Source organism: Pseudofrankia sp. EUN1h (assembly GCF_001854645.1).
GTDB classification, from domain to species: Bacteria; Actinomycetota; Actinomycetes; order Frankiales; family Frankiaceae; genus Pseudofrankia; species Pseudofrankia saprophytica.
Genome location: NZ_MBLN01000071.1, coordinates 57,672 through 115,342 on the forward strand (window position 1 = coordinate 57,672; position 57,671 = coordinate 115,342).

General features: G+C 73.0%; 44 protein-coding genes and 2 tRNA genes (2 of these 46 cut by a window edge). 35 read left to right on the forward strand and 11 right to left on the reverse strand.

Going from position 1 to position 57,671, the window contains the following annotated elements:
• Positions 1-810, forward strand: partial view of a metallophosphoesterase gene (locus BCD49_RS27355; protein ID WP_035924493.1) — the 3' portion only. The gene continues 117 nt to the left of window position 1, outside the view; only the last 810 of its 927 coding nucleotides appear in the window; its start codon lies beyond the left edge, outside the window; it ends in the stop codon at positions 808-810.
• Between the two features lie 111 nt (positions 811-921).
• A tRNA-Pro gene (locus tag BCD49_RS27360) sits at positions 922-998 on the forward strand.
• Positions 999-1,287: 289 nt separating this feature from the next.
• On the opposite strand, the gene BCD49_RS43250 is transcribed toward BCD49_RS27360, so the two are convergent.
• The 3 genes from BCD49_RS43250 to BCD49_RS27370 form a co-directional block, all read right to left on the reverse strand.
• Positions 1,288-1,743: a Pycsar system effector family protein gene (locus BCD49_RS43250; RefSeq protein ID WP_131803577.1), complete on the reverse strand. Its 456-nt coding sequence runs from the start codon at positions 1,741-1,743 to the stop codon at positions 1,288-1,290.
• 360 nt (positions 1,744-2,103) lie between these two features.
• Complete coding sequence (locus BCD49_RS27365) at positions 2,104-2,403, reverse strand: hypothetical protein (protein WP_007512385.1); 300 nt, start codon at positions 2,401-2,403, stop codon at positions 2,104-2,106.
• 288 nt (positions 2,404-2,691) lie between these two features.
• The gene (locus tag BCD49_RS27370; protein WP_007512387.1) at positions 2,692-5,106 is read right to left on the reverse strand and encodes a transglycosylase domain-containing protein; all 2,415 of its coding nucleotides are present in this window, start codon (positions 5,104-5,106) and stop codon (positions 2,692-2,694) included.
• A 672-nt stretch (positions 5,107-5,778) separates the two neighbouring features.
• Here BCD49_RS27370 and BCD49_RS27375 point away from each other — a divergent pair.
• A complete protein-coding gene (locus BCD49_RS27375) occupies positions 5,779-6,138 on the forward strand; it encodes a WhiB family transcriptional regulator (protein WP_071042054.1) in 360 nt (119 codons plus the stop codon).
• 410 nt (positions 6,139-6,548) lie between these two features.
• Here BCD49_RS27375 and BCD49_RS27380 read toward each other — a convergent pair whose 3' ends face one another.
• Together BCD49_RS27380 and BCD49_RS27385 are read right to left on the reverse strand one after the other, a co-directional pair.
• Positions 6,549-7,997, reverse strand: coding sequence for an ArsA-related P-loop ATPase (locus tag BCD49_RS27380; RefSeq protein WP_007512391.1), 1,449 nt, complete (start codon positions 7,995-7,997; stop codon positions 6,549-6,551).
• Positions 7,994-9,019 carry an ArsA-related P-loop ATPase gene (locus BCD49_RS27385; protein WP_116439434.1) on the reverse strand — a complete coding sequence of 342 codons (1,026 nt, stop codon included), beginning with the start codon at positions 9,017-9,019 and terminating at the stop codon, positions 7,994-7,996. Before BCD49_RS27385 ends, BCD49_RS27380 begins: the two co-directional genes overlap by 4 nt.
• 341 nt (positions 9,020-9,360) lie before the next feature.
• Here BCD49_RS27385 and BCD49_RS42535 point away from each other — a divergent pair, with 341 nt between their 5' ends.
• From BCD49_RS42535 to BCD49_RS27405, 5 genes are all read left to right on the forward strand, one after another.
• Entirely contained in the window at positions 9,361-9,528 is a 168-nt protein-coding gene (locus tag BCD49_RS42535) for a DUF4177 domain-containing protein (RefSeq protein ID WP_007512395.1), read from the forward strand.
• Between the two features lie 101 nt (positions 9,529-9,629).
• Positions 9,630-10,103 (forward strand): RidA family protein, encoded by a 474-nt coding sequence (locus BCD49_RS27390; protein ID WP_027140360.1) that lies wholly within the window; start codon positions 9,630-9,632, stop codon positions 10,101-10,103.
• Between the two features lie 223 nt (positions 10,104-10,326).
• Positions 10,327-11,400, forward strand: coding sequence for an NUDIX hydrolase (locus BCD49_RS27395; protein WP_083401723.1), 1,074 nt, complete (start codon positions 10,327-10,329; stop codon positions 11,398-11,400).
• The gene (locus BCD49_RS27400; protein ID WP_007512400.1) at positions 11,397-12,284 is read left to right on the forward strand and encodes an MBL fold metallo-hydrolase; all 888 of its coding nucleotides are present in this window, start codon (positions 11,397-11,399) and stop codon (positions 12,282-12,284) included. The genes BCD49_RS27395 and BCD49_RS27400 overlap by 4 nt, the downstream gene beginning before the upstream one ends.
• A gap of 421 nt (positions 12,285-12,705) precedes the next feature.
• Positions 12,706-16,521 carry an ATP-binding protein gene (locus BCD49_RS27405; RefSeq protein ID WP_083401724.1) on the forward strand — a complete coding sequence of 1,272 codons (3,816 nt, stop codon included), beginning with the start codon at positions 12,706-12,708 and terminating at the stop codon, positions 16,519-16,521.
• Positions 16,522-16,534: 13 nt separating this feature from the next.
• Here the strand turns inward: BCD49_RS27405 and BCD49_RS27410 are convergent, their stop codons facing one another.
• Positions 16,535-17,224, reverse strand: a complete 690-nt coding sequence (locus tag BCD49_RS27410; protein ID WP_007512403.1) for a Crp/Fnr family transcriptional regulator — start codon at positions 17,222-17,224, stop codon at positions 16,535-16,537.
• Positions 17,225-17,475: 251 nt separating this feature from the next.
• Between BCD49_RS27410 and BCD49_RS27415 the strand changes: the two genes are divergently transcribed.
• From BCD49_RS27415 to BCD49_RS27435, 5 genes are all read left to right on the forward strand, one after another.
• Positions 17,476-17,712: a hypothetical protein gene (locus BCD49_RS27415; RefSeq protein ID WP_007512404.1), complete on the forward strand. Its 237-nt coding sequence runs from the start codon at positions 17,476-17,478 to the stop codon at positions 17,710-17,712.
• Between the two features lie 125 nt (positions 17,713-17,837).
• Positions 17,838-18,563, forward strand: a complete 726-nt coding sequence (gene nth, locus BCD49_RS27420) for an endonuclease III (protein ID WP_007512406.1) — start codon at positions 17,838-17,840, stop codon at positions 18,561-18,563.
• Positions 18,560-19,474 carry an NUDIX hydrolase gene (locus tag BCD49_RS27425; protein ID WP_007512407.1) on the forward strand — a complete coding sequence of 305 codons (915 nt, stop codon included), beginning with the start codon at positions 18,560-18,562 and terminating at the stop codon, positions 19,472-19,474. Before nth ends, BCD49_RS27425 begins: the two co-directional genes overlap by 4 nt.
• Before the next feature lie 2 nt (positions 19,475-19,476).
• Positions 19,477-19,884 carry a cupredoxin domain-containing protein gene (locus BCD49_RS27430; RefSeq protein WP_071042055.1) on the forward strand — a complete coding sequence of 136 codons (408 nt, stop codon included), beginning with the start codon at positions 19,477-19,479 and terminating at the stop codon, positions 19,882-19,884.
• A 27-nt stretch (positions 19,885-19,911) separates the two neighbouring features.
• Complete coding sequence (locus tag BCD49_RS27435) at positions 19,912-21,093, forward strand: MarP family serine protease (protein ID WP_083401731.1); 1,182 nt, start codon at positions 19,912-19,914, stop codon at positions 21,091-21,093.
• Between the two features lie 18 nt (positions 21,094-21,111).
• Here the strand turns inward: BCD49_RS27435 and BCD49_RS27440 are convergent, their stop codons facing one another.
• Both BCD49_RS27440 and BCD49_RS27445 read right to left on the reverse strand, forming a co-directional pair.
• Positions 21,112-22,035, reverse strand: a complete 924-nt coding sequence (locus tag BCD49_RS27440; protein ID WP_007512412.1) for an alpha/beta fold hydrolase — start codon at positions 22,033-22,035, stop codon at positions 21,112-21,114.
• A 244-nt stretch (positions 22,036-22,279) separates the two neighbouring features.
• Positions 22,280-22,759, reverse strand: coding sequence for a phage holin family protein (locus tag BCD49_RS27445; RefSeq protein ID WP_007512414.1), 480 nt, complete (start codon positions 22,757-22,759; stop codon positions 22,280-22,282).
• A 275-nt stretch (positions 22,760-23,034) separates the two neighbouring features.
• Here BCD49_RS27445 and BCD49_RS27450 point away from each other — a divergent pair, with 275 nt between their 5' ends.
• From BCD49_RS27450 to BCD49_RS27475, 6 genes are all read left to right on the forward strand, one after another.
• Positions 23,035-23,958, forward strand: coding sequence for a hypothetical protein (locus BCD49_RS27450; RefSeq protein ID WP_007512415.1), 924 nt, complete (start codon positions 23,035-23,037; stop codon positions 23,956-23,958).
• 352 nt (positions 23,959-24,310) lie between these two features.
• Positions 24,311-25,567, forward strand: coding sequence for a TadA family conjugal transfer-associated ATPase (locus BCD49_RS27455; RefSeq protein ID WP_007512418.1), 1,257 nt, complete (start codon positions 24,311-24,313; stop codon positions 25,565-25,567).
• Positions 25,564-27,129, forward strand: a complete 1,566-nt coding sequence (locus BCD49_RS27460) for a type II secretion system F family protein (RefSeq protein WP_035924485.1) — start codon at positions 25,564-25,566, stop codon at positions 27,127-27,129. Before BCD49_RS27455 ends, BCD49_RS27460 begins: the two co-directional genes overlap by 4 nt.
• Positions 27,130-27,206: 77 nt before the next feature.
• A complete protein-coding gene (locus tag BCD49_RS27465; RefSeq protein WP_007516576.1) occupies positions 27,207-27,491 on the forward strand; it encodes a DUF4244 domain-containing protein in 285 nt (94 codons plus the stop codon).
• Between the two features lie 18 nt (positions 27,492-27,509).
• Positions 27,510-28,025, forward strand: a complete 516-nt coding sequence (locus BCD49_RS27470; protein ID WP_007516575.1) for a TadE family type IV pilus minor pilin — start codon at positions 27,510-27,512, stop codon at positions 28,023-28,025.
• Positions 28,022-28,432, forward strand: coding sequence for an Rv3654c family TadE-like protein (locus BCD49_RS27475; protein ID WP_007516573.1), 411 nt, complete (start codon positions 28,022-28,024; stop codon positions 28,430-28,432). The genes BCD49_RS27470 and BCD49_RS27475 overlap by 4 nt, the downstream gene beginning before the upstream one ends.
• A 142-nt stretch (positions 28,433-28,574) precedes the next feature.
• On the opposite strand, the gene BCD49_RS27480 is transcribed toward BCD49_RS27475, so the two are convergent.
• On the reverse strand, positions 28,575-31,010 hold the full coding sequence (locus BCD49_RS27480; protein ID WP_071042066.1) for a DEAD/DEAH box helicase: 2,436 nt from the start codon (positions 31,008-31,010) through the stop codon (positions 28,575-28,577).
• Between the two features lie 516 nt (positions 31,011-31,526).
• On the opposite strand from BCD49_RS27480, the gene BCD49_RS27485 reads away from it, so the two are divergent.
• The 7 genes from BCD49_RS27485 (at position 31,527) to ricT (ending at position 44,353) form a co-directional block, all read left to right on the forward strand.
• Complete coding sequence (locus BCD49_RS27485) at positions 31,527-31,868, forward strand: anti-sigma factor antagonist (protein WP_007516571.1); 342 nt, start codon at positions 31,527-31,529, stop codon at positions 31,866-31,868.
• Positions 31,869-32,179: 311 nt separating this feature from the next.
• On the forward strand, positions 32,180-32,743 hold the full coding sequence (locus BCD49_RS27490) for an ATP-binding protein (RefSeq protein ID WP_007516569.1): 564 nt from the start codon (positions 32,180-32,182) through the stop codon (positions 32,741-32,743).
• 479 nt (positions 32,744-33,222) lie between these two features.
• Positions 33,223-35,631, forward strand: coding sequence for a sodium-translocating pyrophosphatase (locus tag BCD49_RS27495; protein WP_007516567.1), 2,409 nt, complete (start codon positions 33,223-33,225; stop codon positions 35,629-35,631).
• A 571-nt stretch (positions 35,632-36,202) separates the two neighbouring features.
• Positions 36,203-39,346 (forward strand): type I DNA topoisomerase, encoded by a 3,144-nt coding sequence (topA, locus tag BCD49_RS27500; protein WP_071042056.1) that lies wholly within the window; start codon positions 36,203-36,205, stop codon positions 39,344-39,346.
• Positions 39,346-41,679, forward strand: coding sequence for a bifunctional MFS transporter/dTMP kinase (locus tag BCD49_RS27505; RefSeq protein WP_007516565.1), 2,334 nt, complete (start codon positions 39,346-39,348; stop codon positions 41,677-41,679). Before topA ends, BCD49_RS27505 begins: the two co-directional genes overlap by 1 nt.
• The gene (locus BCD49_RS27510; RefSeq protein ID WP_007516564.1) at positions 41,676-42,962 is read left to right on the forward strand and encodes a DNA polymerase III subunit delta'; all 1,287 of its coding nucleotides are present in this window, start codon (positions 41,676-41,678) and stop codon (positions 42,960-42,962) included. Before BCD49_RS27505 ends, BCD49_RS27510 begins: the two co-directional genes overlap by 4 nt.
• A 233-nt stretch (positions 42,963-43,195) precedes the next feature.
• A complete protein-coding gene (ricT, locus tag BCD49_RS27515; protein WP_007516563.1) occupies positions 43,196-44,353 on the forward strand; it encodes a PSP1 domain-containing protein in 1,158 nt (385 codons plus the stop codon).
• A gap of 192 nt (positions 44,354-44,545) precedes the next feature.
• On the opposite strand, the gene BCD49_RS27520 is transcribed toward ricT, so the two are convergent.
• Entirely contained in the window at positions 44,546-45,271 is a 726-nt protein-coding gene (locus tag BCD49_RS27520; RefSeq protein WP_007516561.1) for a response regulator transcription factor, read from the reverse strand.
• Between the two features lie 489 nt (positions 45,272-45,760).
• Here BCD49_RS27520 and BCD49_RS27525 point away from each other — a divergent pair.
• From BCD49_RS27525 to BCD49_RS27540, 4 genes are all read left to right on the forward strand, one after another.
• Positions 45,761-45,832 (forward strand) — tRNA-Thr (locus BCD49_RS27525).
• 698 nt (positions 45,833-46,530) lie between these two features.
• On the forward strand, positions 46,531-46,719 hold the full coding sequence (locus BCD49_RS44320) for a keywimysin-related RiPP (RefSeq protein WP_071042057.1): 189 nt from the start codon (positions 46,531-46,533) through the stop codon (positions 46,717-46,719).
• Between the two features lie 322 nt (positions 46,720-47,041).
• Positions 47,042-47,215, forward strand: coding sequence for a lasso RiPP family leader peptide-containing protein (locus tag BCD49_RS27535; RefSeq protein ID WP_007516558.1), 174 nt, complete (start codon positions 47,042-47,044; stop codon positions 47,213-47,215).
• Positions 47,216-47,306: 91 nt separating this feature from the next.
• Positions 47,307-48,572: an FAD-dependent monooxygenase gene (locus tag BCD49_RS27540; protein WP_071042058.1), complete on the forward strand. Its 1,266-nt coding sequence runs from the start codon at positions 47,307-47,309 to the stop codon at positions 48,570-48,572.
• A 144-nt stretch (positions 48,573-48,716) separates the two neighbouring features.
• Here the strand turns inward: BCD49_RS27540 and BCD49_RS27545 are convergent, their stop codons facing one another.
• The gene (locus tag BCD49_RS27545) at positions 48,717-49,262 is read right to left on the reverse strand and encodes an inorganic diphosphatase (protein WP_027140358.1); all 546 of its coding nucleotides are present in this window, start codon (positions 49,260-49,262) and stop codon (positions 48,717-48,719) included.
• Positions 49,263-49,890: 628 nt separating this feature from the next.
• Here BCD49_RS27545 and dacB point away from each other — a divergent pair.
• From dacB to folE, 5 genes are all read left to right on the forward strand, one after another.
• Positions 49,891-51,402, forward strand: a complete 1,512-nt coding sequence (dacB, locus tag BCD49_RS27550; protein ID WP_007516552.1) for a D-alanyl-D-alanine carboxypeptidase/D-alanyl-D-alanine endopeptidase — start codon at positions 49,891-49,893, stop codon at positions 51,400-51,402.
• A gap of 129 nt (positions 51,403-51,531) precedes the next feature.
• Positions 51,532-52,674: a zinc-dependent metalloprotease gene (locus tag BCD49_RS27555; RefSeq protein WP_007516550.1), complete on the forward strand. Its 1,143-nt coding sequence runs from the start codon at positions 51,532-51,534 to the stop codon at positions 52,672-52,674.
• Positions 52,675-52,849: 175 nt separating this feature from the next.
• Positions 52,850-54,667 carry a hypoxanthine phosphoribosyltransferase gene (hpt, locus tag BCD49_RS27560; RefSeq protein ID WP_007516548.1) on the forward strand — a complete coding sequence of 606 codons (1,818 nt, stop codon included), beginning with the start codon at positions 52,850-52,852 and terminating at the stop codon, positions 54,665-54,667.
• Positions 54,668-54,956: 289 nt separating this feature from the next.
• Positions 54,957-57,185 carry an ATP-dependent zinc metalloprotease FtsH gene (gene ftsH / locus BCD49_RS27565; RefSeq protein WP_071042059.1) on the forward strand — a complete coding sequence of 743 codons (2,229 nt, stop codon included), beginning with the start codon at positions 54,957-54,959 and terminating at the stop codon, positions 57,183-57,185.
• Positions 57,182-57,671 carry the 5' portion of a GTP cyclohydrolase I FolE gene (folE, locus tag BCD49_RS27570; RefSeq protein WP_007516544.1) on the forward strand. It continues 227 nt past the right edge of the window, so the window shows 490 of its 717 coding nt (coding positions 1-490); its start codon is at positions 57,182-57,184; its stop codon lies off the right edge, out of view. Before ftsH ends, folE begins: the two co-directional genes overlap by 4 nt.

The following is a 57,671-nucleotide window of genomic DNA, read 5'->3' on the forward strand; positions in this document are numbered from 1 at the left end:
GTGCCCGTGCTCGCGCCGGGCTCCGCGCCGTTGCGAATCCTGCACCTGTCCGACCTGCACGTGCTGCCGCGCCAGGCCGGCAAGCTGCGCTGGCTCGGCGAGCTGGCCCGGGTGATGCCCGACCTGGTCGCCCTGACCGGCGACGTGCTCTCCCACGCGGACGCGTCCAGCCCGCTGCGCCAGGCCCTGGCGCCGCTGTACGGGTTCCCCGGCGTCTTCGTCCCCGGCAACAACGACTACTACGTGCCACGCCCACACAGCCCACACCACTACGTCCTCGGCGCCAACGAGGCCAAGCCCACCGGGCCGGCCCTGGACTGGTCGGGCTTCGCGAAGGACCTCGCCACCGACTCGGGCTGGCGGGACATGACCCACGTCCACGAGGTCCTGACGATCGGCGGCCGGCGCCTGGACACCCGGGGCGTCGACGACGCCAAGCTGCGCCGCGACCGGGCCGACCTCGTCGCCGGAACGCCCGACAGCGGCGTCGACCTCGTCCTGGGCCTGTCCCACACCCCCGAGCCCCGCGTACTCGACGCGTTCACCGCGAGCGGCGTACAGCTGACGCTGTCCGGCCACACCCACGGCGGCCAGATCCGCCTCCCCTTCGTAGGCGCGCTCGCCACCAACTGCGGCCTCGACCGCAGACGCGCCCGTGGCCTCTCCCGCTGGCACGTCGCACCCGAAACCGGCACCGTCCGCTCCTCCTGGCTACACGTCTCGGCCGGCCTCGGCACCTCCCCGTTCGCCCCGATCCGCTTCGGCTGCCGCCCCGAAGCAACCCTGCTCACCCTCACCGCCATCAGGTAGCGCCGCGGCGGAGCCGCGGCCGGGCGGCCCACCGATCATGCCGGTCAGATTCGCCGGAACCGGGCCGCCGCAGCCCCGCACCCGTCGGGTATGCTGACCATCGTCAGGCGCCGGGGTGTGGCGCAGCTTGGTAGCGCGCTTCGTTCGGGACGAAGAGGCCGTGGGTTCGAATCCCGCCACCCCGACCAGCATGGGGACGTGATCGACGATCACGTCCCCATCGTCGTACAGCAGCGAAGTACAGCAGTAGACCATTCGTCCGGCTCCTCGGCGTTCTCTCCGCCGCTGTCGGCGTCGGTGCCTCATCCCGATCGAGACCCGCCCTCCGGGCGGGAAGACCTCAGGGGGCTCCGCCCCCCGAACCTCCCGCCGGCACGCCGAAGGGATCACGCTCGCCCCAGCCATGAGCGCCAGGCACTCGGAACTCCAGGTGCCGCACGGGCCTCGATTCAAGGCACCTGGTGCGTGTCGTTAAAGTCAGCTAACAGCTATACATAGTGTGGCGACTATCATGAGCCCGATGCCCGTAAGGATGAGATCTATGGCCCAACGAATGAAGAAGAATTTGTGATGGGCCATTCGCGACAGAACTCTTATTCGAGCAGACCTGCGATCTTCGGTCATTCTTTCACGAATATCGGCCGACGATAACCGTGACCAATGCGGCCAGCTAGCCCCGTCATCATTCTTTAGATGTGGTCGTACTGCCAGTAGCAAGAAAATGATGGCCGTAGCCCAAGCGCCAATACCAGAAATATAGATAGACAGTGCGACTGTGTGATGAATCGCTTTGGGAAGGTTGGAGAGCACAACCGTAACTGCGGCGCCCGTGAGGGCGAGCAGGAAGCTCGCCTTATTGTCGCATCGGTCGAGCGTGCCCGTGAGCGTCGCTTCGGCGACGTTCAGATTGCGATCTTGCATGTCGGAAGCCACTGCGTCCCCCTCACCTTTGGCCGAATCTAGCGGGGGTGACAGGTCGCCGGGGTCCAGTTGCTCCGACTACCCGAGTGGTCGAACGCGCCGATACCTGAGCACAGCGACGACACGTTCAGCGGCGGGCCGCTGGCAAGGTCGAAGGCGTGGCGAGCCGCTCACGCCGTGCATGGCCAGGACCCGGCGACCCGGCGACCCGCCACGCAGCCGCCCGCGCCCGTCGAGGCGTCGCACCGCGCGGACGATGTGTGGTCGCACGCGCTTCCCGTCGGGCGAATATTGGCGTTCCAACAGGTCAGAGCCATGATCGCCGTCCCGTGTGAGAGATCGACGGCCGGGCGCGAGCAGATATCAGCGCGATCAGGATCCGTAGCGGTGGTACGTCTCGAGGGCCAGGTAGCGGCCGCCGCCGTTCGCGTAGGTCTCGTAGCCGTTGGTCGAGATGCCGCTGCCGTTCTTGCCCTTCGGGTAGATCTGGACCGTCTCGGTGAGGCCTTGGAAGTAGTAGGTCACGGTCACCATGGCGCCGTAGGTGTTCCATTTGACGTTCTTCGCGTAGCCCCAGTCGGAGTATCCCTTGCCCAGGCCCAGCCAGCGCCGCGCGGCGGGTGTGAGCCGGCAGGGCTTCGCGTTCCGGTCGGTCAGGAGGCGCGGGGACAACGAGGAACCGCTCTCTCCGTCCGGGTGTGGGCGCTGGCCCGCTAGAACCCCGACAGTCAGGGCCTCCGCCCCGACATCCCGTGGTTCGCGCTGCGCGCGTCACCGGCTCGGCTCATTTCTCGTTGTAGCTGGGCGGTGGTCAGCTTCGAGGCAGCCGAAATTGGGGGCTCGGCCGCGCCTTCCGCCCCAATTTCACCTGCCTCGACACGCCGAACCCCTCCCAACCCGCGCCGGCTACGCTTCGGCCGAGCGCCGGACCACCGTCGTCGGCGATCCGGCGAGGTACCGCTAGCGGTTGAAGGGACTTCCGAAGGGGCCGCCGCGGCCGTTGCCATTGCCGTTGCCATTGCCTGGGTTTACGGGGGTTGACTGGGCGACGACGCCGCCTGACGCGACGAGGGTCACCGGCTGGTTCAGCGGGATCCTCGTGCCACTGGGGGGCGAGGTGGCCAGCACGATGCCGGCGGGGTCGCCGAGGAGCTGCACGGTGAAGCCCTGCGACTGCAGCGCGGCAGCGGCCGCGGCGACGGTCTGGCCGGTGACGTTGGGCACGATCACCATCGGGACGACCGGCTGGGTGTTGTCCGGGGGCGGTAGCTGTTCGACGGGCAGCTTCAGGCCGTCGAGGGTCCTGGTCATCGTCCGTGCCCAGATCTTCGTCGGCAGGTCGCCGCCGTAGACGTGCTGGTAGCCGAGCACGTTGCGCAGCTGGTGCGTCGACGGGCCGCGAGGGTCCGCGAGGGTGACCGCGGTGGCCAGCTGAGGAACGAAGCCGACGAACGAGGCGGTGCTGAAGTCCTCGGCGGTGCCGGTCTTGCCGGCGGCCGGACGGCCGATGTGGCCGTTGCCGGTCGCGGTGCCGCTGTTGATGACGCCCTCGAGCACCGAGGAGACGGTGTCCGCGATCTGCGGGTTGAGCACCTGGTCGCAGTCGGCGGGCTTGTGGTAGTCGAGCAGCCGGTCCGAGCCGCCGACGCGCTGCGTGATCGAGATGACGAACCGCGGGTCGCAGCGCTTGCCGTGTGCCGCGATCGTCGCATAGGCCGTCGCGAGGTCGAGGGTGCTGATCTCGTTCGAGCCGATCGTGAACGACCCGTCGCCCGAGCTCACGCCGTCGACGGCGTGGCAGGGTGAGTCGGACTGCAGGTTCGACGTCTGGGCCTGGACGCGGCAGGAGCTGACGCCGAGGCGGCGCGCCATCTCCGCGATCTTCAGGATGCCGACCTGTTCGGCGAGCTGGATGTAGTAGGTGTTCACCGAGTGCCAGGTCGCGGTCGTCAGCGAGTAGAGGCCAGCCTCGTTCGGGTCCGCGTTGCCGTAGCAGTTCTTCCCCGTCGGGTCCGGGTTCTGCCAGATCTTGGACTGGTAGCAGCCCGGCGAGTTGAACGTCGTCGACAGCGGCATGCCCTTCTCCAGTGCCGCTGCCAGGGCGAACATCTTGAATGTCGAACCGGGAGAGAAGGACGTCTCGTTGGTCGGGTAGACCTGCTTCGTATGGACGAAGTCACCCGTCGTCGACGGTGACATACCGTCGGCCGGGTCGCCGTAGTCCCGGTTCTCCGTCAGCGCCAGCACGTCGCCGGTGCCGGGCTGGACGGTGACGACGCCCGCCGAGACCCGGTTGCCCGGCGGGACGATCTCACGAGCGGAGGAGTCCGCGGCCCCCTGGGCGATCGGGTCCAGCGTGGTCCTGATGGTCAGGCCACCCTCGAACAGCAGCTTGCGCGCGGCGTCCTGGGTCGGGGCGAAGGTCCGGTCGTCGAGCAGCATCTGGCGGACCTGAGCGCAGAAGAACGGCGCGTACGAGTCCGCGCAGGAGTCGGCGGAGTGCGGCGGCTGGTCGAGCTTCACCGGCGCCGCCTTCGCCGTCATCAGGTCCGCCCCGGTGACGTGCTTGTGCTCGAGCATGGCGTCCAGAACCAGGTCGCGCCGCTCCGCGGCGGTCTGCGGGTGCAGCACCGGGTTGTAGGCCGTCGGGTTCTTCACGAGCCCGGCGAGCAGCGCCGCCTGCGGAAGCGACAGCTTCTCGACGTCCACGTTGAAGTAGCGTTTCGCGGCGGCCTGGATGCCATAGGCACCGTCGCCGAAGTACGCGATGTTCAGGTAACGCTCGAGAATTTCGTCCTTGCTGAGGTGTTGTTCCAGATAAAGCGCGTACCGGGCTTCGCGCAGCTTGCGGTCGACCGTCTGCGCGGTCGCCGCCTTGCGCTCCTCCGGAGTTGCCGCCGCCTGCAGAAGAACGTTCTTCACATACTGCTGGGTGATCGTCGAGGCGCCCTGGCTGACCTCGCCGCTTTCCCGGTTGGCGAGATAGGCGCGGACCATCCCCCGGTAGTCGACGCCGGAATGTTCATAGAACCGCGCGTCCTCGATGTCGACGATGGCGTTTCGCATCACCAGCGGTACCCGGGACAGCGGAACGACCTCGCGATACTGCTCGCCCACCAGCGTCGCGATGACGCTGCCGTGGGCGTCCAGGATCTTCGACGGCTCGACGAGCGGGGTGACGGTCAGGTTTTCCGGGAGGGAGAGGAAATCGTCGGCCCCGCTCTTCGCCGTGAGCCCGACGAGTCCGACCATCGGCACGGCGAGGAGCGCGACGACCACACCCGCGGCGATGCTCGCGAACAGCGCACCGGCCAGCCTCCTGGCCGCGAAGGTCCAGCCCCGGCGCCCCCGACGGGGGGCAGCCGCGGCGCTCACGCGCGTGCCCTCATGGTGTCGGAACCTCCGTCCGCCCCCAGCACGATCCCCCACGGATTAACACCACTTGCCAAGCGACGCCCGACGGACGCATCGTTCCACCCATACGCGGACCACAGGGCAAGCGCGCTACCCGGAGGTGGCGGGGTGAGGTTACCTCGTGAGCCCGCCCAGCCGATGGCTGGCGCGGGCAGGCGGACGAGCGCCGTCGTCCGCCACCTGTCGGCGCCCGGCCCCGTGGAGCCGCTCACTCGGGCCGCCCAACGGCCGTCAGAGGGGCCCGCGGCCCCGGCTGGGAGACCGCCCGGCCCGTCGGCGGCCCGGAGGCTGCGCGCGTCCACGCAGGTCGGGCGCGAGCCGTCGTCGGTGACGGCCGCCGAGGCGGCGCGGAACGGGCACGCGCCGCGCGGCGAGAAGGTGAACCGGAGGTGGTCTGACCGAGAAACGCGCAAGACACAAACGAGACGGTGCTGTCATCCGGTTGACATGCGGATGCCATCAACGGTCCTACAGTCTGGTTCGCATCAATGGCCCGGACTAGTCATACCGATAACCACCCGAGTGGGGTCTGTGCCGTGGCCACGGCACTCCGTACGGTTTCGCACGACGCCAACGACGCCACGTCACCCGCACGGGTCCCTTGACCACGGTCTCTCTCGAAAGGCAGGTGGCATGACCAGAAGCCCAACCCCGACCGTCACCACTGCTCGTCGTGGCGGCAGTACCACCGGTGTCGTCAGCAGCATCGCCGACGGCGACTGGACCGCTGTCGCGGCCTGCAKGGACGTCGACCCGGACGAGTTGTTCGTCCAGGGTGCCGCGCAGAACCGGGTGAAGACCCGCTGCTTCGGCTGCCTGGTGCGAACACAGTGCCTGGCGGACGCCCTGGACAATCACGTGGAGTTCGGTGTCTGGGGTGGCATGACCGAGCGGGAGCGCCGCGCGCTGCTGCGGCGCCGGCCGGATGTCCGTTCCTGGAGGAAGCTCCTCGCGGACGCCCAGGCGGATCACCGCGCCAGCTCTGTCGGCTAGCCGCTCCCGGCCAGCCCTTCCAACCGGAACCCGGCGCAGCGTCGCGCACGGGATCCCGGTTGATGCCCGCCGAGGAAGCTCGGTCACGATGGGCATGATTCGTATTACCGCCCGCCGCGCGGGCGCCTTTCCGGTGGCCCGCATCGTCCGGCCACCCGCGCCCATGGCACACAGCCGGGCGCGCACCGTGGCCGACGTGGATGCGCATTCCCGTATCTTCCCTGGTCAGCAGCCCCGCGAACGCGGAACGCGAAATCCTACGGCCGGCCAGGTACCGCGACGATTGCCGCGCGGGCACGCTCGCCTAGGAGCAGGTCGCCCGCGTCGGGCCCTGGCTCTAGGCCTGGCCCGATAGCACGGACTTTCTCACTGGGCAATCKCCCGTTCGAGTCACCCCTGCGGTAGTGCTCTCAGCCCACTCGGGCGAGACGTTCATCACCCGCCAGCGCGTCCCCGATCTCCCGGAGACCGATCAGGTCGTGAACGTCGTCGGCCAGCGCCTCGACCTCGACGAGCGGGGTGTCCGGGTGCGCCGAGGTGAACCGCTCCCGTATCCGCGCCTCCCGTTCGGCCAGCCGCAGCCGGTCGGCGTGCACCCGCAGCACGGCCGCGGCCACCGGATGCTCCCCGTGCTCGGCGAGGTTCTCCGCGGCCGCCAGGCTGCGCTCCGCCGTCAACGACCGGCCGTCGCCGTGGTGCATGCGGTTCACCACCAACCCGGCCAGCGGCATCCCGTCGGTCTCCAACCGGTCGACGAAATAGCTTGCCTCCCGCAGCGCCGCCACCTCCGGCGCGGCGACCACCACAAAGGACGTTCCCGGAGCGCCCAGCAGCCTGTACGTCTTCTCCGCACGCTGGCGGAAACCGCCGAACATGGTCTCAAACGCCGACACGAACTGGCTCACGTCGGTCAGCAGCTGGGCGCCGATGACCTTGGTGAGCACCTTCGTGAACATTCCGAAACCGACACCGAGCACCTTTACGTATGCCCGGCCGCCGGCTTTTGCCGGTGCGAGCAGCAGCCGCAGCAACCGGCCGTCCAGGAACGTCCCGAGCCGGCTGGGGGCGTCGAGGAAGTCCAGCGCGGAACGGGTCGGCGGGGTGTCGACGACGATCAGGTCCCAGTCGCCGGCCGCGTCCAGCTGCCCGAGCTTCTCCATCGCCATGTACTCCTGCGTCCCGGAGAAGGAGCTGGACAACGACTGGTAGAAGGGGTTCTCGAGCAGCTGCTGCGCGCGTTCCGGGGTCGAGTGCGCGAGGACGATCTCGTCGAACGTCCGTTTCATGTCGAGCATCATCGCGTCGAGCCGCCCGCCGGCCGACCGGTCGACGCCCAGCACCTCGCGCGGGGAGTTGTCCAGCTCGGTCAGGCCCATCGACTGCGCGAGCCGCCGCGCCGGGTCGATGGTCAGCACGACGACGGCGCGTCCCCGCTCGGCGGCGCGCAGGGCCAGCGCGGCGGCAGTGGTCGTCTTGCCCACCCCGCCCGACCCGCAGCACACGATGATCCGCTCGGTCTCGAGCATCTCGTCCACGTCCAGGCGCGGCACCCCGGCCGGCTGCGGGCGGACCCGGGCCCGGATCCTGGACCCCGCCTGGCCGGCGGCCGCGGCGGCGGCCCGCGTCTTGTCCTTGTCCTTGGCCAGGCTCGCTCCCCTCGACGCCGACTGGGACTTGGGGGCCGACTGGGACTTGGGGGCCGACTGGGACTTGGGGGCCGACTGGGACTTCGGGGCCGACTGGGACTTCGGGGCCGGCCCGGGCTTCGGAGCGGACTGGGCCCGCGCGCCCGGTGGCGTCTTCGGGCCKGGCGAGGGCTTCCCGCCTCCCGCGGCCGGCGGCGTGCTGGCCGGCGTCATCCGACCATCCGCTGCGCCCGCAGCATCTCCGCGAACCGGTACAACATCCCCATGTCCATCCCGTCCGTCGCCAGCGGCAGCTCGTACATGGGCCGGTCGAGAGCGGCCACCTCGACCCGTTGCGCCGTCTCCAGCGCCACCCGTTCCGCGTGCTGCGCGGCCTCCCTGGCGAGCTCGGCGATCAGCTCCTCCGTCGGCTCGACGCCAGCCTCCTTGATCCCGGCCGCGAGCTCCTCCCCGTCGAGGGTGCCCGCGCGGGCCGCGCGCAGCTCCTTGGMGCCGAGCAGCGGCGGACGCACCATGTTCACCACCACGCCGCCGACCGGCAGGTCCGCGGCGCGCAGCTCGGCGACGGCGTCGACGGTCTCCTGCACCGGCATCTCCTCCAGCAGCGTCACCAGATGCACGGCGGTCTGCCCGGAGTGCAGCACGGCGAGCACCCCGTCGGCCTGCGAGCGGATCGGCCCCATCTTCGCCAGGCCCACCACCTCGCGCGCGACGTTGAGGAACCGGGTGATCCGGCCGGTCGGCGGCGCGTCCAGGACGACCGCGTCATAGGCGAGCCCGCTCGGCCGGGTGCCGTCCGGCCGGTTCACCGCTTCCTTGATCTTGCCGGTGAGCAGGACGTCGCGCACGCCCGGAGCGATCGTGGTCGCGAAGTCGATCGCGCCCATCTTGCCCAGCACCTTTCCGGCGCTGCGCAGGTTGTAGAACATCTCCAGGTACTCCAGCAGCGCCTCCTCCGCGTCGACGGCGAGCGCGTACACCTCGCCGCCGCCGGGGGCACTGGCCACCTTCCGCTCCCGGTATGGCAGGGGCGGCGTGTCGAAGACCTGAGCGATCTGCTGGCGCCCCTCGACCTCCGTGAGCAGCACCCGCTGCCCGCCGGTCGCAAGCGCCAACGCCAGCGCGCTCGCGACGGTCGTCTTCCCGGTCCCGCCCTTGCCGGTGACCACATGCAGCCGGCGCCGCCACGGGCCGGCGGGCTTCTCGCCTTTTCGGTCGCGTTCCGAGGCCGTCACGGCCACGACCGTACCCGCGCTGGCCCCGTCGTTCGCCTCGGCGCCGCCACCCGGTCGGACAATCCTGATCACACTGGGCCGGCACCGGACCGCGGCCCCGTCCTCCAGGCGGCGTCGGCCGGCGGCAAACACCCTGGTCGGCAAGGAGCCCGCCGCGGCGCGAGGCGCGTGGCGTCCGCGCGGGTCGACGCCGCGGGTCGACGCCTGGGTCGCCACCTGGACAGCCCTCCCCGCCGTTCTCGGCCTGCCGGACCCGCACTGGCCCGAAATCCGTCAGCCTTCCTGGGCCAACCCGCGATCTGCCGGGACCCCCGGCATCACGAGGCCGATAGGGTCCGGGCATGCAGAAGTGGGAGTACGTGACCGTCCCGGTGCTGATCCACTCCACGAAGATGATCCTCGACAACTGGGGCGAGGACGGCTGGGAGCTGGTGCAGGTCATCTCCGGGCCCAACCCGGAGAGCCTGGTCGCCTACTTCAAACGGCCGAAGGGCGAGGCCAGCTCGTGACCGACCCGCCGACCTCCCAGATCGCCGACCTGCCGGATCGGCTTCGCCGATCCGGCAGGGACCCTGTCGCCGATCCGGCAGGAACCCCGACTGACGACTCGGTGACCACGCCGACGGCCCGGCTGCAGGCGCTCGGCATCGAGCTCCCGCCGGTTCCGGTGCCGCAGGCCAGCTACGTGCCGGCGGTGCGCGACGGTGACTGGGTGTGGACGGCGGGGCAGCTGCCGCTGGTGGCCGGCAAGCTGACCGAGACGGGGCTCGTCGGCGCCGAGGTGGATCCTGAGCGGGCCGCGGGGCTGGCCAGGATCTGCGCGCTGAACGCCCTGGCCGCCGCCGCCGAGGCGGCCGGCGGGCTGGACCGGATCCGCCGGATCGTCAAGGTCGTCGGGTTCGTCGCCAGCGCGCCGGGCTTCACCGGCCAGCCGGCGGTCATCAACGGCGCCTCCGACCTGATCGGCCAGGTGTTCGGGGCGGCCGGACGCCATGCCCGGTCCGCCGTGGGCGTGGCCGCGCTCCCGCTCGGCTCCCCCGTCGAGGTGGAGCTGGTCGCCGTCGTCAAACCGGACGGGGCGTAGACCGGGCCACGTTCGCCGGCGGCCCTGCCCCGGACCACGGCGCGGTCCAGATCAGGGGCACGTCGTCGGCGGGGTCTCTACCATCGGACAGGTGGTTGATCACGGACCTCCCAGATCGACTCCGCAAGCTCCCAGACCTCCCCGATCGGCTTCGCCAATCGGGCAGGGACCCCGGATCCGGCAGGAACCCCGGGCCGCGCTGGTCACCCGGCTGCGGCGGCCGATGCCGCTGTCCTCGCCGCGCGGAGTGCTGGCCGCGAACGCCGGCCCTCCGGCGCCCCTGCGGCACGCCTCCACTGTGGTCCTGCTTCGCGACACCTCGGCGGGCCTGGAGGCCTTCCTGGTGAAGCGCGCGCGGACCATGGCCTTCGCCGGCGGGGTGTTCGCGTTCCCCGGTGGACGGGTGGACCCGGCCGACAGTGGCTTCGAGGTGCCCTGGGTCGGCCGGCCGCTGGCCGAGCTCATGAGCGCGCTCGAGCCGGACGCCGCGCTGGCCCGGGCGCTGGTCCAGGCCGCCGTGCGCGAGACCTTCGAGGAATGCGGCGTGCTGCTCGCCATCCMCGCCGACGCCACCGGCCCCGCGGTCGCCGGTCCCGCGATCGACGGCGAGACCGGGCAAGTCGGGCAAGTCGGGCCGGCGACTGCCTCGGGTCCCGAGGCGGCCTCGGTCGGCCTGACCGGACCCGGCTGGCTGGCGGACCGCCAGGCGATGGAGCGCCGTGAGCTCACACTCGCCGGGCTGCTGGCGCGCCACGGGCTCACCCTGCGGGCGGACCTCCTGGCGCCGTGGGCTCGCTGGATCACGCCGGAGGTCGAGCCCCGCCGCTACGACACCCGGTTCTTCATGGCGGCCCTGCCACCGGGCCAGGTGCCCGGCGAGCTTTCCGGCGAGGCGGACCAGATGCTCTGGATCCGCCCGGCCGAGGCTCTCGAACGGCACGAGGCCGGCCGGATGGCGATGCTGCCGCCGACCGCCTGGATGCTCTCCGACCTGCTGGGCTTCGCCAGCGTCGCCGAGGTGCTCGGGGCCGCGGGCGGCCGCGCGATCTCGCCAGTCATGCCAAAGATCATGATCTTCGACGACGCCGTGCACTTCCTGCTCCCCCACGACCCGGAGTACCCGACCGCCGGGCCGGCCACCACCGCGTCCCCGCCGCGGGAACCGCCGGTCTCGCCGGCGGACCCGGTCAGCGCCGCCGCGATCATCACGGCGCTGACCGTCGGCTCCAGCGACGGCCCGTGGGCCGGCGGCGAGGACAATCCGCCGGCCGCGGCCGTGGGACGGGAACGGCGATGACCGCCGGCACCCAGCCGAGCCGCGGCCGCCGGCCCGCCCCCACCGGCGCGGTGGGCGACGAGAGCCTGGCGGCGTCTCCCCAGCCCCGCCAGGTGAACCCGCTGGCCGCGCTGCTGCTCGCTCCCAACCCGAGCCCGATGACGCTCGAAGGCACCAACAGCTGGCTGCTGCGCGCGCCCGGCCACGGCGGCTGCGTCGTCGTGGACCCCGGCCCKGACGACGAGGGGCACCTGGCCGCGCTGGCCGCGGCGGGGCCGGTGACCACGATCCTGCTGACGCACGGCCACCCGGACCACAGCGAGGGCGCGGCGGTGCTGCACGAGCTGACCGGCGCGCCGGTCAGGGCGCTGGACCCGGCGCACCGCCTCGGCTCGGAGGGACTGGTCGAGGGCGACGTCGTGGCGGTGGCCGGCATCGAGCTGCGGGTGATGGCGACGCCGGGCCACTCGGCCGACTCGCTGTCGTTCCTGCTGTTCGGCGATACGACCGGCACGGCGACGGCGGACGGGGCGCCGCTCGCGGTGCTGACCGGCGACACCATCCTCGGCCGCGGCACCACGGTGGTCGCCTACCCGGACGGGCGGCTGGACGACTACCTGGCAAGCCTGCGCCGGCTCGCCGAGCTGCCCGAGGGCCTCGCCGTCCTGCCGGGGCACGGCCCCGAGCTGGCCGACGCCCGCGGGGCGGCGAACTACTACCTGGCGCACCGGGCGCAGCGGCTGGAGCAGGTCAGGGCGGCGCTCGCCGCCGCCGGGGTCGGCCCGGCCGATGCCACCCCACGCGACGTCGTCGAACGCGTCTACGCCGACGTCGACCGCGTGCTCTGGCCAGCCGCCGAGCTCTCGGTCCGCGCCCAGCTGGACTACCTGCGCGACGAGGGCTGACCACGGGTACCCAGCGTGGGTACCCGGGTCGGCATCGCCACCGAAACCACGCGGTCGGGGCGCTTCGTGCCTCGGCGGCATAGTTCGGCTCGCCAGATTGTTAGTGTGAGCGCCATCACAGCGGGCAGACCCGTCGCGCGGCCGCCCGGGACCTTGTGCCCGCAGGGTGGCGGGCGCCAGGCCCGGGCAGCGAGGCCTTGGCGTTCGACGACGGCGGGACGCCCGCTGCCAGACATCCGACAACGCCGCGACGGCGCGCGGGCCGGTGGCCGTGTCCCAGCCCACTAGACTTTCCGGACAGAGGGGGACCGCCAGTGCGAGACGTCCAAGATCGAGGCGGGTCAGCCCGTTCGCCGCGGGTGACCCCAGTGGCTTCTGCCGGGTCGCAGGCCGGACGGCGCACAGCCGGAAGACGGACGCCATGGTGATCGTCCCGACTCACTCGGGGACGCTGCGGTGCCCGCGCTGCGGAACACCGGCGGTGCCGGCCGCGCGCTACTGCTTCCACTGCGGGCTGCGGTTCACCTCGCTCGCCGGGTCGGGGCCGGAGTCCGCCGAGCGCCGCGTGGTCACCGTCCTGTTCGGCGACCTGTCCGACTTCACCTCGTGGGCCGAGGACCGCGACCCGGAGCGGGTCGGTGAGGTCACCGACCTGGTGCTCGCCGCGCTCGCCAAGGAGGTCGACGACGTCGGCGGCCGGGTCGACAACCTGGCCGGCGACGGGATCATGGCCGTGTTCGGCGCGCCGACCGCGCACGAGGACGACGCCGAGCGGGCGGTGCGCGCCGCCGCGGCGATGMAGGAGACGGTCCGCCGCCTGGTCGAGGACAGCGAGGACGGCGACACGCCGCTGGGCCTGCGGGTCGGCATCAACACCGGCGAGGTGCTCGCCGGTGTCCAGGCGTCGATGACGTACACCGTCGTCGGCGACACGGTGAACACCGCCGCCCGGCTGTCCGGAGCGGCCGCGGTCGGGGCCGTCTACGCCGGCCGGGACACCATGACCGCCACCCGCTCCGTCGCCACCTGGCGGGAGCTGCCGGACCTCACGCTGAAGGGCAAGCGCGAGCCGGTGCCGGCCTATGAGCTGGTGAGCCTGCGGCCGTCGAACGTGGCGAGGCCCGGCCTCGGTGACGACGCCGCCTTCGTCGGGCGTGACACGGAGCTGACGACGCTGCGCACCTGGTTCACCGAGACGCTTCAGGCCGGCTCGCCGACCATCGCCGTGATCACTGGCGAGGCCGGCATCGGCAAGACGCGGATCACCGGCGAGCTGGCCAAGCAGGCCCACGACGAGGCCGGCGCGCAGGTGCTGTGGGGCCGGACCGTGCGCCACGGCGACGGCCGCAGCCTGGCTCCGCTGGCGGACGTGATCCGCGGTGCCTGCGGCGTCGTCGACGGCGACAGCCTGGACCGGGTCGCCGACCGGGTTCGACGCACCGTAGGACGGCTGAACCATCCACTTACCGGCGCGCGGCTGCCCGCGGGACTCGCCGACCGGCTGCTCGGGATGCTCGGCGTCCCGACCGACCGGCGGGCCTCCGGCGCCGCCGAGCCGCCCCCTGGCGACCCGGCCGGCCGGGAGCACGGCGAGGCGAGCACCGGCGAGCGGTCCTTCGACCTGGCCGTCGACACCGTCGGGCTGCTGCTGTCCGYGCTCGCCGCCGAGCACCCGCTGATCGTCGTCGTCGACGACCTGGAGTGGGCCACCAGCCCGCTCATCGGGGCGTTGCGCCGCCTGGTGGGCCGGCTGATCGGCCCGATCATGCTGGTGTTGCTCGACCGGGAGATCCCACGGCTGGCGGATCTGCCGGGCGCTCGCGGGATGACGCTCGGGCCGCTACCCGAGGGCGCCGCGATGACGCTGCTGTCGGACTTCCTCAGCGGTGAGACGCTCAGCTCGCAGACCAGGGCGGCGCTGCTCACCCGGGTGCACGGCAACCCGTTCTTCCTGGCCGAGTTACTGAACCTGCTGATCGACCGTGACCAGCTACGCCGGCAGCCCGTCGCGGCGCTGGTAACCGCCTTCTCGGCCGGTCCCGGCGGCGTCGGCGGTGGGCCCGCCGCCGCCACCGGACCGACAGCCACCGGACCGACAGCCACCGCCGCGGGACCGGCCGTCGCCACTCGCCCGGCCGAGGCCGAGGGGCCCCGCTGGGTGCTGGAGGGCTCGCTGTCCGAAACGGCGCTGCCGGCCGGCGTGCAGTCGGTCCTGGCGGCTCGGATCGACGACCTGGACCCGACCGACAAGGCGGTGCTGCGGGCCGCCGCGGTACTCGGGAGCCGCTTCCCGGCCGCGGCGCTGCCGTGGGTCGAGGAACGGCCGGCGAACGAGGTCGCGGCGGCGCTGGAGCGGCTCACCGAGCGCCAGCTCGTCCGGCCGCCCCGGGCGGGCGAGCAACTGTGGCGGTTCGTCCACCCGATGGCGCGCGACGTCGCCTACGCCGGGCTGCCGAAGGTCGAGCGGGCGCGGCGGCACTCGACGGCGGCCCGCTGGGGCGTCACGGCGATGACCGGCTCGTCGCGCGAGGTGTCGAACTTCGTCGCGACCCACGCGCTACGGGCGTTCGACCTGGCGTCCTCGATGGCGCTGGCGCCGGCCGATCCGGCCTGGTCGGCGCGTGAGCCAGGCTTCAGGGCGCTGCTGCGCCTGGCCAGGGCGGCGCTGGCCCGTGACGACCATCGCACGGCCGCCGACCAGCTCGCCGACGCCCGCCGGCTCGGCCGCGGCGTGATCGACACCGACGACGAGAACATCGCCAGGGTGCTGCACGCCGAGGCGCTCGTCTCACTGCGCCGGCTGGAGGAGGCCGAGCGCACCCTGCGCCCGGCGCTGCGGGTCACCGCCCCGGCACGGCGCGCGGCCGCCTACGCCGTGCTCGGCGAGCTTCGCCAGAAGCAGGGGCGCGCGGAGCTCGCCACTCGAGCGCTGCGCACCGCGCTGGACGCGGCCCGCGCGGGCGGCGACGACCGCGCCGCCGCCGCGGCGCTGCGGCGGCTGGGCACCCTCGAGTACGGCGCCGCCCGGATCCGCACGGCCGAGGAGCTCTACCGCGAGGCACTGGAGCTGGCCCGCCGGGTCGACGACCCTCGCGGCGTCGGCTGGGCGCTGCAGCACCTCGCCTGGAGCGCGACCACTCGGGGCGACTATCCGCAGGCCGAACGCAGCCTGCGGCAGGCCACGGAGGTGTTCGAGCGCCTCGAGGACGCCGGCGGCATCGGCTGGTGCAGCGGCACCGAGGCGCTCGTCCTGTTGCTGTCGGGCCAGCTCGCGCGAGCACGGGCCCTGGCGCGCGGCCTGGTGGACGCGGCCGAGTCGATGGGCGAGCGGTGGGGCATGGCCGTCTGCCTGACGATCGGCGCGATCGCGGCGGCGGAGCTCGGTGACATCAGCGCGGCACGCACCGACGCGGGCAGGGCGGAGACGCTGTTCGAGGGCGCGGGCGACAGCTGGGGACGAATCCTCACCAAGGTCGCCCAGGGGCTCGCGGCCAGGGGCGCCGGAGAGCCGGACGCCGGCGCCGAGTTCCTCGCCGGCGCGTGCGCCGAGGCGGCCGCCGCCGGCCAGGCGCTGGTCGGCGCGCTCGCGTCGCTGATGCTCGGGCTGACCCTGCTGGACGCCGGGCGGGTCGACGAGGCCGAGCAGGCCGCCCAGAGCGCGATGGGCGAGCTGGTCGGCCTCGACCTGCGCCCGCACGCCCAGCTGGGCGCGAAGGTACTGGCGGCGCAGGTCGCCAGGGCGCGCGGGCGCCCGGGCGAGGCCATCGCGCTGCTGCGGGAGGCGCTGGCCGCGAGCGAGCCGGCGACGCTGCTGTTCCCCCGCCGCCAGGCCTACGCGCACCTGGCCGGCACCCTGCTGGACGCCGGGCAGCCGGATGAGGCGCTCGCGGTCGCCCGCCGGGCCGTCGCCGTGGACGCCGAGGACGTGCGCGCGCAGGTACTGGCCTGGCGGGCGCTCGGGACGGTGCTGGTCGCAAGCGGCGACCTGGAAGGCGGTCGGGAGGCCTACCTGCGGGCGCTGCGGGCGGCGACGGCGACCGAGGCGGTCAGCGAGGCGGCGCAGACCCGGCGGCTGCTGGCCGCCCTGCCCGACCCGGACCACGCCACCGTCGACGGCCGGGCCTCGCATCTCGGCGAGGCCAATGGCGAAGCGCACGGCGCGGCGCACGGCGACAACGGCCACGCGAGGATCGACACCGACCTGCCCGACACCGCCACGACGGTCACGCCCGCCTGACCCCTGCCTGGGGTCAGCGGGCGCGGCGGGCCAGCCGGTCGCGGTCGAGCAGGACCACGGCGCGGGAGTCGAGGCGCAGCCAGCCCCGGGTCGCGAAGTCGGCGAGCGCCTTGTTGACCGTCTCCCGGGAGGCCCCGACCAGCTGGGCCAGTTCCTCCTGGGTCAGGCCGTGCTCGACGCGGATCCCGGCGGCCTCGTTGCCGGGCTGCGCCGGCTCACCGAACCGCACCGCGAGGTCCAGCAGCGCCTTGGCGACCCGGCCGGGCACGTCGGTGAACACCATGTCGGCCATGGCGTCGTTGGTCCGGCGCAATCGGGCGGCCAGCACCCGCAGCAGCATCGAGCCGGCATCCGGCCGGGATCGCAGCCACGGGCGGAGCGCCGAGTGTTCCAGCGACACGAGCGAGGCGTCCGTCACGGCGGTGGCCGTAGCGGTCCGCGGACCCGGGTCGAAGAGAGACAATTCCCCGAAGATGTCCCCAGGCCCCATGACATACAGCAGGTTCTCGCGGCCGTCGGCAGACTGGCGTCCTATCTTCACCTTGCCGGACAGCACCACAAAGACGCGGTCACCCGGCTCGCCTTCACGGAACAGCACGTCACCACGGGTGACGTCCCTCCGCTCCAGGTGGCTGGAGAGCGCCTGGCGGTCCAGGTCGGACAACCCGACGAACAGCGGAACGCGAGCAAGCAGATCGTCCACGGGGTGAGCATGCCAGGACAGCGCGCGTAGAGCACGGCCAGGGCACCCCGAGCGTGCCCGTGCCCGCCTAAAATGACCAGATCAGCGATGAAGAAACACAATAAGTAACCAGGCTGAAGAGTAGGAGGAGGACGACGACACGCCTGGATGGACCGTGGCCAACGTCACTAGACGCTGCCGCGGCCCACGGTGTGTGACACGCCCGACCCCGGTTTCGCGGGCGGGGGCGCGTCGTCCACGATGTACCCGTCATGTTTCTCTTCGCCGCCATCGCGTTCCCTGTGGTGCTCCTCGGGCTTCTGCTGGCGATGGAGCGGGTCGAGCGCCCGCTGAACGCCGCGGACACCCGCAAGGGCATCGAGGGTTTCCTGGACAACGCCCGTCCTGACGAGGTCAACACCTTCGTCAACCAGGGCATGGCCGCCGCCCTCGATCGTTACCGCAGGCGCCTACGCCGCCAGCCGCCCGGCAAGCACCGGGCGGCCTAGCCGCCATGGCCTGACCAGTCGGCCAGGCCGTTCACCAGGCAGCCACCACTCCTCGCCGGCGCGGCGCCCGCCCGATCGAGGCAGGTAACGCGAGGCTGCGCCAGCAGGGGGAATAGGGTCAGGACATGCCGGCCATCGTCGACGCCTCCGTCGAAACCGCGCTGGCGCGGACCAGGCGGGCTCGGCGGATCGTGCGGATCCTGGGCGAGCTGCATCCCGACGCGCGGATCGCGTTGGACTTCACCAACCCGCTCGAACTGCTGGTCGCGACCGTGCTGTCGGCGCAGTGCACCGACAAGAAGGTCAACGAGGTCACCCCCGCCGTCTTCGCGAGATACCCCACCGCCGCGAGCTACGCGGGTGCGGACCGCGAGGAGCTCGAGCAGCAGCTGCGCCCGACCGGCTTCTTCCGTGCGAAGGCGAATTCGCTGATGGGGCTCGGTGCCGCGCTGGTGGACCGGTTCGACGGCGAGGTGCCACACAAGCTCGACGAGCTGGTCACGCTGCCCGGTGTCGGCCGCAAGACCGCCAACGTCGTGCTCGGGCACGCCTTCGACACGCCGGGCATCACCGTCGACACCCACGTCGGCCGCCTCTCCCGACGGTTTGGCCTGACCACCAACGACGACCCGGTCAAGGTCGAGTCCGATCTCGCCACGCTGATCGAGCGTAAGAATTGGACGATCGCCTCCGATCGGATGATCTTTCACGGCCGGCGGATCTGCCACGCCAGGCGACCGGCCTGCGGCGCCTGCGGCGTCGCGAAGCTGTGCCCGTCGTTCGGCGAGGGCCCGACGTCGGCCGCGGACGCGGCCCGGCTGGTCCGCGGCGACGCCGAAGCGGCCAGATGACGGCTCCCGACGGCCTCCCGCGCGCCAGCTCCCCCAGCGCCGGCCTCCCCGTCGCCGGCGGGCCGAGCGCCGGCGGCCCGCCCAGCTGGCTGCGCACGCTCGCGGCGGTGGTCACCCGCGACGGCCTGCCGGTCCGCGAGGAGGGCTGGCCACCGCCACCGCCGGACGCGCGGCCCGCGGCCGTGCTGATCCTTTTCGGCCAGGGCGAGCGCGGCCCGGACATGCTGCTGCTCGAACGGTCCGCCGACCTGCGCAAGCACGCCGGCCAGCCAGCCTTCCCCGGCGGCGCCGCCGACCCGACGGACGACTCGGCGGTCCACACGGCGCTGCGCGAGGCCCGCGAGGAGGTCGGGCTGGACCCGGCGGGCGTCGAGATCCTCGGTGCCGCGCCGCGCCTCTACCTGCCCCACAGCAACTACCTGGTGACCCCGGTGCTGGCCTGGTGGCGCGTGCCCTGCCCGGTCTACCCGGTCGACCCCGGCGAGACGTCGACGGTCGCCCGGGTACCGGTCGCGGACCTCGTCGACCCGGCGAAGCGGGTCCAGCTGCGCCACCCGCGCACCGGGAAGCCGAGCCCGGCGTTCCGGGTCGCCGGCATGACGACGGTGTGGGGCTTCACCGCCGGCATCCTCGACGCACTGCTGCGCCTGGCCGGCCTGGAACGGCCGTGGGGCGAGGGCCCGCCGGTCGACGACCCGGCCGTCAACGCCTCGATCGCCCGCGCCGCGCGCGAGCTGGCCCAGGCCGGCGACGCCGAGGCTGCCGGCGAGATCGACCCCCACGACCTCACGACGGACGACACGGACACCGTGGACGGCGTCGACGGCGTCGAGCCCGACGGCCTGGGCGCCCCCGACAACACCGCTGGCACCGGAACCGGTGCCGGCCCGACGAAGGGCTCGGCGGCTTGAGGATGTCGACGGCGGGCCGCCGCCTGACCGTGACGGTGATCGGGGCCCTGGCGCTGGCCGCGGCCGGCRCCGGCTGCACGGCCGAGCACCCGGACGCGCCGAAGCCCACCGCGGTCCTGACCCCGACGGTCACGGACGGGGTCCAGGTCTTCCATCTCATCGGCCTGGCCGACCTGCGGTTCTCGGCGGCCACGTTGAACGCCCGGCCCGGGAAGATCCGCGTCGACTTCTCCGTGGCGGACGGCTCCGCGTCCCACAACTTCGTGATCCCCAAGATCCCAGCGGCGCGCACCGACATCGTCGGCGCCGGAATGTCACGGTCGGTGACCTTCTCCGTCACCACGCCGGGCGACTACCCGGTGATCTGCACGCTGCACCCGAACATGTCCGCCACACTGCACGTCGGCTGACGCCGACCGAGAAGACCGCCTCCTGTGTTGAACATCCTGGACATCGTCCTGCTGCTCCTGGTGCTGGCGTTCGCCGTATCCGGCTACCGGCAGGGCTTCGTGGTCGGCGCGCTGTCGTTCGTCGGCTTCATCGGCGGCGGGATCCTCGGCGCCCAGATCGCCTACCCCATCGCCAGGCTGATCGGCCAGCGCGAGCACGGCGCGGTCATCGCCCTGGTCACCGTCCTGACTCTCGCCTGCCTCGGCCAGGTGGTCGGGACGGCCACCGGCGTCGCCCTGCGCAGCCGGCTCACCTGGCGGCCCGGCGAGACCGTCGACTCGCTGGCCGGCGCCGTGCTGTCGGGGCTGTCCGTGCTGCTGGTCGCGTGGCTGATGGCGACCGCGCTGGAACGATCCCCGTTCACCACCGCCGCCCGCGAGGTCCGCGGTTCCACCGTGCTGACGACGGTCGACGACGGCATGCCCACGGGTGTCCGGGAGACGTTCTCCAGCCTGCGCCAGCTCGCGGACGGCAACGGCTTCCCCGCGGTGTTCTCCGGCCTCGGCAACGAGTCGATCGTCGCCGCCGACCCGCCCGACGCCGCGGTGGTGAACGCCGCCGGGGTCACGGCGGCCGCCGCCAGCGTGCTGAAGGTGCGGGGCATCGCGCCGTCCTGCTCACGGCAGGTCGAGGGCACCGGGTTCGTGTACGCGCCGCAGCACGTGATGACCAACGCGCACGTGGTCGCCGGGGTCCGGGAGCCGGGCGTGGAGGTCGGCGGCCGCCTGCTGTCGGCGCGGGTGGTGGTCTTCGACCCGGAGCGCGACGTGGCAGTGCTCTACGTCCCCGACCTCAACCGGCCGCCGCTGCCGCTGCAGACCTCACCCCCGGGCCACGCCGACGACGACGCCGTCATCGCGGGCTTCCCGGAGGACGGCCCGTACCGGACGGAGCCCGCCCGGATCCGCAACCGGCAGAAGGCGAAGGCGCCCGACATCTACTCCCACGGCACCGTGGTACGCGACATCTACGCGGTGCGCGGCACGGTGCTGCCCGGCAACTCGGGCGGCCCGCTGCTCTCGCCGAACGGCGCCGTCTTCGGCGTGGTCTTCGCCGCCGCGACCGACGACAACGACACCGGGTACGTGCTGACGGCGGCCGAGGTGAGCGGCGCGGCCCAGGCGGGCGAGGTCGCCACCGCCCCGGTCAGCACCCAGGGCTGCCGCTGAGACCGCGGCGCGGGGCTGTCAGGTCGGGGTGGCGAGCCAGCGTAGGAGGAGGTCGCTGACCAGCGTGGGGGCCTCCTCGGGCAGGAAGTGGCCGGCGCCGGGAAGCAGCTGCCAGGTGTAGGGCCCGCTGACGTAGCGGCTGGAGCCCTGGGCGGTGTCGGGCAACAGGAACGAGTCGGCGTCGCCGTGCAGCTGCAGTACGGGGCAGGTGACCCCGCGCCGCAGCGCCTGCGCGAACCGCGCGCCATCGGGCCGGAACAGCGAACGGAACACCCAGCGGTGGTACTCCAGCGAGCTGTGCGCCACGCCGGGAATCCGCATCGCCGCGCGGTAGCGCTCTTCCTCCTCGTCGCCGGGGAACCCCGGACCGCTCCAGGCGCGCAGCAGCTCGCCGACCTGGGCCGCCTCACCGGCGACCAGCTGGCGCTCGGGCAGCCACGGCAGCTGGAAGGTGAACAGATGCGACCCGGCCAGGCCCTGTGCTCGGGGGCTCACCGCGTACTGGTGGCGGACCCGCAGCGGGTGCGGCATTCCGAGAACCGCGATCCGGCGGACCTGGCGTGGCCACAGGGTCGCGGCGGTCCAGCACGCGAGCCCGCCCCAGTCCTGCCCGACCAGCACGGCGTCGCGCTCACCGAGCGCGCGGATCAGCCCGGCGACGTCGTCCGCCAGCGTGAAGGCGTCATATCCGCGCGGTGGCTTGTCGCTCGCCCCGTAGCCGCGCAGGTCGGGCGCCGCCACCCGGTAGCCGGCGGCGGCCAGCGCCACGAGCTGGTGGCGCCACGCCCACCAGAACTGCGGGAATCCGTGCAACAGCAGCACCAGCGGGCCTTGGCCCAGCTCGGCGACGTGCAGCCGGGTGCCGTTCGCGGAGACGTCTCGATGCCGCCACGGCCCCTCGATCAGCACGCTGGCGGGCTCAGACGCGACCACCTTCGCCACCGATCGGCCCCCGTAGGTTCGGCACCCGCCCGTACGTCTGGCAGCCCACCGGCGACACCAGCGCTCGCGGGCTCAGCCCCAAGACGCCGCCCACGGGCCAGCCGGGAGCAAGACGGCGCCCGCCCACCAACAGCTACGACACCGAGCATGCCCTACGCCGGGCCCACGGCGCCCACGAGGGCCGACGCCCTCCCCACCCGGTCCCGGACCGAGGCGTTCGGCGGCGGCCCTCGGCGGCCGTCCCTCAGCGGCGGTCGGTGCCAGCCTGCGCGGTGCCGGCCGGTGCGGTGCCAGCCCCGCGACCCGCCGCGCCGGAGCCGATCGAGTGCCGCAGCACGGCGACGTCCTCACGGACGGACGAGATCGCCCGTTGCGGCGGCCGCAGCTTGCGCAGCCGCATCGCGCCGACCAGCGCGAGCATCCCGGCGAGCGCCAACAGCAGCACCGCCGTGATCAGGAAGGACCAGAAACGCTCGAGGCCGGCCCAGGTGAACAGCTCACCAAGGAAGATCGTCAGTGCGATCAGGGCGCCGAGCCCCAGCCCGGCGGCGGCACCGATCAGCCCGGCGCCGACGGCGGCCGACGCCGCCTGCCGGGCCAGTTCCGCCTTCGCGAGGTCGATCTCCTGACGGACGAGCAGTGACATGTCCCTGGTCGCGATCGCGACCAGCTCGCCCAGTGAGGCTTCCTTCCCCGCGCGCCGATCCCCGTTCCCGAGCGTCACCGCAGTCCCTCCCATCCCCCGGCCGTCGGGAGGGCACAGGCCGGCCGATTCACCGCCGGCCGACTCACGCCCGCCGGGCCGGCTCACACCCGAGCCGACCCGCGCCCTCGCCCGGCTCCGCTTCCCCGGTCCCCTGCTTCCAGTCTGACGCCCACGGCACGCCCACGCGGGCCATAGCGACGAGTGGATGGGCGTGTGGCCCGGATTACCGCCACTCGTGGGCCCGGCGGCCGTGGAGAACGCGGCCACCCATCCGGGCGGGTAGCGTCGGCTGCGTGTCGACAGCGCCCAGCCCGCAGGCCCGTATCGAGGCTGACCCGTTCGCCAGGGTCGCGGCGCTTCCCGGCGTGGACGAGGCGGTGACGGCCGCCCGCTCGGCCGTCGACGCGCTGCTGCGCCACCGGGTGCTGCGCCGGCGCAGCGCGGAGGTCACGGCCGAGGCTTCGCTGCGCTCCGCCCGGGCCAGCGCCGCGCTGGAGGGCCGCGACGTCGCGATGGAGACCCTGCGGGACCGTCTCACCGCCGGCGAGGACGGGCACGGCGGTGGCACCCCCGCGGCGGCCGGCCAGCCGTCAGGTCCCGCGGACGACGACCTCGCGGTGACTCTCGGGGCGGTCCGGCTGTACGCCGAGCTCGGCGGCCTCAGCGCGGCCTGGGAGCGGGCCCCGCGCCAGGCGCTCGCCCGGATGCACACCCTGCTCGGCCGGGGCATCGTCGCGGACGGCGAGCTTGGCCGCCCGCGCGCCGCCGCGGCCACCGCCGACCCCCTCGGGCTCGGTCCGGCTCCGAGCCCGGCGGAGGTGTCCGCCCGGCTGGACGGGCTGGTCGGCCTGCTGGTCGGGCGAACGGTGGCGCCGGCGATCGTGGTCAGCGCGATCGTCCACGGCGAGCTGCTCGCGCTGCGCCCCTTCGGCAGCCTGGACGGGATGATCGCGCGCGCGGCCGCCCGGCTGGTCCTCATCGGGCGGGGCCTGGACCCCAAGGCGGTGACCGCGAGCGACGTGGGCCATCTGGAGGTCGCGCTCGGCGAAGGAGCCGCCGGCATCGCCTCGCCCGACGTCACCTACCGGGCCGCCGCCGCGGGCTACGCGCACGGCGGCGCGGACGGCGTGCGCGCCTGGCTGCTGCACTGCGCCCGCGCCGTCGAGCTCGGTGCCCGCGACTCCCTCGCCGTCTGTGAGGCCATCAGCAGGTCCTGAGCGGCCCTGGCGCCCCTCGTCCTGGCGGGAGCCCCTCGTCCTGGCGGGAGGGCCAAGCCCCCCGCCCGAACCCTCTTTCGTACCGCGCCGGCTGGCCTGTGGATGACGGTCATCCACAGGCGGTCCGACGGGGCACGGTGGTGCGACCGAACCGTCCGCTCCGAAGGGACCAGGGCGCCATGGCCACCGGCCCACCGATCGTCCGCCTCGCACCCATCGTCGCCGCCCAGCCGGGTGGCACCACCCAGCCAGCCGGCGCGGCCATGCCCACGGCCGCCTCCCGGTCGGTCTCGGGCCCATGGCCGGCAGGCCTGGCCGAGTCACCAGCGCCGGCAGCCGGGGAGCTGGCCCGATGACGGCGCCCGCCCACGGCGTGCCGGCGGCGACGATCGCCGGCGTGCGCGACCGGCTGGTGGACGGGGCCCATCCGCCCACCCAGGCGGACGTGGCCCGGGCGCTCGCCGAGGTCGCCGGGCCGCTGCCCGAGACCCACCGGGAGGTGACCCGGCGGGTGATCACCGCCGAGCTGTTCGGCGCAGGCCCGCTGGACGAGCTGCTCGCCGACCCGGCGGTGACCGACGTACTGGTGAACGGGCCTGCTGAGGTGTGGGTCGATCGCGGCGAGGGGCTGGAACGTGCCGCCGTCTGGTTCGCCGACGACGACACGGTGCGCCGGCTCGCGACCCGGCTCGCGGCCAGCGGCGGGCGGCGGCTGGACGCGGCGGCGCCCTACGCGGACGCGCGGCTACCCGACGGCACCCGGCTGCACGCGGTGCTCACGCCGGTGGCGGCCGGTGGCACCTGCCTGTCGCTGCGCCGGCCGCGACAGGTGCCGATCGGCCTCGCCGAGTTCGTCACGGGTGACGTCGACGGTGGCGGTGGCGGTGGCGCGGGCCGCGACGGCGACGCGCTCGTCGACGTGCTGCGCGCGCTCGTCGACGCCCGGCTGGCGATCGCCGTCACCGGTGGAACGGGCAGCGGCAAGACGACCCTTCTCGCCGCGCTCCTCGGCCGCGTGAGCGCGGCCGAACGCGTCGTGGTCGTGGAGGACACCGCCGAGCTGACGCTGGAACGCGACAACCTCGTCCGGCTGCAGGGCCGGCCGCCCAACATCGAGGGCGCGGGCGCCATCACCCAGCGCGACCTCGTCCGGCAGGCGCTGCGGATGCGGCCCGACCGGCTGGTCGTCGGGGAGGTCAGGGGACCTGAGGTGCTGGACCTGCTGGTGGCCTTCAACACCGGGCACGAAGGCGGCCTGACGACCATTCACGGGAATGCGCCCGGCGCGCTGCCGGCCAGGATGGAGGCGCTGGGCGCGCTCGCGGGCCTGACCCGGCCCGCCCTGCACAGCCTGCTGGCGGCGGCCGTGCAGGTCACCGTCCACCTGCGCCGGGATGACGCCGGCCGGCGCGTCGTCGCCGCCGTGGGCGTACTGCGCCAGGACTCCGACGGGCTGGTGCGGGTCCGTCCGGCGCTGGTCGCGACGCCGCCCGCGCCGCCCGAGGCGCCGGGCGGCCGCATGCTCCCGGCGGACGGCATGCCCTGGCTGCGCGACCTGCTGCGTGATCGCGGTGTCGGTCTCCCGCCACCGTTCGGGTCCAGGCCATGACCGCCGCGACGCGGACGGCGCGGGCGGCCGCCCCACCGATCAGGGGGGCGGCCGTCGTCGCGGCGGTGATCGGAGCCGGCGCGGTCGCGGGGCGCGCCGGCGCGCTCCTCGCCGCGTTGGTCGGGGTGGCCGCCGCCACCGGCATCCGCGCCGGGCGGCGGGCGGCGGCCCAGCGGCGGCTGACGGCGGCGAGGGCGGTCGCGGAGGACCTGTTGGCCGCGTTCGCGGCCGAGCTCGACGCGGGCGCCGACCCGGACACCGCCCTCAGAGCGGCCATGGCCGCCGCGGGGCGGCGGGCACCCGACGATCTCGGCCGCGACCTGCCTGAAGCCCTGGCCGGGGCGAGCGACGCCGCCACCCTCGTGGACGGCCGCGCCGTGGGCGCTGACGAGCTGGCGTCGCTCTCAGCCGGGCTGGAGGCCGGTGAGGATCCGACCGGACTGCTCGCCGGCTGCCGGACACCCGTGCTACGCCAGCTCGGCGCGGCCCTGTGGGTCTGCCGGACCGGCGGGGCCCGGTTGGCGCCGGTCGCGATGACGCTGGCCACGGCGGCGCGGGCGGATGCCCGGCAGGCCGGCGAGCTCGCCGCCGCGCTGGCGGGGCCGCGCTCGTCCGGGCGGTTGGTGGCGGGCCTGCCGGTCGTCGGCATCCTGTTCGCCGCCCTGCTCGGCGCCCGGCCGGCCCACGTGCTGCTCGCCACGTCAGCGGGCTCGGCCTGCCTCACCGCCGGGGTCGCCCTCGATCTGCTTGGCCTGCGCTGGCTTCGCTGGATCGGCGACCGGGTGGCCCGCGGCGCCGAGCCGGCGGCATCCTGGGACGCGCGCCTGGACGAGCCCGGGCTCCGGGCGCGGGCCGGGCAGTCCGGCCAGTCCGGGTCTCGACCCGGGCGGACGGCGGTGGGTGCCGGGTTGGCGGCCGTGGCCGGGGCCGCCGCCGCGGCACTCCTCGCTCACGGCCAGCGCGGGCCCGGGATGGTGGCCGCGGTGGGCGCGGCGGCGTTGCTGGTCGGCGCGGCGCTGCCCGTCGACCCCGACCGGGCGCGGCGGGCCCGGCTGCTCGCGGACCTCCCGTTCGCGCTCGACCTCGTCGCCGCCTGCCTCGCCGCGGGCGCGACCGTGCCAGCGGCGCTGGAGGCCACGGCCGCCGGAGTCTCAGGCCCGCTCGGCGTAGAGCTCAGGGCAGCCGCCCGCGGGCTGCGCCTGGGAGCGACGGCGACACGGGCGACGGCCCGGCTGGTGGCGGCTGGCACGGCGCCGAGCGGCCCGCTCGACGCGCTGCGGCGGCGTGCCGGCGCGGGTCAGCGCGCGAGTCCCGCGCGCCCGCTGGTGGCGGCGGCCCTGGCGTTCGGGCGGGTCGAGAGCAGCGGGGCCCGGCTCGCTGACGCGCTCACGAGGATCGCCGCTCGCACCCGGGCCCAGTCCCACGACGAGGCGATCGGCGCCGCGCGGCGGGCAGGCGTCCTCACGGCAGCGCCGCTCGGGTTGTGCTTCCTGCCCGCGTTCCTGCTCCTGGGCGTGGTCCCGACCATCCTCGGCTCGCTGCCCGGCGCGCTCCCGAACTGATGGGGCGCTCCTATGGACACGTTGGCGATATCCCCGCATCACAGCCCCCCGCATCCCACCCACGGAGGTGTCAGCCCATGCCCCCGCTGTCAGCGCTGTTCCTACTGCCCGCGTTGCTCTGTGGCTGCGCGCTGCTGGCCCACGGGCTCGCCCACCGCCTGGACGACCCACGCCCCCGGTCCGGGGGCCTGGCGCGCCGGAACGCCGCGGGCCGCGACGCGGGCATGTCGACCGCCGAGTACGCCGTGGGCACCGTCGCCGCGGTCGCGTTCGCGGGCGTGCTCTACGCCGTCGTCAGCAGCTCGGCCACCCAGGAGATGATCATGTCGGTGGTCCGGCGCGCGCTCACGCTGCCCTTCTGACCGCTTCGGAGGCAACTGATGACGCGGATCCACCTCCGCCAGCCGAAGGCCGCCGGACCGAGGCTGGCACCCGCCAGGCGCACACGGCCGCGCCGTCCACACGACAGCGGGCACGCGACCCGGCCCGCCAAGGGGCACGCGCCTCAGTCCGACAGCGGCCAGGCGACCGCTGAGCTGGCACTTGGGCTGCCGACTCTCAGCGCCGTCGTCCTCCTCGCGCTCTGGCTGCTCGCGGCCGCCGGGGCGCAGGCCCGGGCCCAGGAGGCGGCCAGGATCGGGGCACGGGCCGCCGCGCGTGGGGACGACGACGGCCGGGCCGCGGCGTGGGCACGCCTGGCCGCCCCGCCGGGCGCCACGGTCACGATCTCCCGGCAGGCCGACGAGGTCACGGTGACGGTTCAGGCCCGGCTGGCCGCGACGGGTTCCCTGCTGCCACCGGCCCACGTCACGGCCAGCGCCGTGGCCCCCGTGGAACCCGCAACGGCCGGCGGGCAGGTCGAACCCGGCGGGCCAGGCGAGGCGGCTCCCGGATGAGCCCGGCAGCCAGGTGGCCGGCACGACACGGCGACGATCGCGGGTCGGCGACGGTGCTGCTGCTGGGCTGGCTGATGGTTCTCGCGATGTCGGCCGGGATCCTGCTGGCAATCAGCGCGGTTTCGCTCGCCCGGCGCCAGGCGGCCACCGGCGCGGACCTCGCGGCGCTCGCCGCCGCGTCGGACCGCACCGGTGACCCGGCCACCGCCTGCGGCCGGGCACGGGTCTTCGCCGCGCGCAACGGCGCCGAGCTCGTCGCCTGTCGAACCACCGGCGACGCGGTCGAGGTCGTCACGCGGGTACACCCGCCGCCGGCCTTGCGGCTGCTCGGGCCGCTCGCCGCCACCTCGCGTGCCGGTCCCTGGATCGGAGTGACCAGCCGGGCAGAGACGGGAGCCGGCGGATGATCGAACCCGGGCCGGCCGTCCACCGACGGCCTCGCCGAACCCACCGGGATCATGGCCGGCCTCGCCGCCACCCTGGAAGGCCGGCCGGCGGCGGCCCTGGGCACCGCCCGCCAGCCCGGTGAGCGCCCGCCGGCCCGGCGGGTCATGGCCCGTCCAGCCTGCCCAGGATCGTGGTGAGGAGGCGGACAGCGGCGGCCTTGTCGAGTGGCTCGTTGCCGTTGCCGCACTTCGGTGACTGCACGCACGACGGGCACCCGGCCGGGCACTCGCAGGCGGACACGGCATCACGGGTCGCCGTCAGCCAGGTGCCGAAACGCCCATAGCCGCGCTCCGCGAAGCCGGCGCCGCCAGGGTGGCCGTCGTAGACGAACACCGTCGTCTGCTCGGTGTCCGGATGCAGCGCGGTCGACACACCGCCGATGTCCCAGCGGTCACAGGTGGCGAACAGCGGCAGCAGCCCGATCGCGGCGTGCTCGGCGGCGTGCACCGCGCCCGGCACGTCGGCCCGCTTGACGCCGGCATCCGCCAACAACCCGTCCGAGACCACGTACCAGACCCCCCGGGTACGCAGGTGGCGGGGCGGCAGGTCGAGCGGGACGTCTCCGAGCACCTCGCCGGTGGTGATGAGCCGCCGCTGGTAGCCGACCACCTGGCTGGTCACCTCGACCGTGCCGAAATACACGGCCAGGTCACGGTCGACGACCCGTGCCCTGGTCTGCTCGACGATCCGGATGTCGGTGTGGTCGCGGGCCGTCGTCGTCCAGTCCGGCGCGGCCTGGGCCGCGAAGGCGACCGACTCCTCCAGGTCGAGCTCCTCGACGACGAAGCTCACGCCCTGGTGCAGATAGACGGCGCCGGAATGCACGGTCGAGTGCGAGGTCGCCGCGTCGACGGTGCCGAGCAGCCGCCCCGTGTCGGCCTCGACGATCCGCACCGGCGGGCCGCCGACACCCCGGATGTCGACGTCGGGCCGGCCCCGCTGGGTCCAGTACCAGCCGGCCGGCCGCCGGCGCAGCCGGCCGCGCCGGACCAGGTCGTCGAGCACCGGCCGCGCGGCGGGCCCGAACAGCTCGAGATCGCTGTCGGTGACGGGGAGCTCGGCGGCGGCGCACTCCAGCTGCGGGCCGAGCACGTATGGGTTGTCGGGGTCGAACACCGTCGCCTCGACGGGCCGGCCGAACACCGCCTCGGGGTGATGCACCAGGTAGGTGTCCAGCGGGTCGTCCCTGGCGACCAGCACCGCGAGCGCGCCCTGCCCCGACCGGCCGGCGCGGYCGGCCTGCTGCCGCAGCGAGGCCAGCGTCCCCGGATAGCCCGCGATCACGGTGGCGTCCAGGCCGCTGATGTCGACACCGAGCTCGAGCGCCGAGGTCGCGGCGACGCCGAGCAGGTCGCCGGAACGCAGCCGGGCCTCCAGCTCCCGCCGCTCCTCGGCGAGGTAGCCGGCCCGGTAGGCCGCGACCCGCTCGCCAAGCTCGGGCGCTACCAGGCCCAGAGCCCGGCGGGCCGAGTTCGCCACCACCTCGGCGGCACGCCGCGAGCGGACGAAGACCAGCGTGCGCACGCCGTCAGCCACCAGGTCCGCGAGCAGGTCCGCCGACTCGGCGGTGGCCGAGCGCCGCACCGGCGCTCCGTTCTCACCGGCACCCAGGTCCCCGCCACCTTCGGCGTCCCCGCCACCTTCGGCGACCTCGACACCATCGGCGAACTCGCCACCTTCGGCGCCTTCAGCCACCATGGCCATCCGGCCGTCCACGGCGGCGGCTGGCGGGCGCCCGCCGGTGAGGAACAGCGGCGGCTCGTAGAGGACGAAGTCGGTCGCCCCGCGCGGGGAGCCGTCCTCATCGACGACGTCGACGTCGAGGCCCGTCAGCCGGGACGCGGCGACGCCCGGGTCGGCGACGGTGGCCGACGCGAGCACGAACACCGGGTTCGACCCGTACCGGGCGCAGACCCGCCTCAGCCGGCGCAGCACCTGCGCGACGTGCGCGCCGAACACCCCGCGGTAGCCATGGCACTCGTCGATGACGACATAGCGCAGACCGCGCAGGAAGGGTCCGAACCGGCGGTGGCCCGGCAGGATCCCCCGGTGCAGCATGTCGGGGTTGGTCAGGACGAAGGTGGCGTGCGCGCGCACCCACTCCCGCTCGCCGGTCGGCGTGTCGCCGTCATAGCTGGCCGCGCGGACGGCCGTCAGCGCCAGGGAGCGCACCGCGCGAAGCTGGTCGTGGGCCAGCGCCTTGGTGGGAGCCAGGTAGAGCGCCCGCGCCGACGGGTCGCCGAGCAGCGTGGTGAGCACCGGCAGCAGGTAGCCGAGCGACTTGCCGGATGCCGTCCCGGTCGCGAGCACGACGCTTCGGCCCGCGAACGCCGCCCCCGCCGCCGCGACCTGGTGGCTCCACGGCGCCGTGACGCCCGCGGAGCGCAGCCGCCCCAGCAGCAGCGGGTCCGCCCACTCCGGCCAGTCCACGGCCGTCCCCGCCCGCGCGGGAACTCGCTCGACATGGGTCACGCATCGGTCCCGCCGACGGTCGGCCCGCAGCCGGGACAGGATCTCGGACCCGCGGTCGCTGCCCACCTCGGACTCCTGCCTCCCGCGCTTGTCAGCGGACGTGGTCAAGACGTGGCCAATCCGGCTCACCTCGTTCTCGGGTGCTCCAGGCGTTCTCAAGAGTAGGCAGGCCGCGCTATGCCGCACTGTCCTGGTTGTTCGCCCGGGTGCGAGCGGGGGCACGCGCGGCTCTCGGACCAGCGGAGCGTGGACCTGCGCCGAACAGGGCGGAAGGCCACATCGGTGCCTTCCGGCCGGGCCTCACCGGCCGGTCACCGAGAGTGGCAGACGGAAACAGAAGATCCGGCGTAGATTCCCGGTGGCGTCGGTTCGCGTCAGGTCCGGCGCGCCGGGTTATTCCGACGCGTCGGGCCGTGGTGGTGTGGGGTCATGCCAGCCCGTGGAGCTATCCGTCCGGCTGTGTGATGCAGCGGTCGGATTGACCCTCCACGCCGCGGGGTAGTGGCGCCTGCAGTCGGGTCCATCAGACCTGAACGACCCACGCGCCCGACCGACTAGTCGACGTAGCACGCAGGAGGATCCGTGGACCTGTCCCTCACGACCCGCCAGGAAGGCGACCACACGGTCGTCGTCGTGGGCGGCGAGATCGACGTCTACACCGCGCCGAAGCTGCGTGAGCAGCTCATCGACCTCGTTTCAGCCGGCTCTTACCACCTGGTCGTCGACATGGAGGGCGTCGAGTTCCTCGACTCCACCGGCCTCGGTGTCCTCGTCGGCGGCCTCAAGCGGGTTCGGGCGCACGACGGCTCGCTGCGCCTCGTCTGCACGCAGGAGCGCATCCTCAAGATCTTCCGGATCACGGGCCTGACCAAGGTCTTCCCGATCCATGCCTCCGTCGAGGAAGCGCTCTCCGCCAGCGACTGAGGCGCCCTGGCCACCCGGCTCGCCGTCCCCACGACGGGGTCGCGGGTGGCCTGAAGGACGTCGCGCCGGGGCACCGCCCCGGCCACCCTGGGACCTGGGACCGAGCATCGCCTGACGAGGCGGGACCGACCGGCCACACCGGCCGGCCCGGTCCCGGCAGCTGCTCGAGGCGCTCGCGCGCCACCCTCGCCCGGTACCGGCGCCGACCAGGCACGGCCGCTCGGCGACGAGATGGTCGGGCCAGGCTGGTCGGGAGCCGGGACCTCCCCAGGGACGATGCTTACCAACAGGACAGAAACCCCGGAGGCCGCATGTCCACCGTCGAGTTGCGCTTCGCCGCCCTGCCGGGGCATGTCCGCACCGCCCGCATGATCGCCATGGCGGTCGCGCGGCGGGCCGGGGTGCCGTCCGGGGCGCTGGACGAGATCAGGCTCGCGGTCGGTGAGGCCTGCCTGCGCGCGGTGAACGTGAACCGGCGGCGGGCGCCCGAGGACCTGGTCGAGGTTCGGATGATGAGCGCCGACGGTGCCTTCACCGTCACGGTCGTCGATTCGGGGGAGCCCGCCGACGACGCGACGCCCGGCCCGGACGGCGGTCTGCTCGGCGCGCCGGCACTGCTCGACCTGGGCCTGGGCGCCCGGCCCCTCGGCGACGCGCTGGCGGCCCTTCCCGGCGACCAGGAGCCCGGGGCGACCGGTTCGGCTCTGCCTCCGGGCATCGGCCTGGCGCTGATCGAGGGGCTGGTCGACGACGTCGAGATCCGCAGCCGCCCGGACGGCGTCGGCACCGTGGTGACGATGACCTGGGACACCGCCGCCTTCATCGGGGGCGACCTGGAGGGCGGCCTGGCGGCGGCGGGCAACCCCGCCTTCTGACGGCGAGACTCGCCGGCCGGCCCCGCGGGACCCCGGAGGGAACGTCGCTCGCGACACGTGCCCTACGGACCCGCAGGGGGCGGTCGGCCGCAAAAACGAGCGCACGCCGCAGACGTGTGGATAGACTCCGCCGCATCTCACAGACGGTCTAGCTGGCCGTCCGTGACCGGAGTTATTGCTCCCGGTGGAGTGCGGTGGAGGTGGGGCAGGGACCTTCCGCGAGACGGCAACGCAGGCACCGAGTCGGCCGGCAGACGTGGTACTCCCCGAGCAAAGGACGCCACGCCACYGGGCGCCGTCACCTGCGCGCCGCCAGCCACGGTTTGACCCGCGAACCCACGACATCCCCGACCAGCCACCCGCGGCGTCGTCCGATGCGACGCTTGCTGTGACCGTCGGGCCTGCGCGCATCGTCTAGCTACGACGGCGTGCGAATGCCCGGCTGTCCAGGGGACAAACAGTGCAGACCGGGAGGAGCCATGTCCCCGACCCAAACCGCGGACTCACCCGCGACCGCTGGGATCGACCTTACTGGCGGGCAGCTGGGATTGGTCGCCGGTGTGGCGTTCATCGCAGCGTTGGCCCTGCTCGTGGCCGCTTATCTGGTCCGCGAGGTACTCGCGGCCAGCCAGGGCGGACCCAAGATGATCGAGGTCGGCAAAGCGGTACAGGAAGGCGCCGCCGCCTATCTGCGCCGCCAGTTCAAGACTCTGGCCGGGTTCGTCGTCGTCATCCCGTTCGTCCTGCTGGCGCTGCCGGCGGACGACACCGGTGCCCGCGTCGGCCGCTCGGTGTTCTTCGTCATCGGCGCGATCTTCTCCGCGCTCGTCGGCTTCGTCGGCATGTCGCTGGCGACCAGGGCCAACACCAGGACAGCCGCGGCGGCCAACGAACGTGGCGAGAAGGCCGCGCTTCGGCTGGCGTTCCGCACCGGCGGCGTCGTCGGGATGTTCACCGTCGGGCTCGGCCTGCTCGGCGCCGCCGTCGTGGTGCTCGCCTTCCAGGACACGGCGCCGCAGGTACTGGAGGGCTTCGGGTTCGGCGCCGCGCTGCTCGCGATGTTCATGCGGGTCGGCGGCGGCATCTTCACCAAGGCCGCCGACGTCGGTGCCGACCTGGTCGGCAAGGTGGAGAAGGGCATCCCCGAGGACGACCCGCGCAACGCGGCGACCATCGCCGACAACGTCGGCGACAACGTCGGCGACTGCGCCGGCATGGCCGCCGACCTGTTCGAGTCGTACGCGGTCACCCTGGTGGCCGCGCTGATCCTCGGCGTCGGGGTGTTCGGCGCGCACGGGCTGGTGTTCCCACTGTTGATCCCGGCTGTCGGCGTCATCACCGCCGTCATCGGCATCTTCGCCGTCACGCCCCGCGCCAAGGACCGCAACGGGATGGCGGCGATCAACCGCGGGTTCTTCATCTCGGCGGTGATCTCCGCGATCGGCGTCGTCATCGTCGCGCTCCTCTACCTGCCGAGCAGCTTCGCCGACTTCCCCGGCATGGAAGGCAGCACCCAGGATGGCAACCCGCGGGTGATCGCCATCAGCGCGGTGCTGATCGGCATCGTGCTCGCCGCGGCGATCCAGCTGCTCACCGGCTACTTCACCGAGACGGCCCGCAAGCCGGTCCGGAGCGTCGTCGAAGCCTCCACCACCGGCCCGGCGACCAACATCCTCGCCGGCATCGGCGTGGGCCTCGAGTCCGCGGTCTACTCGGCGGTGCTGATCGGGGCGGCGGTGTTCGGCGCCTATCTGCTCGGCTCGGGCAGTGTCACCGTCGCGCTGTTCGCCGTCGCGCTGGCCGGTACCGGGCTGCTCACCACCGTCGGCGTGATCGTGTCGATGGACACCTTCGGGCCGGTGAGCGACAACGCCCAGGGCATCGCGGAGATGTCCGGCGAGGTGACCGAGGAGGGCGCTGCGATCCTGACCTCGCTCGACGCGATCGGCAACACCACCAAGGCCATCACCAAGGGCATCGCGATCGCGACGGCGGTGTTCGCCGCGACCGCGCTGTTCGGGTCGTTCACCGACACGGTCGTCGAGGCGCTCGGCAAGGCCGGGGTCAGCCCCGATCCAGGCCGCGGCGTCGTCGGTGGGCTCAACGTGGCCTATCCGGACGCCCTGGTCGGCCTGATCCTGGGGGCCGCGGTCGTGTTCCTGTTCTCCGGGCTCGCGATCAACGCGGTCGGCCGGGCCGCCGGGCGGGTCGTCTGGGAGGTGCGCGCCCAGTTCCGCGACCACCCGGGGATCATGGACGGCACGGAGAAGCCGAACTACGGCGCGGTGGTCGACATCTGCACCCGCGACTCGCTGCGCGAGCTCATCACGCCGGGAACCCTCGCCGTGATGGCTCCGATCGCGGTCGGATTCGGCCTTGGCTACCCGCCCTTGGGCTCGTTCCTGGCCGGTGCGATCGCCGGTGGCGTGCTGATGGCCGTCTTCCTCGCCAACTCGGGCGGTGCCTGGGACAACGCGAAGAAGCTGGTCGAGGACGGCGCGCACGGTGGGAAGGGCTCCGAGGTCCACGCGGCGACGGTCATCGGCGACACCGTCGGTGACCCGTTCAAGGACACCGCCGGCCCGGCGATCAACCCGCTGATCAAGGTGATGAACCTGGTCAGCCTGCTGATCGCGCCGACCGTGGTGAAGTTCTCGGTCGGCGAGGACAAGAACACGTGGCTGCGGATCCTCATCGCGATCGTGGCGGTGGCCGTGATCGCCGCGGTGATCGTGATCTCCAAGCGGTGGGGCTCGGCACTGGACGCGGCACCATCCTCCCCCGGCGTTCCGGCGGTGGGGGGCTCGTCCAACGTCACGGTCACGGGCGCGAACCCGGGCACGGACGTGTCACCGGACCAGTCCACCGTCGACCAGGTGAACGTCTGAGTCAGCCGTTCTCCCACCCCGGGTGGCGCTGATCCAGACAGGATTCCGACCGCCCACCGCCGGTGTTGCCGGCGGTGGGCGGTCACTGTCGTTAGAGGACCCGCCGTGGGGGCACCCCCTGGCYGGGGGGAGGTCGGTCACGTGACGCGCTCGGGGGATGGCGCACCGGCACCGTGAGCCCTTACCGTGACGGCGGTTCAGGTGATAGGGAAGGTGGGGTCCGCTCGGGAGGCCGGGGGCGTGTCCCGGGCGCACCCGCGTGCCACGATCGAGCCTCCAGCCGGCCTCCTTGGACGGGCGGCGAGAAGCCGGCCGGGGCGGCGCGGCGTACCGTGCAGCACGACACGTGCACCGGTTGCGGTGACGGCTCACCGGTTGGGGTGGGGTGGAGCCCGGTGTGGGCGCGCACGAGCGCCCCGCCGGTCGCCCGGCCCGACGGCGGCCCGGCCGCCGCGGTGGCCGGGGCCAGCCGGCCACGCACGCGCCAGCCTCGGCGCCGCCGCCAGCCAGCGACGCCGCCAGCCATGAGACCGTCGACAACGACACGAGAACAGCAGTACCGAGGAGACCAGTGCCACCGCGCGCGAAGACGACGGCCCGGACCCCGTCCCGGTCGTCCACCCCGCTAGCCGAGCCGCCGGGCGTCGACGAGGACGTCCTGGACGCGGCCGAGCAGGTCGACGAGGCCGGGACGTCGTCCGGTACCGCTCGTGGCGGCGCCGGGCGACGGCGGCCCACCGCCAGTGGCGCGGGCACCCGGCTGGTGATCGTCGAGTCGCCGGCGAAGGCGAAGACGATCGCCGGCTACCTCGGGCCCGGCTGGCAGGTCGAGTCGAGCATCGGCCACATCCGCGACCTGCCGCGCAGCGCCGCGGACGTGCCGGCGGCGCACAAGGGCAAGCCGTGGGCCCGGCTCGGGGTGGACGTCGACAACGGCTTCGAGCCGCTCTACATCGTCACCCCGGACAAGCGCCAGCAGGTCAGCAAGCTCAAGGAACTGGTCAAGGACGCGAGCGAGCTCTACCTCGCGACGGACGAGGACCGCGAGGGCGAGGCGATCGCCTGGCACCTGCTGCAGACGCTCAAGCCGACCGTGCCGGTCAAGCGGATGGTCTTCCACGAGATCACCCCGCAGGCGATCCGCCGGGCCGTCGACAGCCCGCGCGAGATCGACGAGAACCTCGTCAACGCCCAGGAGACCCGGCGCATCCTCGACCGGCTCTACGGCTACGAGGTCTCCCCCGTGCTGTGGAAGAAGGTCATGCCGCGCCTGTCCGCGGGCCGGGTGCAGAGCGTCGCGACGCGCATCCTGGTCGAGCGGGAGCGGGCGAGGATGCGCTTCCGATCCGCGGAGTACTGGAACATCGAGGGCCGGTTCGCGGCCACCGTCGGCCACGACGGCAAGGCGCCCGACCCGACGCTGCTGCCCGCGACGCTGGTGGCGCTCGACGGCCGCCGCCTCGCCACCGGCCGCGACTTCTCCGCCACCGGCGCGCTCACGTCGGCCGACGTGGTCCGCCTCGACGAGGCGGGCGCGACCGGCCTCGCCGAGCGGCTGGCCGCCACCGTCTTCGCCGTCCGCTCGGTGGAGACCAAGCCGTACCGGCGCTCGCCGTACGCGCCGTTCATGACCTCCACGCTGCAGCAGGAGGCGGGCCGCAAGCTGCGGTTCTCCAGCCAGCGCACCATGCAGATCGCGCAGAAGCTGTACGAGAACGGCTTCATCACCTACATGCGAACCGACTCGACGAACCTGTCCGAGACGGCGCTGACCGCCGCCCGTGAGCAGGCTCGCCAGCTCTACGGCCCGGAGTACGTCCCGGACAAGCCCCGGATCTACACGAAGAAGGTCAAGAACGCCCAGGAGGCACACGAGGCGATCCGCCCCTCCGGCGACACCTTCCGCACCCCCGGCGAGGTGCGCGCCGAGCTCGACGCCGACGGCTTCCGCCTCTACGAGCTGATCTGGCGGCGCACCGTCGCGAGCCAGATGGCCGACGCCCGCGGGACCAGCGCCACCATCCGCATCGGCGGCACGTCCAGCGCGGGTGAGGACGCCGAGTTCGTCGCCAGCGGCAAGGTCATCACCTTCCCCGGCTTCCTGCGTGCCTACGTCGAGGGCGCCGACGACCCGGACGCCGAGCTGGAGGACCGCGAGACCCGCCTGCCGGACGTCCGCCAGGGCGACCAGTTGGCGACCCGGCAGCTGACCCCCCGCGGCCACTCCACCAGCCCGCCGCCCCGGTTCACCGAGGCGAGCCTGGTCAAGACGCTGGAGGAGCTGGGCATCGGCCGGCCGTCCACCTACGCGTCGATCATCGRCACGATCCAGGACCGCGGCTACGTGTGGAAGAAGGGCACCGCGCTGGTGCCGAGCTTCATCGCGTTCGCGGTCGTGGGACTGCTGGAGGACCATTTCGGCCGGCTGGTCGACTACCGGTTCACCGCGTCGATGGAGGACGACCTCGACGACATCGCCGCCGRCACGGCGGCCTCGACGGACTGGCTGACCCGCTTCTACTTCGGCGACGGCACCCCCACCGCGACCGGCGGGGGCAACGGCACGCCGGTCGTCGACGGCGCAGGCGTCGGCACGGCGGCCGGCGCGAGCAACGGCAAGGTGGCCGCCGCGAGTAACGGCAAGGTCGCCGCCGGGAGCAACGGCAAGGTCGCCGCCGACGCGGGGCTCAAGCACCTGGTCAGCGAGCGGCTCGGCGAGATCGACGCGCGCGAGGTCAACTCGATCCCGCTCGGCGAGACCGAGGACGGCGTGGCCATGGTGGTCCGGGTCGGCCGCTATGGGYCGTACGTCCAGTACGGCGAGCGGCGCGCCAGCGTGCCGGAGGACCTGCCGCCCGACGAGCTGACGATCCCGAAGGCGCTCGAGCTGCTGGAGGCGCCGTCGGGCGACCGGGTCCTCGGCGCCGACCCCGAGACCGGGGCGACCATCACCGCGAAGGCGGGCCGCTACGGCCCCTACGTGACCACCGACACCGACCCGCCGCGGACCGCGAGCCTGCTGTCGACCATGTCGCTGGAGACGATCACGATCGACGACGCCCGCCGGCTGCTCACCCTGCCCAGGGTGCTCGGCGCGGGCGAGGACGGCGAGGAGATCACCGCCCAGAACGGCCGCTACGGCCCCTACGTGAAGAAGGGGACGCAGAGCCGCTCCCTCGAGTCCGAGGAGCAGCTGTTCACGGTGACCCTGGAGCAGGCGCTCGCGCTGCTGGCGCAGCCGAAGACGCGCGGACGGCGCAGCGCGGCCGAGATCCCGCCGCTGCGCGAGCTCGGCGCCGACCCGGCGACCGGCAAGCCGATGGTGCTCAAGGAGGGCCGGTTCGGCCCGTACGTGACCGACGGCGAGACCAACGCGAGCCTGCGCAAGGGCGATGAGATCACGACCCTGACGATCGAGCGTGCCGCCGAGCTGCTCGCGGACCGGCGCGCCCGCGGCCCGGCCACCCCCCGCCGCGCGGCCAGCCGATCGGGCACCGGAACAGGCGCCAAGTCCGCCGCCAAACCGGCGGCGGGCACGGCCAAGGCGAAGTCGAGCACGAAGGCCACTCCGAAGGCCAAGGCGTCGTCGACAACTAAGGCGGGCACCGGCACGCGTACGACCACCAGACGGTCGACCAAATCCCGGACCTCCCAGATCGACTCCGCAAGCTCCATCGATCCGGCAGGAACCCCGGGCGCGAGCGAGGCTGGCTGATGGTCCCCGACCACGGGGACGAGAAGGACAATCAGGCCGCGGCGCGCCAGCCGCCCGAGTCAGGCGACACCCGTGGCGGCGAGACCGGCGGCCTGGACGCGCCGTTCACGGACGACACGGCCATGGCGGGCGGCGCGCCCGCCGGGTCTGTCGACAACGCGAGCGGCGGGTTAGCGGGGCGCCGTCCGCTACGTGCCGGCTGGGCCGTCAAGACGGTCGGCCAGCATCCGGTCACGAGCGTCCCGGAGCCGCCGGAGCGGCGCGCGCCCGCGAGCTCGGACGAAGGCGACGTGCGGGCGGTCCTGCGCCTCCCGGAGTTCCGCCGGCTGTGGATCCAGCTGGGGCTGTCCAGCCTCGGCGACTGGATGGGCCTGCTCGCGACCACAGCGATGGTCACGCAGCTGCAGAAGGGCTTCTCCGGGCAGGCGTACGCGCTCGGCTCCCTACTGATCATCCGGCTGGCGCCCGCACTGATCTTCGGCCCGCTGGCCGGGGCGGTCGCCGACAAGCTCGACCGCCGGCTGACCATGGTGGTCACCGATCTGCTGCGCTTCGTCCTGTTCCTGTCGATCCCGATCGTCGGCACGCTGACCTGGCTGCTGATCGCGTCGTTCCTGATCGAGTGCGTGACCCTGCTGTGGGCGCCGGCCAAGGAGGCGAGCGTTCCGCATCTGGTGCCGAAGGAGCGACTGGCCGCGGCGAACACGCTCAGCCTGCTCACCACCTACGGCAGCGCGCCGGTGGCGGCGGCGATCTTCGCCCTGCTGGCGACGCTGTCACGCAGCCTGGCGCCGGGGCACCCGTACTTCCGGGACTCGTCGGTCGACATCGCGCTCTACTTCAACGCCGTGACCTTCCTGCTGTCGGCGGTGGTGATCTGGGGGCTGAAGTCGATCGGCAAGGCGGAACGCCCGCAGCACGCCCCGGAGCCGGGCTTCTTCGCCTCCATCACCGAGGGCTGGAAGTTCGTCGGCAACGACCGGCTGGTGCGGGGCCTGATCATCGGCATCCTGGGCGGATTCGCCGGCGCCGGCTGCGTCATCGCGCTGGGCAAGCTCTACGTCCAGATCCTCGGCGGCGGGGACGCGGCCTACGGCGTCCTGTTCGCGGCGGTGTTCATCGGCCTCGCCACCGGGATGGCGGCGGGGCCGAGGCTGCTCGGCGACTACAGCCGCACCCGCCTGTTCGGGGTCTGCGTCACCGGCGCTGGCATCACGCTGGTGTTCGTCGCGATCATCCCGAACCTGGTGCTGGCGTGCATTCTCGTCGTGCTGGTGGGCATGTTCGCCGGGGTGGCGTGGGTGACCGGCAACACCCTGTTGCAGGCCGAGGTGGCCGACGAGCTGCGCGGACGCACCTTCGCGCTCGTGCAGTCGCTGGTCCGGATCGACCTGCTGCTGGTGCTGGCCGTCGCGCCGGCGCTGGTCGGCCTGATCGGCTCGCACAGCGTGCACCTGTGGGGCGACGTCAACGTCCGGGCCGACGGCGTGACCTTCGTACTGCTCGGTGGCGGTGTCCTCGCCATCGTCGTCGGCCTGTTCGCCTACCGGCAGATGGACGACCACTCCGGGGTGCCCGTCCTCCCGGAGCTGTGGAACGCGCTGCGCGGCCGTAGGCAGAGCCGCCGGCCGCGGCACGCCGGTCTGCTGGTCGCGATCGAGGGAGCGGACGCCACCGCGAGGGCCGAGCAGCTCGAGGCGCTGCGCTCCTGGCTCACCGAGGCGGGCCGCGAGGTGTTGGTCGCCTCGGACGCGGTGATCGCCGCTCCGCTGGAGGGCGCGCTGCGCCAGCTGCAGGCGGACCCATCGGCCGCGCTGCACCCCCGCACCGAGGCCCTGCTCGCGGCCGCGGTCAGGGCCGAGCACGTCGCCAGGGTGATCGAGCCGGCGCTCGCGCGCGGCGCCGTGGTGCTCACCGACCACTACGTCGACTCGACGGTCGCGCACCAGAGCGCCGCGAGCTGCGCCGGGCTGGACGAGCTGACCGTGCTGGCCCAGTGGGCGACCATGTCGCTGCTTCCCGACGTCACGGTCCTGCTGGACACCGAGTCGGACACCGAGCTGCCTGGAGCGGGCGCGCCCGTCCTGACGTTCGACGAGGAGGTCCGCGCGGCCTTCCTGCGGCTCGCGGACGAGGAGCCGCATCGCTACCTGGTGCTCGACCGCGCCGCGCCGGCGGACGAGCTGCGCGCCCGGATCCGCCAGGCGGTCACCCGCCGCCTCGGTGGTGCGACGCACGGCGTCGCCGGCGAGGGCGTCGCCGGCGAGCCGGCCGGCCCCGCCATGGACGTCGCGACCCTGGGCTCCGCGCGGTTCCCGGAGGGCTCGGCGTGAGCGTCTGGGAAACGCTCACCGGGCAGGACGCCGTCGTTGACACCCTCGTCACGGCCGCCAGCGCGGCCGCGCTCATCGGCGGCCCGGACGGTGCCATCGCCGCCGCCAGGGCGGGGATGACCCACTCCTGGCTGTTCACCGGCCCCTCCGGCGCCGGCCGCGTCGACGTCGCCAGAACCTTCGCCGCCGCGCTGAGCTGCGAGCGCGCCACGGCGGCGCCAGCGCCCGATGAACCGCCTGGCCTGCCCGGCTGCGGCGAGTGCGTCGGCTGCCACACCGTCCTCACCGACACCGCCGCCGACCTGCGCACGGTACGCGCCGAGGGGCTCTCGCTCGGCGTGCACGACGTGCGGGCGCTGGTCCGGGACGCGGCGAGTGCTCCGACCAGCGGCCGCTACCGGATCCTGCTCATCGAGGAGGCCGACCGGCTCACGGACTCCGCCGCGAACGCCCTGCTCAAGGCGCTGGAGGAGCCGGCCGACCGGTCGGTGTTCCTGCTGTGCGCGCCGTCGGTGGACGACGTGATGCCCACGATCCGGTCTCGCTGCCGGGTGGTGGCGTTGCGGCTGCCCTCCGTGGACGACCTCGTCACCGCGCTGCTGCGCGACGGCGTCGACGAGCGCGCCGCGCAGGTAGCCGCCCGGGCCGCGCAGGGCCATCTCGGCCGGGCACGGCTGCTCGCCGTCGACGATCAGGCCAGGGCGCGGCGCGCCCAGGTGCTGGCACTGCCCGGCCGGCTCGGCCGCGCGGCCGAGTGCCTGGCCGCGGCCGCCGACCTCGTCGCCGCGGCGAACGCGGACGCCGACGCGGCGAACAGCGAGCGGGACGAGGTGGAGGCGGAGGCACTGCGCACGGCGCTCGGCGTCGGGGCGACCTCGTCCGGCGCCACCGGGCGCTCGAAACGACCGACGAAGTCAGCGCCGAAAGCCGCGCCGAAGGCCAGGACGATGATGGTCCGCGGCGCCGCCGGGGCGCTCAAGGACCTGGAGAAGTCGCAGAAGAGCCGCGGCCGGCGCACGGTGCTCGACTCGCTCGACCGGGCGCTGCTCGACCTCGCGGGCCTCTACCGTGACGTGCTCGCCCGCCAGCTCGGCGCGACCGTCGACCCGGTGAACCCGGACGCCGCCGCCGAGATCGGTCGGCTCGCCGCGGCGGCGACCCCGGAGCGCACCCTGCGCCGGCTGGAGGCGGTCCTGGCGACGAGAGACGCGCTTGCCGCCAACCCCGGCCTCGTCGCGCAGCTCGCCGTCGAGTCGCTCGCCCTCGGCCTCCGCGACGCCTAGCCTCGGGCGGCGGCGTCCCGAGCGCGCCGGTCGAGGCCGATCCCGGGCCGACCCGGCGGCGGGAACGCCGCAACCGGCGGGGAACCGAATGGCGCACAGGGGGTTTCCGTACCGCGACGAACAGGGTGCCTCCGCGGGCACGCGGACGTACGCTCAGGGCGAACGGCGACTTCCGCCACATTCGGGCCACGCCGTGACACTTCGCGGCGGAGACGACAGGACGGCGGGCACGCATGTCGATGATGTGCGCGGTGGCCTTCTCGCCCCGCGGGAAGCTTTACTACGCCGACCCGGGACAGCTGACACCGCGCGTCGGTGACCGGGTGCTCGTCCCCACCGACGACGGCCCCGAGGTCGCGACCTGCATGTGGGCGCCGCAGTGGGTGACCGAGGACATCGGCCACCTGCCGGTCCTCGTCGGGTTCGCGGACGACGACGACGTCGAGCGAGACCAGGCGTCCCGGCGGCGGCGTGCCCAGGCAAGGGTGGCGGCCAAGCGGCTGGTCCGGGAGCACGGCCTACCGATGAAGATCGTCGGGGTGGACCACGTCGGCGCGGCCGACACCTTCACGATCTACTTCACCGCCGACGGACGGGTGGACTTCCGTTCCCTCGTCCGCGAGCTGAACCGGACGCTGGACACTCGGGTTCTCCTGCGGCAGCTGTCGGCCAGGGACAGCGCGAAGCTGCAGGGCGGCATCGGCTCCTGTGGCCGGGAGCTGTGCTGCTCCACCTTTCTGACCGACTTCGAGCCGGTGAGCATCCGGATGGCCAAGGACCAGAACCTGGCGCTCAACCCGTTGAAGATCAGCGGAGCCTGTGGCCGGCTGATGTGCTGCCTGCGCTACGAGCATCCGCTGTACGAGGAGTTCGCCGCCGCGGTCCCCGCCGTGGGCGCCCGGGCGCGCACGCCCGATGGCCCCGGCAGGGTGATCAGCCACGACGTACCCCGCCAGCAGGTGGTGGTGGCGCTCGACGCCGGCGGTCGACGGGCCTGCGACCGCGCCGACGTCTGCGCCTCCCGCAAGGCCCACGAGTCCGTATATCCGGCCGCCGCGAGCTCCGGATGCGGTTCGGGCAGTGCACCCGCGGATGGAGATGGAGGCGGGAGCGGAAGCGTCGGCGCCGGCGCCGACGGCAGCGGCAGCGGCAGCGGCGCGCAGGGTGACCCCCCGGATCAGCAGGAGGAGTCGATCCCCGGTGCTCCTGGCGTCGACGATGTCCCCGGAACGTACCGGAGCGCGGCGGCCCCGGACGCCGTTACCCGGGACGCGGCCGGGTCCGCTGCCGGTTCGCGGCCGGACGGGGGGAGTCCTGAGTCACCGGCCAACGACGGCGGGCACCGCCGGATCCGCCGACGTGCCCGCTCTCGCCAGTCCGACTCGGACTGACGCGGGGCAATCCGGCTCTGACCAGGCGATCCAGCTCTGACCAGGCGATCCAGCTCTGACCAGGCGATCCAGCTCTGACCAGGCGATCCAGCTCTGACCAGGCGATCCAGCTCTGACCAGGCGATCCAGCTCTGACCAGGTGGAGCCCCCCACGCCAAAGCATGGGGGGCTCCACCTGGTCACGAGGTCAGATCACGGGTCGAAGCGGTAGCCCATGCCGCGCAGGGTGGTGACGAGCCGGCGCTGCGGCGGCCGGCCCTCGACCTTGGTCCGGACCCGCCGGACGTGCTCCGTCACGGTCGCGGGGTCCTGGAACCGGGTGCCCCAGACCTGTTCGAGCAGTTCCTCCCGGCTGAACACCCGGCGCGGATGCCGGGCCAGGAAGGCGAGCAGCTCGTACTCGCGGGCGGTCAGATCGATCCGTTCGCCGGCGACCGCGACCTCGCGGGCACGCAGGTCGATCGACACGTCGCCGTAGATCAGCGGCTCGTTGCCGTCGCCAGTACGCTGAGGCGGCGCTTCCACCGGCCGGCGGCGTAGTCGGGCGCGAACCCTGGCCACCAGCTCGCGCAGTGAGTAGGGCTTGACGACGTAGTCGTCGGCCCCAAGCTCGAGGCCGACCACCCGGTCGACCTCCTCGGCCCTGCCGGTGAGCATGATCACCGGCACTTCGCTCGTCTGCCGCAGGCGGCTCAGTACGGCGAAGCCGTCCATCCGTGGCATTGCCACGTCAAGCACAACCAGGTCGATCTCCGTCGTCTGGAACAAGCGGAGCGCGGTCTCGCCATCGGCCGCCTCCAGCACGCGGTATCCGAATCGCTCAAGACTGCGCGCGAGTGCGACGCGCGAGGCTTCGTCATCCTCCGCGACGAGCAGCGATGCCCCTCGCGTCGTGGTCGCAGCTGCTTCCCCGGTCATGGCGAAACCCTACGCAACCTCTCCGGTGCCACTGCGAGCGGGGTCGCATTTCACGGATTTCGGTCGACCTGCGACACCGCACCGACACATACACGTGACCAAGCCAAAGCTTTCCGTAACGGAGTCCCTACCCCATCCCGAGGCGCACATCAACCCGTCACCACACGATCCGGACATCCAACATCACAAACGACTCGCCGCGATCACCCGGACCGTGTCAGCGCCACCCGAACGACGCGCCACTCCCTTCGTCGCACCGGATCCGACCGATCAAGATTGGGATCGTTGGCGCGACGTCAGTACGAGCTCCGTACGACCTCCGCACGGCCTCAGGGCGACCTCGGACCGACAGCGGTGGGCCTGCCCGAGACCCCAACCAGCAGCGCCGTCCGCCAGCCACAAGATCACAGAAACTCGGCCGGGTCGCACACGTCGGCTACGTCATCCCATCTGGCATACTCGGACCCGCGCCAGCCTTCGCTGGACCACGCCGAAGTAGCTCAGTGGCAGAGCAATCGCCTCGTAAGCGATAGGTCGCGGGTTCAATCCCCGCCTTCGGCTCGCGCCGAGGTTGTCTGCTCGCTGCCTTTGGGCAGCTTCGCCCTGGGCCGTCATGTTGCTCCGGGGCCGAGCCCCGGACCCCGCGCCAAGGGGCTCCGCCCCTTGAAACCCTGGGCGCGGCAGGCTGGACCGGGCTCGGCGTCAAGACACCGGCATCGCGCCACACCTTCTTGCCTTTACCTCCTTCTTGCCTCTTCCTCCTTACCCGTACCGGGTTCGGCTCCCCCGCGCCACGCCGCCGCTTCGGCCGCCAGGATCCGGACCGGCTCTTGGGTGAGAGGTCGCATACGTACCTCGTACGCCGCGCGCATACGGCTGCGCGGCAGGACGTCGGGTCCCGGCCGTGCGCGTCACGTCCCGGGTCATCGAGGCGGGGCCGGAGGTCATCAGCCTCGCCGTCGGCACCGGCCAGTCGGCCATTTCCTCGGTGACCGCGCGGTCCGCGACGACATCTGGACCGGCGATTTCATTTCCCGGCCGGACACGGTCGCGAGGGGGATCGGCCGCCGGAAAGCGAGTGCTGGACGGACCATGCCCAGCGTGCTGAACCGAGGATGAACCGATCGGTGGCAGGCTGATAGTGGCCGGCCACAGGAAGTGATATGAGGAAGATCAAGCCGGTGGTTTGAACGCCGGCTGGTTCGCCGCTGGGCTGGCTAACACCGAAAGGTGCCATCACACCAGACGGAGGAACGGCCATGAAGACTACGTACCGCGCACCGGCTCTCCACGACGCCGGATCCTTCCGCGAGCGCACCCACGGAGTGTGGAGCTTCGGCGGCTGGGGCTGGGGTTGGGGCTGGGGCTGGGGCTGGGGCGGCGGCGGCTGGGGCTGGGGCGGCGGCGGCTGGGGCTGGGGCGGCGGCGGCTGGGGCTGGGGCTGGTAACCCACCCATCCCGCCGACCGCGTCGTCCCGACGCAACCCGTGGCGGTGGCCTGTCGGCCACCGCCACCTCTATCTCCGCGTATCTCCGCGGTCTTCACCCAGAGCCGCGCCCCATCGGCATTGCCGTCCGAGGAGATTCACCCGGCCTGCCGGCCCCAGCTGAACGCAGCGTAGTGAACCTGGAGTGAACCGCTAAGTGGCAGGCTGTTAGTGGTCGGTTACAGGTGGCGAGATTGATCGATCGGAACCGATGGTCACCACCGACGGGGTTCTACCCGGCCGGCCGCCGAAAGGCGACATCACCACAGACGGAGGAACCGCCATGAAGGCAACATATCGGGCGCCAGCCCTTCAGGACGTGGGGTCCTTCCGCGAGCGCACCCACGGCTTTGGCCTCTTCGGCTTCGGCTTCGGCGGCTGGGGCTGGGGCCACGGCTGGGGCTGGGGCTGGGGCGGCGGCTGGGGCCACGGCGGCGGCTGGGGCGGTTGGTGCTGACACCAACCCATCTGGCACCGCGTCACCCTGACGCATCCCTCTGGCGGTGGCCTGTCGGCCACCGCCACCTCTATCTGCGAGGTTCTTTCCTATGAAGATCGTCTGCGTCGGCGGCGGTCCGGCGGGGCTCTACTTCGCGATCCGCGCAAAGCTGCGGGATTCCCACCACGACATCACCGTCCTCGAACGCGACCGGCCAGGGGCGACCCACGGCTGGGGMGTCGTCTACTGGGAGCCGCTGCTGGATGTCCTGTTCCGGTCCGATCCGGTCAGCGCGCGCGAGCTGCGGGCGGCGTCGACCATGTGGCAAGGCCAGCGCGTCAGCGTCGGCGGCCCGCAGCCGGCCTACCTCCCGGGTTACGGCTACAGCATCCAACGCGCGACCCTGCTCGACCTGCTCGCGCGCCGGGCGGCCGAGTTGGGCGTCGACGTGCGATACCACCAGTATGTGGCCGACCAGGACGACCTGAACGCAATTGCGGCGGAAGCCGACCTGGTGGTGGCGGCAGACGGCGCGAACAGCCAGGTACGGCGGCTCGCCGGCCCGGACGCGTTCGGCACTCGGATCGAGGTCGGCGCCAACCAGTACATCTGGCTCGGCACGGACCGGCGGTTCGAGAACTTCATGTTCGCGTTCGAGCGCACGGAACCCGGCTGGGTCTGGTTCCACGCCTATCCGTCGGCCGCCGACATCAGTACCTGCATCGTCGAGTGTGCCCCCCAGACGTGGACCGACCTGGGTCTCGACCGGCTAAGCGATGCGGACGGCTGCCGACTCCTGGAAAGGATCTTCGACGGGCCTCTCGGCGGTCACCGGCTGCTCAGCGACTGCCATGGCCGGCCGRCACGCTGGCAGCAGTTCACCCACGTCGCCAATCGCTCCTGGTGCCACGAGAACATCGTGCTGCTGGGCGACGCCGCCCACACCACCCATTTCACCCTGGGTTCGGGCACCGCACTCGCGATCATGGATGCCATCATGCTCGACCGTTTCCTGCACAAGCACGCGGACGTCCCCGCGGCGCTGCGGGACTTCGACCAGTCCGGCCACGCGGCGCTCGGGCCCATGCAGGAGCGGGCTCGCATCAGCATGTCGTGGTTCGAGGGCGTGGACGGTCAGCTCGACCGGCTGAGCACCGCCACCCAGCCCATGGACGGCGAGCGCCCGTCCACCGGCGAGGCACCGGACCCGGTGGCGTTCGCGTTCAAGATGGCCACCCGCCAGGGTGACGAGACATCTCTGCGCTACCAGATACTGCGGGCGGCCCAGCTCCCGGCGGTGCGAGCGCTCGACCAGCACGCCGGCCGCGGCACGCGCTGGCTGCACGACAAGCGCCGCACACTGGTCACCCGGTAACGCGGCAACGCGGTCACCCGGTAACGCTCACGGAGCCGCGGCCGGCGCAGAGGCGGTGGCAGGCAGGAGGGCGGCGGAAAGGTGAAGGCCCCGGTGGTTCGAAGAAGAACCAGCCGGGGCCTCGCGATACGAGGTGGCGCCGAGTCAGGCGGACTTGGCCTCGTCCTTGGCCTCGCTGACGACCGGCTCCGCGTGCTCGGCCTCGTCGTCCTTCAGCCGCTCGATCGAGGCGAGGATCTCGCGCTCGGCGTCCGCACGGCCGACCCAGCTCGCGCCCTCGACCGACTTTCCGGGCTCAAGGTCCTTGTAGACCTCGAAGAAGTGCTGGATCTCCAGCCGGTCGAACTCCGGCAGGTGACGGATGTCACGCAGGTGCTCCTGGCGGATGTCCGCCACCGGCACGCACAGGACCTTGTCGTCCGGGCCCTTCTCGTCGGTCATCTGGAACATGCCGATCGTCCGGCAGCGCACCAGGCAGCCCGGGAAGGTGGGCTCCTCGAGCAGCACCAGCGCGTCCAGCGGGTCGCCGTCGCGGCCAAGCGTGCCCTCGATGAACCCGTAGTCGGACGGGTAGTGGGTGGAGGTGAACAGCATCCGGTCGAGCCGGATCCGCCCCGTGTGGTGATCCATCTCGTACTTGTTGCGCTGCCCCTTGGGGATCTCGATGGTCACGTCGAACTCGAGGTCCACGCCGCTCCCTGTCTCCTTCTGCTTTGGTCGCTCGGCCCTGGTGGGCCGGCTCGTCTCCATCGTCCCGGTCCAGGCCTCGCGGCCGGTACCGGCATCTCACCCGGATCGATCCCGGCGCCGGCCTGGCATCCGATCCGGTCTAGGTTCAGGGCGATCCGGTCTGGTTCAGGGCGATCCGCCCGCCAGGACGCGTCGCCGGTCGCTCCGGGTTCGTGAACCGCGTCCTCGTCCAGTGTCGGCGGACTTCCCACAGGCCGCAGCTCAGGCAATGTGGGCTATCCCACCCGGCGAGCCCTCGCCAGCTCGCGCCGGTCGTCGAGATGACCCCGCCGACACCCGATCGTCAACGCCGGCCCTGACGCCGCTACCTGACCACTCCCCCGAACGCATCGACCAACGCGGTCACCCACGTGGGCCGAGTACCGAAAACTCTCTCCAGCTACACCCTGCCCTGGCGGTCTACCGCGCCCTCCACCGATCCACGACGTCCTGCCCGGCTATCAGCCCCCGTCAGGCAAAACCCGACATCCGGGGCCTGGGAGTAGTCCCCCGGAGCAATATCGCGAACCCCGGGAAACTGGCCACGTCCAGGGAACACGCCTCGCCGCCAGCGCCTTAAGCTCGCCCCATGAACGGTGCTCGGGCCGGCGGCCTGACGGCGCTGGCCGGCGCGTTGCTCGCCGGGTCCCTGTCCGTCTCGCCCGCGCCGGTCGAGGCACCGACACCGACGGTACCGCGCGTCACCGCACCGGCCTTGGCCGGCCCGCGGACGGACAGCCCACTGCCCGACCAGGCCACACTGGCCGCTCGGCTTGCCGGCCCGCTGGGCGACCCTGCGCTGGGCAACCCCGCGGGGATCGTCGTCGACGCGCTGTCCGGCAAGGTGCTGTTCGACGTCAGGTCCACCGTACCGACCGCGCCGGCGTCGACGTTGAAGACCGCCGTCGCCACCGCCGCCCTGCGAACCTTCACTCCGGACACCCGGCTGACCACGCGGGTCGTCTACCTTCCGCCCGCCGGCGCGGCCACCGGCACCGCGGCCACCGGCACGGGCGCCGCCGGGACGGCGGGCACCGGGACGGCGAGCGGCGCGCCCCAGGCCGGCGGGACGCTCTGGCTCGTCGGCGCCGGCGACCCGACGCTGACCGCCGCGACCGGCCCCGCCGGCTATCCCGCGAGCGCCAGCGCCCGCCTGTCGGACCTCGCGGCACGAGTGCACGCCGCCGGGATCGCGTCGGTGGACCGGGTGATCGGGGACGGCAGCCTGTTCTCCGGGCCGAGGACGGCATCCGGCTGGAACGACACATACGTCACCGAAGGCAACGTCACGCCGGTCTCCGCGCTGGAGGTCGACGCGGGCCGTTCCCAGCCCGGTTCGACCGGGTCCCGCAGCCCGACCCCGGACGCGGCCGCCGCGGCCGCGTTCGCCAACGCGCTGCGAGGCGCCGGCGTGGCGGTCGGCTCGACCGGCACCGGGACCGCCGACCCGGCGGCCAGGACGGTCGCCACGGCGGACAGCCCGCCCATACCGATGCTGGTGGAGCGGATGCTGACCGACTCGGACAACGACCTGGCCGAATGCCTCGGCCGGCTCGTCGCCCACGCCCACGGTCAGCCTGCGACCTTCACGGGCGCGACGACCGCCGTCAGGCAGGTGCTGACCAGCCTGGGCGTCGACACCGCCGGGATGACGCTGGCCGACGTAAGCGGGCTGTCCGTCGACAACCTGATCATGCCGCGCACGGTGGTCGAGATCCTGCGGACCGCCACGCTGCCGAACCACCCCGAGCTGCGCACCCTGCTCACCGGCCTGCCGGTGGCGGGATTCTCCGGGACGCTCGGAGACCGATACGGTGGCGCGGACACGGCCGCGGCCGCCGGCGACGTCCGGGCCAAGACCGGCAGCCTCCGGATCGTCACCAGCCTGGCCGGGGAGCTCGTCGACCGGGACGGCCGGCTCCTCCTCTTCGGCTTCTTCGCGCCCGTCCAGGAGTCCCCCGCGGCCAAGGCGGCCCTCGACCGGGCCGCGGCGGCGCTCGCGTCCTGCTGCGCGCCGACCGGCACCGGCGGATTGCCCGCCGCGGCCGCCGGCCAGCCACCGGCCGCCCAGACCGCGGGAACGTCCGGCCCGTCCGGCTAGTCGTCGGCCGGATAGCGGCGACGGCCGGATCGCCCAGCCACCCAGCCGGTACCCGTTGGTGGAGAACGGGTCAGCAGGCATGATCGGATAGCGCTCACCGGGTACCCTGGCCTGGTGGATGCGCAGCCGGTGGACAGGCAGCCCGTCGACTGGGACCTGGCGGTGGCGACAGCGCGCAAGCTCGTCCGCCCGGGCCCACAGCTGACGCGGGCGGAAGCCGACGAGGTCGTGACCGAGCTACGCAGGCTCGCCGTCGAGGCTGAGCGGTACGTCGAGGACTACACACATCTGCGGCCGCCCGCCGCCGCGGTCACGCCCATCGCCGTCGTCGACCGGCCCGAGTGGGCCCGGTCCAACGTCGCCGGCCTACGAATGATCACGACGCCTCTCCTCGATCGCATCACCGACGCCGACCGCGGGTCGCTGTCGACCGCGGTCGGCCGCCGGGTGACCGGCGTACAGCTCGGCTCGGCGCTCGCCTACCTCGCGGGCAAGGTTCTGGGCCAGTACGAGGTGTTCCTGCCGCCCGAGGAATACGGGCCGACGCCCACCGTCGCCGCGGCTCACGACGGCGCCGTCGCGACCGACGGCACCGGCCCGGTGGGCCGGCTCAGCCTGGTCGCGCCGAACATCGCGCACGCCGAGCGGCAGCTCTCCGTCGTCCCCCGCGACTTCCGGCTGTGGGTGTGTCTGCACGAGCAGACGCACCGCAGCCAGTTCACCGCGGTGCCGTGGCTGCGGGCCCACCTCGAGTCCGAGATCGGCGCGTTCATCGAGGCGACCGACCTCGATCCGGACGCGCTCGCCGACCGGATGCGCTCGGCCGTCGCGGCGCTGCGCGGCGCCGTGCGCGACCGTGGCCAGGACGCCCCGAGCGTCGTCGAGGCGCTGCAGACCCCGGCTCAGCGCGCCGTGCTCGACCGGCTGCAGGCGCTGATGACCCTGCTCGAGGGACATGCCGACCAGGTGATGGACGCCGTCGGGCCCAAGGTGGTGCCGACCGTTTCCGACATCCGGTCGAAGTTCGACACCCGCCGCTCCGGCGGGTCGCCGCTGGACCGGTTCATCCGCCGGCTGCTCGGCCTGGACATGAAGCTGCGCCAGTACCGGCAGGGCGGCGCCTTCGTGCGCGCGGTGGTCGCCGAGGCCGGCGTCGACGGGTTCAACCTCGTCTGGCAGTCACCCGCCACGCTGCCCACCCAGGCCGAGATCGCCGACCCGGGTGCCTGGATGGCGCGTGTGCTCGGCAGCCGGCCGTCCATCTCCGCGTAGCCCCTGGAGCCGGGCCTCGGTCGAGGAAGCCCTGGGCCCAGGTCTCGCGCGGGCCAGGTCTCGCGCGGGTCGGGGCGGTCGGACACCTGGCTCGGAGCGGTCGGCTCGGAGGGGTCGGAGTAGTCAACGCCAGACGTGAGCGATGGGGGCAGTGGTAACCACCTCGGAACGGCGGATGTACCCACCGGGGTCACCCGCGCCCGCGGTGGCGGCGGTGCGGCTGGCGGTGCGGCACGGAGTCGCGGACCTGCCGCCGGGCGCGCTCGTGCTGGTCGCGTGTTCGGGCGGGCCCGACTCGTTGGCGCTCGCGGCCGCGACGGCGTTCGTCGCCCCCCGGCGGGCGCTGCGGGCGGGCCTGCTCACCGTCGACCATGGCTGGGATCCGGCGTCGGCCGCCCGCGCCGAGATGGTCGCGGGGCAGGGCAGAGGGTTACGCCTCGACCCGGTGGAGGTGCTGGTCGCGCCCTCGGCCCGCTCGGAGGGCGCGGCGCGCGACGCCCGGTGGGCGGCGCTGCTGGCCGCCGCCGACCGGCTGGGCGCCGCCGCGTTGCTGCTGGGCCACACCCTCGACGACCAGGCGGAGACCGTGCTGCTGCGGCTCGCCCGCGGCTCGGGCGCCCGGACGCTCGGGGCGATGAGCCCCCGGGATGGCCTGGTGCGGCGACCGCTGCTGCGCCTGCGCAGGGAGCAGACCAGCACGGCCTGCCGCGGCGAGGGCCTCGAGCCATGGGACGACCCGACGAACGCCGACGAGGCGTTCGCGCGCGCCCGGGTCCGGCACAGCCTGCTGCCGGCGTTGGAGGAGCAGCTGGGGCCGGGCATCGCCGAGGCGCTGGCCCGCAGCGCCGACCTGCTGCGCGCCGACGCGGAGGCACTGGACGCCCTCACCGACGACGCCTACGACCAGGTCACCGACACCGCGACCGGCACCGCGGACGTGCTCCCGAGCGCCGCTCTCCCGGCCAGTCTCGATCTCGACGTCGGCACGCTCGGCGCCCTGCCGAGCGCGCTGCGTACCCGGGTGCTGCGCCGGGCGGCGCTGACGCTCGGGGCGTCCGCGTCGGCGTTGCGCGCCGAGCACGTCTGGGCGATGGAGGAGCTGGTCACCCGTTGGCGCGGTCAGCAGCCCGTACCACTCCCGTCGGGCGTCACCGCCCGCCGCCGAGGTGACAGGATCGCCATGGTCGGACCTGGTAAGACCGGGTCCGGGCGCCGCGGGGCGGCGGATGGGGACTCGCGAGGCGCCGGCCCCATGGAGGCGGACCCGCGGTCATCGCCGCGCCGGCGCGTCGCCGGTCGGCCAGACGCCGAGGAGGGCCCGCAGGTGAGCCACGCTGACGTGAGTATGCCCGACTTCGACAACGCCCACCTGGACGAGGAGACGGCGCCGGCCCAGCCGACCCAGGCGACGTGGACGACCATGCCGGGCGTCGCGCCCGCGCTCGCCGGCGACATCGGCGAGGTGCTCGTCAGCGCCGACGAGATCGCGCAGCGCATTCGCGCGCTCGCTGCCCGGGTCGACGCCGACTATGCCGGCCGAGAGCTGCTGCTCGTCGGGGTGCTCAAGGGTGCCGTGATGGTGATGGCCGACCTTTCGCGGGCGCTGCGCACTCCGGTGACCATGGAATTCATGGCCGTGTCGTCCTATGGCTCGGCGACGTCGTCAAGCGGCGTGGTCCGCATCCTCAAGGACCTCGACCGTTCGATCGAGGGTCGGGATGTGCTCGTCGTCGAGGACATCATCGACTCGGGGTTGACGCTGTCCTGGCTGCTGAAGAACCTGCGGTCGCGGAACCCGGCGTCGCTCGAGGTGCTCGCGCTCTTTCGCAAGCCGGAAGCCATCACGGTCGACATCGATGTCCGCTATGTCGGTTTCGACATCCCGAGTGCGTTCGTGGTCGGTTATGGCCTCGACTATGGCGAGCACTACCGCACCCTGCCGTTCGTGGGAACCCTCACGCCGGAGGCCATCGCCCGCGGTCCGCGCGTCTGACCACGGCCCATGATCCGCTCCGCGCCGTGGAGTGAACCCGACCGCCTTTGACCGTGCGTATCAGCCTCGGCACCAGTGCTTCTGGCGCGCGGCGTCCGAGACCGGCGCGCGGCTTCGGGCACCGAGCGTCCGCCGCGCGACCGGAACACGGTGACGCGGCGGACCGTTGCTCACTTGTACGCACGGGTGACAGGCACGTGCCGGCGGTACCCTCGGCACAAGGGAATCCCGATCGAGGGCAGAACACACGTCAGGAGGGCGGAGTGCGCGTGTCCCGCGCTCCAGGCAGATGACTCCAAGAAGAATCTTCCGTGGCTGGGTGGTCCTGGCTCTCCTGGTCCTCCTTGTGATCTTCCTGACGACGAACGTTCTGTCGGGTCCCAAGGAGTACTCCAAGGCGGACCTGCACTCCATCCAGACCAAGATCACGGCTGGACAGGTCGAGAAGGCCACGATCCAGGACTCCAAGCAGATCATCCAGATCACGACCAAGGACAACAAGAAGTACGAGTCGAGCTACGTCACCGACCAGGCCGTCGTTCTCGCCAACCAGCTGAATGGCAAGAACGTCCCCTACGAGGTCAAGGTCGAGCGCAGCAACGTCCTGGTCTCACTGCTACTCAACCTGTTGCCGCTGGTCCTCGTGGTCGCGCTGTTCCTGTTCCTGATGAACCAGATGCAGGGCGGCGGCAACCGCGTCATGAACTTCGGCAAGTCCAAGGCCAAGCTGGTCAGCAAGGACACGCCGAAGACCACGTTCGCCGACGTCGCCGGTGCCGACGAGGCCCTCGAGGAGCTCCAGGAGATCAAGGAGTTCCTGGAGAACCCCGGGAAGTTCCAGGCGATCGGCGCAAAGATCCCCAAGGGCGTGCTCCTGTACGGCCCACCGGGTACCGGTAAGACCTTGCTGGCCCGCGCCGTCGCAGGCGAGGCGGGAGTGCCGTTCTACTCGATCTCGGGTTCCGACTTCGTCGAGATGTTCGTCGGTGTCGGCGCGAGCCGGGTCCGTGACCTGTTCGAGCAGGCCAAGGCCAACGCGCCCGCGATCATCTTCGTCGACGAGATCGACGCGGTCGGCCGCCACCGTGGCGCCGGCCTCGGCGGCGGCCACGACGAGCGGGAGCAGACCCTCAACCAGCTGCTCGTCGAGATGGACGGCTTCGACGTCAAGGGCGGCGTCATCCTGATCGCCGCGACGAACCGGCCCGACATCCTCGACCCGGCGCTGCTGCGTCCGGGCCGCTTCGACCGCCAGATCGTCGTCGACCGGCCGGACCTGCTGGGCCGCGAGGCGATCCTCAAGGTGCACGCCAAGGGCAAGCCGATCGGCGCGGACGTCGACCTGCTCGTCATCGCCCGGCGCACCCCCGGCTTCACCGGCGCGGACCTGGCGAACGTGCTCAACGAGGCGGCGCTGCTCGCCGCCCGCGGCGACCAGAAGGTGATCTCCTCGGCGCTGCTCGAGGAGTCCATCGACCGCGTGCTCGCCGGCCCGGAGCGCAAGACCCGGGCGATGAGCGACCGGGAGAAGAAGCGCATCGCCTACCACGAGGGTGGGCATGCGCTGGTGGCGCACGCGCTGCCGAACTCCGACCCGGTCCACAAGATCACGATTCTGCCGCGCGGTCGGGCTCTCGGCTACACCATGCAGCTCCCGCTGGAGGACAAGTACCTGTCCACCCGTTCGGAGATGCTGGACAAGCTGGCCGTGCTGCTCGGCGGCCGGACGGCGGAGGAGCTCGTCTTCCGCGAGCCGACCACCGGCGCGAGCGACGACATCGAGAAGGCGACCCAGATCGCCCGCGCGATGGTCACCCAGTACGGCATGAGTGACAAGCTCGGCGCGCTGAAGTTCGGTGGCGATTCGGGCGAGGTGTTCCTCGGCCGCGAGGTCGGCCATCAGCGCGACTACTCGGAGGCCGTCGCCGGCGAGATCGACAGCGAGGTGCGCAAGCTCATCGAAGCCGCGCACGACGAGGCGTGGGAGGTGCTCACCACCTACCGCGACGAGCTGGACGCGCTCGTGCTGCGGCTGATGGACACCGAGACCCTCAGCAAGGACGACGTCCTGGAGACGTTCGCCACCGTCCAGAAGCGACCGACCCGCGGCTACTACACAGGAGTCGGCAGGCGGGTACCGTCGGACCGTCCACCCGTGCAGACCCCCGCTGAGCTGGGCCTCGGCACCACGGATGTGGCCGACCTCGTCCATGGCGGGGGCAACGGCCACACCGGCAGCCGGCCACGCGACAACGGCGGTRCCCGCACGGCCGGTGGCCACGATGTGAACGGCGGCGGCAACGGGAACGGCTCTGGTGGCCTGACCAAGCCGGCGGGCTCGGTGACCGACCCGGGCCAGGGTCACCACGACTCTGGCTCCGGTCCGGGCACCGGGCCGATGGGCGGGTCCACCGGCCCGGCCGGGCCGCCGGGCACACCCCCGCCGGATGCTCCGCGGATCTCCAACCCGTGGGCGCCGCCGGTGTGGCCGAACGACGACGAAGGGAAACGCCGTTGACGTCCGAGACCGACCAGGTAGTCCGGCCCACCCACCTCGACGCACCCGCTGGGCTGGCGGGCGGGGTGAGCGGATCAGAGACTAGATCCGGGTCAGGTTCCGGCGCCGCGGTCGCGGCCTTCCGGCCCGGCAACGGTCGGCTACGCCCGTTCGACCACGACAGGGTCGCCGCGGCCGTGCGTGAGCTGCTGATCGGCATCGGGGAGGACCCGGACCGTGAAGGGCTGCGCAAGACGCCGGACCGGGTCGCCCGGGCCTACGCGGAGGCGGTCGAGGGCCTGGGCCGGGACCCGGTCGACGTCCTGACCACGGTCTTCGACGAGGGCCACGACGAGATGGTGCTGGTGCGCGACATCGACTTTTCGTCGCTGTGCGAGCACCACCTCGTCGTCTTCTCGGGCAAGGCGCACGTCGCCTACATTCCCAACGAGAACGGTCAGATCACCGGGTTGTCCAAGCTTGCCCGGCTCGTCGATCTGTACGCCC

What these genes read in the sequence shown, in the direction of transcription:
- BCD49_RS42535 (WP_007512395.1), top strand. Translation starts at nt 9,361, where the DNA reads ATGCAGAAGTGGGAGTACGTGACCGTCCCGGTGCTGATCCACTCCACG.
- BCD49_RS27415 (WP_007512404.1), top strand. Translation starts at nt 17,476, where the DNA reads ATGTTTCTCTTCGCCGCCATCGCGTTCCCTGTGGTGCTCCTCGGGCTT.
- nth (WP_007512406.1), top strand. Translation starts at nt 17,838, where the DNA reads ATGCCGGCCATCGTCGACGCCTCCGTCGAAACCGCGCTGGCGCGGACC.
- BCD49_RS27425 (WP_007512407.1), top strand. Translation starts at nt 18,560, where the DNA reads ATGACGGCTCCCGACGGCCTCCCGCGCGCCAGCTCCCCCAGCGCCGGC.
- BCD49_RS27455 (WP_007512418.1), top strand. Translation starts at nt 24,311, where the DNA reads ATGACGGCGCCCGCCCACGGCGTGCCGGCGGCGACGATCGCCGGCGTG.
- BCD49_RS27460 (WP_035924485.1), top strand. Translation starts at nt 25,564, where the DNA reads ATGACCGCCGCGACGCGGACGGCGCGGGCGGCCGCCCCACCGATCAGG.
- BCD49_RS27465 (WP_007516576.1), top strand. Translation starts at nt 27,207, where the DNA reads ATGCCCCCGCTGTCAGCGCTGTTCCTACTGCCCGCGTTGCTCTGTGGC.
- BCD49_RS27470 (WP_007516575.1), top strand. Translation starts at nt 27,510, where the DNA reads ATGACGCGGATCCACCTCCGCCAGCCGAAGGCCGCCGGACCGAGGCTG.
- BCD49_RS27475 (WP_007516573.1), top strand. Translation starts at nt 28,022, where the DNA reads ATGAGCCCGGCAGCCAGGTGGCCGGCACGACACGGCGACGATCGCGGG.
- BCD49_RS27490 (WP_007516569.1), top strand. Translation starts at nt 32,180, where the DNA reads ATGTCCACCGTCGAGTTGCGCTTCGCCGCCCTGCCGGGGCATGTCCGC.
- BCD49_RS27495 (WP_007516567.1), top strand. Translation starts at nt 33,223, where the DNA reads ATGTCCCCGACCCAAACCGCGGACTCACCCGCGACCGCTGGGATCGAC.
- BCD49_RS27505 (WP_007516565.1), top strand. Translation starts at nt 39,346, where the DNA reads ATGGTCCCCGACCACGGGGACGAGAAGGACAATCAGGCCGCGGCGCGC.
- ricT (WP_007516563.1), top strand. Translation starts at nt 43,196, where the DNA reads ATGTCGATGATGTGCGCGGTGGCCTTCTCGCCCCGCGGGAAGCTTTAC.
- BCD49_RS27520 (WP_007516561.1), bottom strand. Translation starts at nt 45,271, where the DNA reads ATGACCGGGGAAGCAGCTGCGACCACGACGCGAGGGGCATCGCTGCTC.
- BCD49_RS44320 (WP_071042057.1), top strand. Translation starts at nt 46,531, where the DNA reads ATGAAGACTACGTACCGCGCACCGGCTCTCCACGACGCCGGATCCTTC.
- BCD49_RS27535 (WP_007516558.1), top strand. Translation starts at nt 47,042, where the DNA reads ATGAAGGCAACATATCGGGCGCCAGCCCTTCAGGACGTGGGGTCCTTC.
- dacB (WP_007516552.1), top strand. Translation starts at nt 49,891, where the DNA reads ATGAACGGTGCTCGGGCCGGCGGCCTGACGGCGCTGGCCGGCGCGTTG.
- hpt (WP_007516548.1), top strand. Translation starts at nt 52,850, where the DNA reads ATGTACCCACCGGGGTCACCCGCGCCCGCGGTGGCGGCGGTGCGGCTG.